The sequence below is a fragment of the Rhodococcus opacus genome, from assembly GCF_012396235.1.
Classification (GTDB): Bacteria; Actinomycetota; Actinomycetes; order Mycobacteriales; family Mycobacteriaceae; genus Rhodococcus_F; species Rhodococcus_F opacus.
The window spans coordinates 1-57671 of the sequence record NZ_JAAXPA010000036.1 but is presented as its reverse complement, the minus strand read 5'-3'; the positions used below and the strand labels follow the sequence as shown (position 1 = coordinate 57671).

General features: G+C 66.2%; 54 protein-coding genes and 1 pseudogene (1 of these 55 running past the window's edge). 41 read left to right on the top strand and 14 right to left on the bottom strand.

Features of this window, described 5'->3' with window-relative positions; all coding sequences use genetic code 11:
* Positions 1-2387: the 3' portion of a protein kinase domain-containing protein gene (locus HGB39_RS33275; protein ID WP_064079826.1), read on the top strand. 883 nt of this gene lie to the left of the window's left edge; only the last 2387 of its 3270 coding nucleotides appear in the window; its start codon lies beyond the left edge, outside the window; it ends in the stop codon at positions 2385-2387.
* Positions 2388-2510: 123 nt separating this feature from the next.
* Here the strand turns inward: HGB39_RS33275 and HGB39_RS33270 are convergent, their stop codons facing one another.
* Positions 2511-2768: a hypothetical protein gene (locus tag HGB39_RS33270; RefSeq protein ID WP_081276431.1), complete on the bottom strand. Its 258-nt coding sequence runs from the start codon at positions 2766-2768 to the stop codon at positions 2511-2513.
* Positions 2769-3077: 309 nt separating this feature from the next.
* On the opposite strand from HGB39_RS33270, the gene HGB39_RS33265 reads away from it, so the two are divergent.
* The 3 genes from HGB39_RS33265 to HGB39_RS33255 all read left to right on the top strand — a co-directional run bounded on the left by HGB39_RS33265 (position 3078) and on the right by HGB39_RS33255 (position 7503).
* Positions 3078-4901: an amino acid permease gene (locus tag HGB39_RS33265; protein ID WP_005568532.1), complete on the top strand. Its 1824-nt coding sequence runs from the start codon at positions 3078-3080 to the stop codon at positions 4899-4901.
* Entirely contained in the window at positions 4898-5788 is an 891-nt protein-coding gene (locus tag HGB39_RS33260; protein WP_005254392.1) for a universal stress protein, read from the top strand. The genes HGB39_RS33265 and HGB39_RS33260 overlap by 4 nt, the downstream gene beginning before the upstream one ends.
* A gap of 107 nt (positions 5789-5895) precedes the next feature.
* Entirely contained in the window at positions 5896-7503 is a 1608-nt protein-coding gene (locus HGB39_RS33255; RefSeq protein ID WP_005568454.1) for an SLC13 family permease, read from the top strand.
* Here the strand turns inward: HGB39_RS33255 and HGB39_RS33250 are convergent, their stop codons facing one another.
* From HGB39_RS33250 to HGB39_RS33225, 6 genes are read right to left on the bottom strand one after another with little or no spacing between them, the layout of a single operon-like run.
* Entirely contained in the window at positions 7504-8700 is a 1197-nt protein-coding gene (locus HGB39_RS33250) for a TetR/AcrR family transcriptional regulator (protein ID WP_005568453.1), read from the bottom strand.
* 15 nt (positions 8701-8715) lie between these two features.
* The gene (locus HGB39_RS33245; protein ID WP_005568452.1) at positions 8716-10263 is read right to left on the bottom strand and encodes a long-chain-fatty-acid--CoA ligase; all 1548 of its coding nucleotides are present in this window, start codon (positions 10261-10263) and stop codon (positions 8716-8718) included.
* Positions 10264-10287: 24 nt separating this feature from the next.
* Positions 10288-11091, bottom strand: coding sequence for an SDR family NAD(P)-dependent oxidoreductase (locus HGB39_RS33240; protein WP_005568451.1), 804 nt, complete (start codon positions 11089-11091; stop codon positions 10288-10290).
* Positions 11092-11124: 33 nt separating this feature from the next.
* A complete protein-coding gene (locus tag HGB39_RS33235) occupies positions 11125-11505 on the bottom strand; it encodes a MaoC/PaaZ C-terminal domain-containing protein (RefSeq protein WP_005254397.1) in 381 nt (126 codons plus the stop codon).
* The gene (locus HGB39_RS33230; RefSeq protein WP_005568450.1) at positions 11502-11957 is read right to left on the bottom strand and encodes a MaoC family dehydratase N-terminal domain-containing protein; all 456 of its coding nucleotides are present in this window, start codon (positions 11955-11957) and stop codon (positions 11502-11504) included. The genes HGB39_RS33235 and HGB39_RS33230 overlap by 4 nt, the downstream gene beginning before the upstream one ends.
* Before the next feature lies 1 nt (position 11958).
* On the bottom strand, positions 11959-13146 hold the full coding sequence (locus tag HGB39_RS33225; protein ID WP_005568449.1) for a lipid-transfer protein: 1188 nt from the start codon (positions 13144-13146) through the stop codon (positions 11959-11961).
* Between the two features lie 285 nt (positions 13147-13431).
* Here HGB39_RS33225 and HGB39_RS33220 point away from each other — a divergent pair, with 285 nt between their 5' ends.
* The 11 genes from HGB39_RS33220 to HGB39_RS33170 all read left to right on the top strand — a co-directional run bounded on the left by HGB39_RS33220 (position 13432) and on the right by HGB39_RS33170 (position 24498).
* Positions 13432-14751 carry an MFS transporter gene (locus HGB39_RS33220; RefSeq protein WP_043790575.1) on the top strand — a complete coding sequence of 440 codons (1320 nt, stop codon included), beginning with the start codon at positions 13432-13434 and terminating at the stop codon, positions 14749-14751.
* A gap of 57 nt (positions 14752-14808) precedes the next feature.
* Positions 14809-15966 (top strand): acyl-CoA dehydrogenase family protein, encoded by a 1158-nt coding sequence (locus tag HGB39_RS33215; RefSeq protein WP_005568445.1) that lies wholly within the window; start codon positions 14809-14811, stop codon positions 15964-15966.
* A 45-nt stretch (positions 15967-16011) separates the two neighbouring features.
* On the top strand, positions 16012-17181 hold the full coding sequence (locus tag HGB39_RS33210; protein WP_005568442.1) for an acyl-CoA dehydrogenase family protein: 1170 nt from the start codon (positions 16012-16014) through the stop codon (positions 17179-17181).
* A 50-nt stretch (positions 17182-17231) separates the two neighbouring features.
* Complete coding sequence (locus HGB39_RS33205; protein ID WP_005568440.1) at positions 17232-18326, top strand: CaiB/BaiF CoA transferase family protein; 1095 nt, start codon at positions 17232-17234, stop codon at positions 18324-18326.
* Entirely contained in the window at positions 18317-19288 is a 972-nt protein-coding gene (locus tag HGB39_RS33200) for an acyl-CoA thioesterase domain-containing protein (protein ID WP_005568438.1), read from the top strand. The genes HGB39_RS33205 and HGB39_RS33200 overlap by 10 nt, the downstream gene beginning before the upstream one ends.
* 9 nt (positions 19289-19297) lie before the next feature.
* Complete coding sequence (locus HGB39_RS33195) at positions 19298-20317, top strand: LysR family transcriptional regulator (RefSeq protein WP_240960709.1); 1020 nt, start codon at positions 19298-19300, stop codon at positions 20315-20317.
* 109 nt (positions 20318-20426) lie between these two features.
* Positions 20427-21221, top strand: a complete 795-nt coding sequence (locus HGB39_RS33190) for an enoyl-CoA hydratase/isomerase family protein (protein ID WP_005568435.1) — start codon at positions 20427-20429, stop codon at positions 21219-21221.
* Between the two features lie 43 nt (positions 21222-21264).
* Entirely contained in the window at positions 21265-22572 is a 1308-nt protein-coding gene (locus HGB39_RS33185) for an MFS transporter (protein ID WP_063885192.1), read from the top strand.
* Entirely contained in the window at positions 22569-23759 is a 1191-nt protein-coding gene (locus tag HGB39_RS33180) for a CaiB/BaiF CoA transferase family protein (protein ID WP_005568431.1), read from the top strand. The genes HGB39_RS33185 and HGB39_RS33180 overlap by 4 nt, the downstream gene beginning before the upstream one ends.
* Positions 23756-24175 carry a YidH family protein gene (locus HGB39_RS39715; protein ID WP_005254409.1) on the top strand — a complete coding sequence of 140 codons (420 nt, stop codon included), beginning with the start codon at positions 23756-23758 and terminating at the stop codon, positions 24173-24175. Before HGB39_RS33180 ends, HGB39_RS39715 begins: the two co-directional genes overlap by 4 nt.
* Positions 24157-24498: a DUF202 domain-containing protein gene (locus HGB39_RS33170; protein ID WP_005568429.1), complete on the top strand. Its 342-nt coding sequence runs from the start codon at positions 24157-24159 to the stop codon at positions 24496-24498. Before HGB39_RS39715 ends, HGB39_RS33170 begins: the two co-directional genes overlap by 19 nt.
* 127 nt (positions 24499-24625) lie before the next feature.
* On the opposite strand, the gene HGB39_RS33165 is transcribed toward HGB39_RS33170, so the two are convergent.
* Positions 24626-25738, bottom strand: a complete 1113-nt coding sequence (locus HGB39_RS33165) for an acyl-CoA dehydrogenase family protein (RefSeq protein ID WP_206032572.1) — start codon at positions 25736-25738, stop codon at positions 24626-24628.
* Between the two features lie 14 nt (positions 25739-25752).
* The gene (locus tag HGB39_RS33160) at positions 25753-27009 is read right to left on the bottom strand and encodes an acyl-CoA dehydrogenase family protein (RefSeq protein WP_248949570.1); all 1257 of its coding nucleotides are present in this window, start codon (positions 27007-27009) and stop codon (positions 25753-25755) included.
* Between the two features lie 419 nt (positions 27010-27428).
* Between HGB39_RS33160 and HGB39_RS33155 the strand changes: the two genes are divergently transcribed.
* The 11 genes from HGB39_RS33155 to HGB39_RS33105 are packed head-to-tail and all read left to right on the top strand — an operon-like array spanning position 27429 to position 39781.
* A complete protein-coding gene (locus tag HGB39_RS33155; RefSeq protein WP_052024001.1) occupies positions 27429-28187 on the top strand; it encodes a TauD/TfdA family dioxygenase in 759 nt (252 codons plus the stop codon).
* Positions 28184-29194: an AurF N-oxygenase family protein gene (locus HGB39_RS33150; RefSeq protein ID WP_005568419.1), complete on the top strand. Its 1011-nt coding sequence runs from the start codon at positions 28184-28186 to the stop codon at positions 29192-29194. Before HGB39_RS33155 ends, HGB39_RS33150 begins: the two co-directional genes overlap by 4 nt.
* A complete protein-coding gene (locus HGB39_RS33145) occupies positions 29191-30513 on the top strand; it encodes a KamA family radical SAM protein (RefSeq protein WP_005568417.1) in 1323 nt (440 codons plus the stop codon). Before HGB39_RS33150 ends, HGB39_RS33145 begins: the two co-directional genes overlap by 4 nt.
* The gene (locus HGB39_RS33140; RefSeq protein WP_064079827.1) at positions 30510-32000 is read left to right on the top strand and encodes a GNAT family N-acetyltransferase; all 1491 of its coding nucleotides are present in this window, start codon (positions 30510-30512) and stop codon (positions 31998-32000) included. Before HGB39_RS33145 ends, HGB39_RS33140 begins: the two co-directional genes overlap by 4 nt.
* The gene (locus tag HGB39_RS33135; RefSeq protein WP_005563872.1) at positions 31997-33073 is read left to right on the top strand and encodes an Ldh family oxidoreductase; all 1077 of its coding nucleotides are present in this window, start codon (positions 31997-31999) and stop codon (positions 33071-33073) included. Before HGB39_RS33140 ends, HGB39_RS33135 begins: the two co-directional genes overlap by 4 nt.
* The gene (locus HGB39_RS33130) at positions 33070-34296 is read left to right on the top strand and encodes an ATP-grasp domain-containing protein (RefSeq protein ID WP_005563871.1); all 1227 of its coding nucleotides are present in this window, start codon (positions 33070-33072) and stop codon (positions 34294-34296) included. Before HGB39_RS33135 ends, HGB39_RS33130 begins: the two co-directional genes overlap by 4 nt.
* Positions 34293-35558: a GNAT family N-acetyltransferase gene (locus HGB39_RS33125; protein WP_054245919.1), complete on the top strand. Its 1266-nt coding sequence runs from the start codon at positions 34293-34295 to the stop codon at positions 35556-35558. Before HGB39_RS33130 ends, HGB39_RS33125 begins: the two co-directional genes overlap by 4 nt.
* Positions 35549-36469 (top strand): branched-chain amino acid transaminase, encoded by a 921-nt coding sequence (locus tag HGB39_RS33120; protein WP_005565932.1) that lies wholly within the window; start codon positions 35549-35551, stop codon positions 36467-36469. The genes HGB39_RS33125 and HGB39_RS33120 overlap by 10 nt, the downstream gene beginning before the upstream one ends.
* Entirely contained in the window at positions 36466-37212 is a 747-nt protein-coding gene (locus HGB39_RS33115) for a hypothetical protein (RefSeq protein ID WP_005565934.1), read from the top strand. The genes HGB39_RS33120 and HGB39_RS33115 overlap by 4 nt, the downstream gene beginning before the upstream one ends.
* Positions 37209-38528 carry an MFS transporter gene (locus HGB39_RS33110; RefSeq protein WP_005565936.1) on the top strand — a complete coding sequence of 440 codons (1320 nt, stop codon included), beginning with the start codon at positions 37209-37211 and terminating at the stop codon, positions 38526-38528. Before HGB39_RS33115 ends, HGB39_RS33110 begins: the two co-directional genes overlap by 4 nt.
* Complete coding sequence (locus HGB39_RS33105) at positions 38525-39781, top strand: ATP-grasp domain-containing protein (RefSeq protein WP_005565938.1); 1257 nt, start codon at positions 38525-38527, stop codon at positions 39779-39781. Before HGB39_RS33110 ends, HGB39_RS33105 begins: the two co-directional genes overlap by 4 nt.
* Before the next feature lie 22 nt (positions 39782-39803).
* Here the strand turns inward: HGB39_RS33105 and HGB39_RS33100 are convergent, their stop codons facing one another.
* The 5 genes and pseudogenes from HGB39_RS33100 to HGB39_RS33085 form a co-directional block, all read right to left on the bottom strand.
* Positions 39804-41207, bottom strand: coding sequence for a WS/DGAT/MGAT family O-acyltransferase (locus HGB39_RS33100; protein ID WP_064079828.1), 1404 nt, complete (start codon positions 41205-41207; stop codon positions 39804-39806).
* Between the two features lie 232 nt (positions 41208-41439).
* Positions 41440-41718, bottom strand: coding sequence for an aldehyde dehydrogenase family protein (locus HGB39_RS39215; protein WP_005572569.1), 279 nt, complete (start codon positions 41716-41718; stop codon positions 41440-41442).
* An 80-nt stretch (positions 41719-41798) separates the two neighbouring features.
* Positions 41799-42176, bottom strand: a pseudogene (locus HGB39_RS40030) (aldehyde dehydrogenase family protein); the annotation flags it as partial.
* Between the two features lie 418 nt (positions 42177-42594).
* Positions 42595-43620 (bottom strand): acyl-CoA dehydrogenase family protein, encoded by a 1026-nt coding sequence (locus HGB39_RS33090; RefSeq protein WP_005572568.1) that lies wholly within the window; start codon positions 43618-43620, stop codon positions 42595-42597.
* Positions 43620-44771, bottom strand: coding sequence for an acyl-CoA dehydrogenase family protein (locus HGB39_RS33085; RefSeq protein ID WP_043793296.1), 1152 nt, complete (start codon positions 44769-44771; stop codon positions 43620-43622). Before HGB39_RS33085 ends, HGB39_RS33090 begins: the two co-directional genes overlap by 1 nt.
* A gap of 319 nt (positions 44772-45090) precedes the next feature.
* Here HGB39_RS33085 and HGB39_RS33080 point away from each other — a divergent pair, with 319 nt between their 5' ends.
* The 15 genes from HGB39_RS33080 to HGB39_RS33010 all read left to right on the top strand — a co-directional run bounded on the left by HGB39_RS33080 (position 45091) and on the right by HGB39_RS33010 (position 57497).
* A complete protein-coding gene (locus HGB39_RS33080) occupies positions 45091-45543 on the top strand; it encodes a MaoC/PaaZ C-terminal domain-containing protein (protein ID WP_005256873.1) in 453 nt (150 codons plus the stop codon).
* The gene (locus tag HGB39_RS33075) at positions 45540-45989 is read left to right on the top strand and encodes a hypothetical protein (RefSeq protein WP_005572564.1); all 450 of its coding nucleotides are present in this window, start codon (positions 45540-45542) and stop codon (positions 45987-45989) included. Before HGB39_RS33080 ends, HGB39_RS33075 begins: the two co-directional genes overlap by 4 nt.
* A complete protein-coding gene (locus tag HGB39_RS33070) occupies positions 45986-46687 on the top strand; it encodes an SDR family oxidoreductase (protein ID WP_005256876.1) in 702 nt (233 codons plus the stop codon). Before HGB39_RS33075 ends, HGB39_RS33070 begins: the two co-directional genes overlap by 4 nt.
* A 201-nt stretch (positions 46688-46888) precedes the next feature.
* Complete coding sequence (locus tag HGB39_RS33065; protein ID WP_005256877.1) at positions 46889-48061, top strand: LLM class flavin-dependent oxidoreductase; 1173 nt, start codon at positions 46889-46891, stop codon at positions 48059-48061.
* A gap of 28 nt (positions 48062-48089) precedes the next feature.
* On the top strand, positions 48090-48485 hold the full coding sequence (locus HGB39_RS33060; protein ID WP_005256878.1) for a RidA family protein: 396 nt from the start codon (positions 48090-48092) through the stop codon (positions 48483-48485).
* 5 nt (positions 48486-48490) lie between these two features.
* Positions 48491-49339, top strand: coding sequence for an amidohydrolase family protein (locus tag HGB39_RS33055; protein ID WP_005256879.1), 849 nt, complete (start codon positions 48491-48493; stop codon positions 49337-49339).
* Positions 49340-49403: 64 nt separating this feature from the next.
* Positions 49404-50750, top strand: a complete 1347-nt coding sequence (locus HGB39_RS33050) for an MFS transporter (protein WP_005567543.1) — start codon at positions 49404-49406, stop codon at positions 50748-50750.
* Between the two features lie 40 nt (positions 50751-50790).
* Positions 50791-51186 (top strand): RidA family protein, encoded by a 396-nt coding sequence (locus tag HGB39_RS33045; RefSeq protein WP_231137710.1) that lies wholly within the window; start codon positions 50791-50793, stop codon positions 51184-51186.
* On the top strand, positions 51176-52000 hold the full coding sequence (locus tag HGB39_RS33040; protein WP_005256891.1) for an enoyl-CoA hydratase-related protein: 825 nt from the start codon (positions 51176-51178) through the stop codon (positions 51998-52000). The genes HGB39_RS33045 and HGB39_RS33040 overlap by 11 nt, the downstream gene beginning before the upstream one ends.
* Before the next feature lie 12 nt (positions 52001-52012).
* Positions 52013-52507 (top strand): flavin reductase family protein, encoded by a 495-nt coding sequence (locus tag HGB39_RS33035; protein ID WP_005256892.1) that lies wholly within the window; start codon positions 52013-52015, stop codon positions 52505-52507.
* Between the two features lie 35 nt (positions 52508-52542).
* Positions 52543-53073: an NADPH-dependent FMN reductase gene (locus HGB39_RS33030; protein ID WP_005256893.1), complete on the top strand. Its 531-nt coding sequence runs from the start codon at positions 52543-52545 to the stop codon at positions 53071-53073.
* Positions 53070-53402 carry a carboxymuconolactone decarboxylase family protein gene (locus HGB39_RS33025; protein WP_005256894.1) on the top strand — a complete coding sequence of 111 codons (333 nt, stop codon included), beginning with the start codon at positions 53070-53072 and terminating at the stop codon, positions 53400-53402. The genes HGB39_RS33030 and HGB39_RS33025 overlap by 4 nt, the downstream gene beginning before the upstream one ends.
* 180 nt (positions 53403-53582) lie before the next feature.
* The gene (locus tag HGB39_RS33020) at positions 53583-54227 is read left to right on the top strand and encodes a TetR/AcrR family transcriptional regulator (RefSeq protein WP_198432313.1); all 645 of its coding nucleotides are present in this window, start codon (positions 53583-53585) and stop codon (positions 54225-54227) included.
* Between the two features lie 498 nt (positions 54228-54725).
* Entirely contained in the window at positions 54726-56246 is a 1521-nt protein-coding gene (locus HGB39_RS33015; protein ID WP_005567538.1) for a GMC family oxidoreductase, read from the top strand.
* Positions 56247-56375: 129 nt separating this feature from the next.
* Positions 56376-57497: an LLM class flavin-dependent oxidoreductase gene (locus HGB39_RS33010; RefSeq protein WP_005567537.1), complete on the top strand. Its 1122-nt coding sequence runs from the start codon at positions 56376-56378 to the stop codon at positions 57495-57497.
* Positions 57498-57671: the final 174 nt, after the last annotated feature.

Sequence of the window (57671 nt, the reverse complement as noted above, 5' to 3'; positions counted from 1 at the left end):
AGATGGCACTTCGTGCGGAGGCCGATGCGCGGGGGAACGGAGAGCAACCGACCTCGCTCGGCGGGCGATTGTCGCAGCCTTCCTCCACGCTGGGAGCGACGGGAACTCTTCCCCTGGAGCTGACCAGTTTCGTCGGCCGACGCCATGAGCTCACCGAGGCGAAGAACCTGCTGGCCGGGTCGCGGCTGGTGACGTTGACCGGGATCGGGGGTGTCGGCAAGACCCGGCTGGCGATGCGGATTGCAGCGAGTGTGCAGCGTGAGTACGCCGACGGGGTTCGCCTGGTCGAGTTGGGTGAACTGCGTGACGGGTCGTCGCTGGTCGATGCGGTGGCCTCCGCCGTCGGGGTGCGGGACCATTCGGCACGGCCGTTGCGTGAGGTCCTTCTCGAGCACCTGGCGGTACAGGAAATGCTGTTGGTTCTCGACAATTGCGAGCAGGTGGTGGATGCCGTCGCCGAACTCGCCGCCCACCTGCTGCGGGTGAGTCCGCGGTTGCGGATGCTGGCCACCAGCCGCGAACCTCTCGGCATCGGCGGGGAGGCAGTGCTGCGGGTCCCCCCGCTGGCCGTCCCGGATCCCGACCGGAAGCCCTCGCTGCGGGGTTTGCCGAAATACGATGCGGTGACGTTGTTCGTCGAGCGTGCCGCTGCCGCGGTTCCGGGTTTCGCGGTCACCGAGGAGAACGCGGTGGCGGTGGCGGGGATATGCCGTCGTCTCGACGGGTTGCCGTTGCCGATCGAGTTGGCGGCGGCGCGGTTGCGGGCGATGTCGCCGGAGCAGATCCTGGGGCGGCTGACCGACCGCTATACCCTGCTGACCCGGGGCAGCCGGGGTGCGCCGACGCGGCAACAGACCCTGCGGTTGTGCATCGACTGGAGTTTCGAGTTGTGCACCGCCGGTGAACAACTGGTGTGGGGACGGGTGGCGGTGTTCGCGGGAAGCTTCGAACTCGATGCCGCGGAGCAGGTGTGCGGCGAGGGACTCGACCCGGACGAACTGTTGGACACGCTGACCTCGTTGGTGGAGAAGTCGATCCTGATCCGCGAAGAGCACGGGTCGGTGGTGCGGTTCCGGATGCTCGAGACCCTCCGCGAGTACGGCTTCGAGAAACTCGAGCAGACCGGTGAGGCTGTGGCGTTGCGTCGACGGCACCGGGACTGGTACGAGGCATTGGCGCTCGATGCGGAAGCCGAGTGGATCAGCGCCCGCCAACTCGACTGGATCGCCCGGCTGAAGCGGGAACACGCGAATCTGCGGGAGGCCCTCGAGTTCAGCGTCGACGACGACCCCGCCGCCGGCCTACGCATCGCCGTGGCACTGTTCCTGTTCTGGAGCTCCCAAGGCCTCTACAGCGAGGGGCGACGGTGGTACGACCAACTGCTCGTCCGCCAGAGCGGCCCGCCCACCCTGGATTCGATCAAGGCGCTCTACAGCCACAGCGTAATGGCTTTCGCTCAAGGCGACCTTCAGGCCGCGACAGCGCTCGTCGAGGAGGCGCGGACTCTCACCGCCGACACGAGGGATCCCCTCCTGCGCGCCTACGTCGACTGCGCCGACGGCATGCTGGCCCTCTACAGCGGTGATCTCGCGCGAGCGTGCTCGCAACTGGACATCGCGCTCGCCGAGTTCACCGAACGCGGAGATCAACTGCTCCAAGTAGCCATCCTGTACCCGTTAGGTCTGGCCTATGGACTGTCCGGCCGGACGGACCAGGCGATCGAGTGCCACGAACGTGCGCTCGCGATCACGGAAGCGCACGGTGAGACGATGTACCGATCGCATTCGCTGTGGGCCTTGGGAATTGCTGTGTGGAAGCAGGGTGATGCAAGTCGTTCGGTGCAGCTTATCGAACAATCACTGAAACTGACCAAGCAGGTGCGCAGCCCCCGCGTCGCTGCAGCCTGCCTCGAAGCGCTCGCCTGGATCAGCTTCGAACGTCGCGATGCACTCCGGGCCGCAGTTCTGATGGGAGCCGCGGACGGGCTGGCGCGGTCGATCAGCAGTACGGCGGTCATACATACCAATCTGATTCTCTACCAAGAAGAATATGCACAGAAGGCCCGGAAGGAGCTCGGGGACAAAGCATTCGGCGCGGCCCACCGCAAGGGTGAACAACTCGGCTTCGACGCGGCCATCGCCTACGCCCTCCACGAGCAACAGGCCGACACCTCCACACCCGCCACCGCCGCGTCGACGCGACTGACCAAGAGGGAACGCCAAGTCGCCGCCCTGATCGCCGAAGGCCTGACCAATCAGGCCATCGCCGACCGCCTGGTGATCTCACCCCGCACCGCACAAGGTCATGTGGAGCACATTCTGGCGAAACTGGGTTTCACCTCCCGGACCCAGGTCGCGGCCTGGGTCGTGGAGCGGGCGCACGACTAGGCCGCGCGGGAAACGGGAACTTTGCCGTCCGATTACCGCTCGAAATAGGTTCGAGCGGGCTCTGCCAACGACGATGGCCGCGTTGCCGATAGCGCTGCGGAAATCACCAGTTCCCGCAGGGAGTCACCGAGGAAGCCATTTCCACGGCTTGTCCCAGTGCCCGGGTGGCGGCACGAACGGAAGCTGCCCCAACTGGCCCGGCGGTGGGATGAACGGCAGCTGTCCCAGCTGTCCGGGCGGTGGAACCACATCGGGTACCGAGATACCGGGAATCGGCGGTGGCCCTGGATCAGCATCTGCCGTGCCAGTGCCGAGTCCCAGTGCGCTGAAGCCCAGCGCACCGGCGATCACGGCTCCCGCCACGGTCTTCGTCGAATTCATCGTGAACTCCTTCCGCGGCTGCTCTACCTCGTGCTGTGGAGGGGCGCGCCGTTTGCACCCTTCTATTGTGCGCACTTCTGGGGATGCTGTCGTCCGCCCGGGGCGGAAGTTCCGGTGTACTCACGCGCAGCGCGCGGATCCAACTGCCGAATCCCGCTCGCCGGACGGACACTGCGGCTTACGATTGAGATTCAAGCCCCTGCGGCTTTCCCTCTGGTCGCGTGCCCAGCCGAGTACATCCCACGGAATCCGACAGCCGGTCTCGCCAACAGAGCGAGTAGCCGGTGCGTCGAGTATCGGAGGGATGCAATGAGTGCAACACCCACTTTGAAGAAGGCGCTGAGCCAGCGGCAGCTGACGATGATTGCGATCGGCGGGGTGATCGGCGCGGGCTTGTTCGTCGGCTCGGGTGTCGTCATCGGCGACACCGGTCCGGGGGCCTTCATCACCTATGCTCTCGCCGGGGTCTTGATCATCATGGTCATGCGGATGCTGGCGGAGATGGCGGTGGCCAATCCGTCGACCGGGTCGTTCGCCGATTATGCCCGCGCCGCGTTGGGCAACTGGGCCGGCTTCTCCGTCGGCTGGTTGTACTGGTACTTCTGGGTGATCGTCGTCGGGTTCGAGGCGATCGCCGGCGCGACGATCATTCAGTACTGGATCGACATCCCGTTGTGGTTGTCGGCGTTGGTTCTGATGATCCTGATGACGGCGACGAATCTGTTTTCGGTGTCGTCGTTCGGCGAGTTCGAATTCTGGTTCGCCGGGATCAAGGTGGCCGCGATCGTGGTGTTCATCGGGCTGGGCTCGCTGTTTGTTCTCGGGGTGTGGCCGAACAAATCGCTCGACTTCTCCAACCTGTGGAGCCATGACGGGTTCCTGCCGTTCGGCGCCATGGCCATCACCGTCGGCGTGGTCACGGTGATCTTCTCCATGGTTGGCGCCGAAATCGCGACGATCGCCGCCGCGGAGTCGGCGGACCCGGAGCGGGCGGTGACCAAGGCCGCGAACTCGGTGATCGTGCGGATCGCCGTGTTCTTCGTCGGCTCCACGTTCCTGCTGGCGACGATCCTGCCGTGGAACGACGAAGATGCGGCCGCGTCCCCCTTCGTCGCCGCGTTCACCGAAATGGGGATCCCGTACGCCGACCACATCATGAACGCCGTGGTGTTGACGGCCGTGTTGAGCTGCCTCAACTCGGGTATGTACACCGCCTCCCGCATGTTGTTCGTGCTCGCGGCGCGCCGGGAGGCGCCCGCACAGCTGGTCAGGGTGACCCGTCGCGGGGTGCCTGCCACCGCGATACTCGCGTCCTCGGTGGTCGGTTTTCTGTGTGTGATCGCCGCCGCAGTGTCACCGGACACCGTCTTCGCCTTCCTGCTGAATTCCAGCGGTGCGGTCATCCTGTTCGTCTACCTGCTCATCGCCGTCTCCCAGATCGTGCTGCGGTACCGCACCCCGGACTCGGAGCTACGGGTGAAGATGTGGCTGTTCCCGGTGGTGTCGATAATCACCGCCGTCGCGATTGTGGCGATCCTGGTGCAGATGTATCTGCAGGAGGATGTGCGATCGCAACTGGTGCTGAGCCTGCTGTCGTGGGCCGTCGTCATCGTGTTGTTCCTCGCCAACAAGTGGTTCGTGGGCCGGCGGCCCGTCGTGGAAGGGGTCACGGCGACGACACGGCCACACCGTGTGCTGGTGCTGGCGAACCAGACCGTCCAGTCCAAGGAAATGCTCGACGAACTCCGCCGTATCGACGCCGATCGGGATGCCACCTACTTCGTGGTCGTGCCGGCCAGCCCGATCGAGACCGGAACCGCCGCCACCCACGGTCCACTCGACGTCGCGGAAGCGACCCGAGAGGTCGCACAACGGCGGCTGGACGACACGCTGGCGACACTCCGCGCGGAGAACCTCGAAGCCGACGGCGCGTTGGGCGACTACCGGCCGCTGCGGGCCCTGGCCGCCGCCGTCGACTCGTTCCGTCCGGATCAGATAGTCATCTCGACACTGCCACCGGAAGAATCGATATGGCACCGCTTCGACGTCGTGGACCGTGCGCGCGCCGAGCACGATGTGCCGGTGACGCACGTCGTCGTCGCCCCGGTCGCCGCAGAGGGATCGCCACGATGACGATCATCGCCGGCTTCAGCTCGAGCCGTCAGGGCACCGCGCCCCTCAACCTGGCGGTGCAGATATCACGCTGGACCGGCGACAAGGTAGTGGCCGCGGCGATCGTGGAACGGCCGTGGCCGGCGAAAGACGACCCCATCGAACGCGAATACCTGGGCTACGTCACCGAGCAGGCTTCGCACGCACTGGACAGGGTGGTCGGCCAGCTGCCCGGGGGCCTGGACATTCCCCGCATCGTCCACCAATCCGATTCCATTCCAACAGGTTTGATCGAACTCGTCACCGCCCACGACGCGCGTCTCGTCGTTGTCGGGTCGTCGTCGTCCGGGTTGCTGGGCAGGGTGACGCTGGGCAGCGTCACCGAACGGCTGGTCCACACCGCGGCAGTGCCCGTCGCGATCGCTCCGCGCGGCTACCCGCCGGTGCCCGAGTCCATCCGCCGGATCACCGTCGCGTACGGCGGCGAGGCCGACGTCAACGGTCTCGTTGCCGCCACCGCCGAACTGGCCAGGCAGTGGCCGGTGCAGTTGCGGATCGTGTCGTTCACGGTGCGGCCGATGACGATGTTCGGCGGTGCGATCGAGCGATCGACGGAGGACCTCGTCGTCCAACAGTGGGCACGCCGGACGCGCGACGATATCGTCAAGCAGCTCAACGCAGTTCGCGCCCGAATCCCGGTTCCCGACGTGGACGTCGTGGTCGGTAGCGGCCACGACTGGCGCGAAGCGGTGGAGGCCGTCTCCTGGGAAGCCGGCGACATGCTGGCGCTGGGTTCGGGCGCGGCCGGACCCGCGGCCCACGTATTCCTCGGCTCGGCCGCCTCGAAGATTCTGCGTCACGCTCCGGTGCCCGTGCTGATCGTTCCCAGAAACACGGTGACGGCCTAGGCGTCGGTCGTGCTGCCCCGTCCGGGAGAAAACATGCTGCTTCAACGACTAGGACGTTCGTTGTTGGGTACTACTTCCGTACCAATCCGTGTCGCAGGGGAGGGACCATGACAGCCGAGAACCAGGGCGACCGCACCGACGTCGACAAGGCGTTGCTCGGGCACACCACCTATCGCAGCCTCGGCGAACAGCAGCTCTCACCCGCCGAGGAGCGATTCGAGAAGGGCCGCCGCACGATCGGGCTCTTTCTGGCGCCGCTGATCACGCTCGCGTTCCTCGCCCTGCCGATCGACATACCGCCCAACCAGCAGACGTTGGCCGGCGTGCTGCTCGGCGTCATCGTGCTGTGGGTGACCGAGGCGGTGCCGATCCCGATCGGCGGGCTGCTCGGGGTGGCGATCGTGGTGTTTCTGGGCGTGGCGCCGGCCGACGAAGTTCTCGCCGCGTTCGGATCGTCGACGATCTTCACGTTCATCGGAGCGTTCATCCTCGCTCAGGCGATGCTCAAGCATGGCGTCGCACGGCGCTTCGCGTTTCGGATACTGACCCTGCCGCGTGTCGGCCAGTCCACCACCGGTGTGATCGTCGCGTTCGGCGCGATCACGTGCGGACTCTCGGCGTTCGTATCCAACACCGCGACCGTGGCCATGCTGCTGCCCACCGCCCTGGGCATCCTCGGCGTCATCGCGAAGCTCATGCAGCGCCGCGGCGTCGTCGCCGAGGACTTCGACCCGTTGCGCGTCAGGGTGGGCGCCGCGATCATGCTGATGCTCGCATACAGCGCAAGCGTGGGCGGCCTGCTGACGCCGGTCGGGAGCCCACCCAATCTCATCGGACGCGGGCTCATCGAGGAGGCCACGGGGGAGCGGATCAGCTTCGGGCAATGGATGGTGATGGCCATCCCGATCTGCCTGCTGATGTTCATCGCGCTCGCCATCATCCTGCTGCGCATCAACAAACCGGAGATCCGTCGCATCGAAGGCGTCGCCGACTACCTGGCGGAGCAGCGCGCGGAAATGGGTCCGCTGTCGCGTGCGGAGAAGAACACGCTCATCGCGTTCGGAGTCACGGTGACGCTGTGGATCCTGCCCGGTGTCGTCGCGGTGATCGCCGGCAACGACTCGGATCTCTACAGCACGATCAGTGACCGACTCGACGAGGGCATGGTCGCAGTCTTCGGGGCGGCGTTGCTCTACCTTCTGCCGACCGATTGGGAGAATCGCGAGTTCACGCTGACCTGGCGGGACGCCGCAGAGATCGACTGGGGCACGATCGTGCTGTTCGGCAGCGGCATCATCTTCGGCGCACTGCTCGCCGACACCGGACTCGCCGAGACGATCGGCACCTCCGTCGCCGACTCGCTGGGCCTGACGAGCGTCGTCGCCATCACCGTGTTCGCCGTGCTGCTGGCCATCGCCGTATCGGAGACGACGAGCAACACGGCGTCGGCGGCGGTCGTGGTGCCGATCGTGATCCCGGTGGCGTTGGCGGCCGGGGTCAACCCCTTCGTGCCTGCGCTCGCGGCCACGTTCGCCGCGTCGTTCGGCTTCATGCTGCCGGTCTCGACGCCGCAGAACGCCGTGGTCTACGGCTCCGGAGCCGTCCGGATCACCACGATGATCCGAAGCGGAATATCCTTCGACATCGTCGGCGCGATCCTGATCATCGTCTTCCTGCCCTTGATGATCGCCGTGGTCGGCCTCGGCGGTGGGTGATCAGGCGGTACGGACTCCCAGTACCCGAAGGGCCAGTTCCTCGATTTCGTCTCGGTAGCGCGGTCGGGTGTGCAGGTGCCGCAACCGGGAAAGGTCGTTGACCAACCCGATTGCGGCGAGCACGGTAGTCCGGGTCTCGTGGGTGTCGGTGCCGAGGAGATGTACCCACTCGTCGATGTACTCGCGTTGAGCCGTGCGGGACTGCGACTGTGCCTCTTCGGGTAAATTCGTCGACTCCTCGATGAGGATGCCGATGGCACTGTCGGGTGCCGACACGGCCGAGGCGTACGAGTGCACCACCAGAGCGAGCGCGTCCTCGCGGGAGCGCGCACCGGCAAGCGCCTGGACCAACCCCATCCGCAGGGACTCGGTGCCTCGGACGAGGATCGCCTGGAGCACCTCGGCCTTGCCGGCGAAGTAGGTGTAGATGCTCGAACTCGCCATCCCCGCGGCGGCGCCGATGTCGTCCATCGTCACCGACTGGTAGCCGCGCCGCCGGAACAGGGAGATGGCGGCGGTCAACAGGGTTTCACGACGGGAAGCGTGAGCGAAGCCGGAGACGTATGCCTCCTCGGCAGGTATCTCCTCGTCGTGCCGGATCGGAGCGCTCCGCAGCCGTTCGCACAGCTCCAGCAGCAGGCTCTCCAAGCGTTTGCGCGGCAAGGTCGTTCGGTGCCGGGCTGGACTGAGGGCGACGCTCGACATGGCCCAGGCCAGCAAGTCGGCGTCCGCAGTGGTGAGGTCGGGGCGTTCGGAGCGGAGGGCGTCGGCGATGCGTGCCGGGACCGACTGAACGGCCGTCCGCACCTCGGCCCGGCGTTCGGGAGCGAGGTGGCGGGCTTCCTGGTCGAACAGGACAGCGCGGAAATCGTTGTCGAGGCAGTAGCGGAACAGGGCCAGACAGTTCGAGGCCGAGTCCTCGGGGTCGACGTCGTCGAGGGTGGCCGTGATCGACGAGGCGGCATTGAGTATCGCCTGTGCCAGAAGGTCCTGCTTGTTCGGGAAATGGCGGTACAGCGCCCCCGCGGTGATTCCCACCGCGGAGGCGATGTCCTCCATGTTCACCCCGTGGTAGCCGCGTCTCCCGAATTGCTCTCGGGCCACCGTGATGATCTGCGCTTTACGGTTGCGCGGCCGCGGCGTCTTCTTGGCGGACGGCTCGACAGCAGGTGTGTCGTCCGATGTGTCGATCGTCATTGCAGCCTCGGGGTGTCAGTGCGCGGTGCGGTCGGCCAGGTCGGAGAACTGCCGGCGGAGTTCTCTCTTGAGTATCTTGCCAGCCGGCGAGACCGGCATCTGCTCCACGATCGTGATGCTCCGTGGCGACTTGTACCCGGCGATCAGTTTCTTGGCGTGGGCTCGCACGTCGTCGCAGGTCAGTGACGTGCCCGGTTTCATCACCAGAAACGCGTGCACCCGCTCGCCGAACCGATCGTCGGGAACACCGATCACCGCACACTGCACCACATCGGGATGAGAGGCGAGAGCATTCTCGACTTCGGTCGAGTACACGTTCTCTCCCCCGGAAATGATCATGTCCTTCAGTCGGTCCACCACGAACAGGTAGCCGTCCTCGTCCATGTAGCCGCCGTCGCCGGTGTACAGCCAGCCGTCGCGCAGCGCCGCCGCGGTCTCTTCCGGTCGATTCCAGTAACCGGTCATGATGTTGCCGCCACGGGCAATGATCTCGCCGACCTCGCCGCGGGGGAGTTCGTTGCCTCGGTCGTCGACAACCCGCACCTCGACGTGACCCATCGGCCGACCGGCCGAATTGAGCCGGGTGGCCGCGTGGTGGTCGTCGGCGCTGAGCGAGGTGAGTCCGGGGCCGGCCTCGGTCATCCCGTAACCCTGCACGAAATCAGCTTTCGGGAAGGCGCGCTGGGCCTGGCGTAGCAGGGTCTCGGAGATCGGGGACGCGCCGTACTGAATTGCGGTGATGCTGGACAGGTCGCGGATCTCGCGCTCCGGATGGCGCAGCAGCATCTGGATCATGGTCGGTACCAACAGCATCGAGTTGATCCGCCGCTCTTCGATCAGTCGCAGCGCCGCGGCCGGTTCGAACGACGGCAACATCACCAGGATGCCCCCGGCGATGTTCTGGCCGTTCCAGCTGGCCAGTGCAGCGAGGTGGAACATGGGTGCGGACAGCAGGGCGCGGCTGCCTGCGACGGCGGTGTGGTTGGCGGCCAGCGACCCGAGGCTCGCGGTCATCAGGTTGAGGTGGGTGAGCATGACGCCTTTGGGGCGGCCGCTGGTACCACCGGTATAGAAGATCCCTGCCAGGGTGTCTCCGCCCACGCGCAGGTCTTCGACGGGTTCCGCGGTGGCGACCAGGTCTTCGTAACGGAGAAGCCCGTCCGGTGTCGGTTGGTCGCCGCAGTGCACCACTGCTCGCAGCGACGGGAAGAGTGTGCGCATCTCGTCCAGCAGCGGTACGAAGGTGTCGTCGACCAGCAGTACCGTCGTCTGTGAGTCTTCGAGGGCGAACGCGATCTCGGCGGCGCTCCAGCGGGTGTTGAGCGGGTTGACCACGCCGCCTATCCACCAGGTGGCGAAGAAGTACTCGTGGTACCGGTCGGAATTGAGCGACAGCATGCCGACGCGGTCGCCGACCCCCACACCGAGACCGAGCAGAGCGCCCGCGAGGCGGGCGACCCTGTCTCCGGTCTCGCTGCTGGTGTGGATGCGGTCCCCGCACACGGTCATGGGCTGGTTCGGGCGTTGCTGCACCGCGCGATGCAGTGACTGAGTCAAGTACATGGGGACCCCTCCTGTCGGGGATAGTTAGCGGCTGCCGCCGTCGCAAACCAGGCACTGGCCGCTGACGTAGTCGGTCTCGGGCAGGCACAGGGCGAACACTGCGCCCGCTGCCTCGTCGGGACGGCCGGCCCGGCCCAGCGGGATGGACCGCTCGGCTGCGGCGAGCAGCTGGGGGTTGACGCCGACCTTGATCTCCCGGCCTTCGACGTCGATGGTGGCGTTGCCGTCCGCCGACGCCTCCGTCAGGCGGGTGTTGATCAGGCCGTAGGCGACCGCGTTGACATTCACCCGGTAGCGGCCCCACTCGCGGGCGAGGGTCTTGGTCAGTCCGATGATGCCGGCCTTGGCGGCGGCGTAGTTGGACTGGCCGGCGTTGCCGACGACACCGGCGTTGGAGGAGATGTTGACGACCTTGCGGTGGTAGTCGGTCGGGTTCGCCTTGATGTACGGCTGCGCGGCACGCAGGATCTGGAACGGTGCCTTCAGGTGCAGATCCAGGATGGTGTCCCACTGCTCGTCGGTCATCTTCTGGATGACGTTGTCCCAGGTGAAGCCGGCATTGTTGACGATGATGTCGAGGCCGCCGAAGGTGTCGACGGCGGTGGCGACGAAGCGGTCCGCGAAGCCTTCCTCGGTGACCGAACCGATACTGGCGACGGCCTTACCGCCGGCTGCGACGATCTCCTCGACCGTCTCCTTGGCCGGGCCCGGGTCGAGGTCGTTGACGACGACGCTGGCGCCCTCGGCCGCGAACTTCATGGCGATGGCACGGCCGATGCCGCGGCCGGATCCGGTGACGATGGCTGTCCTGGTGTCGAGCTTGCCCATGAGCGGGACTTCCTTTCGGTGGTGTGGCGAAGGTCAGGCGGCGACGACGGCGTCGCCGCGGAGGGTGACCGTTCCGTCGGCGAGGGTGACGGTGAGGTCCAGATGGGCCAGGCCGTCCTCGACCTTGGTCACGGTTCCGGTGCACGTCGGCTTCGCGTGCAGCGGGGTGATGGCGGCGAATCGTACGCCGTAGGAGCAGAGTCGTTCCTGAGGAACGTAATTGGTCAGCAGTCGGCCGAGGTAGGCCATCGACAGCATGCCGTGGGCGAACACGTCGTCCATGCCACCGGAGCGCGCGACGTCGAGATCGATGTGCATCGGATTGTGGTCACCGGACGCGCCGGCGTAGAGCGCGAGCGTGGTGCGGCTGATGCCGGCGAGCTGCAATTCCGGGAGGGAGTCGCCTGTTTTCATTTTTCCGCCTTCGGGTTTCGGACGACGAGGGTGTTGGTGAGGCGGGCGATCGGCTCACCGTCGCGGGTGACGTCGACCGTTCGGACGAGGAAGTCCAACGCTCCGTTCTTCTTCGAGTACACGTCGGTGACTGTGCCGTTGTAGGCCAGCGTGTCGCCGGCATAGGCCGGCGAGTGGTACTTGAACGCCTGCTCGCCGTGCAGCACGTACCGCATGTCGATCCCGAGTTCGCGGATGAGGGCGAACGGGTCCGGCTTCTCCATGTCCAGGCAGAACAGGAAGGTCGGCGGCACGAGTACATCGCGGTGCCCGGCCGCCTTGGCGGCCTCGGTGTCGAAGTAGATCGGGTTGGTCTCGCCGATGGCCTGCGCGAAGAAGCGCAGACGTCCGCGCTCGACGACCACTTCGTGACCGGGGATCACCTTGCCGACGACGGCGGAGTCGAGAGCCATGTCAGCCCACCTTCTTGAAGACGCTCACGACGCACGCGCCGCCGAGACCGAGGTTGTGCTGCAGGCCGATCCGCGCACCCTCCACCTGACGCGCCCCCGCCTGACCGCGGAGTTGCCACACGAGTTCGGCGCACTGGGCCAGTCCGGTGGCGCCGAGCGGGTGGCCCTTGGAGAGCAGACCACCCGAGGGGTTGGTGACCACGCGGCCGCCGTAGGTGTTGTCGCCGTCGAGGATGAACTTCTCGGCGGTGCCCTCGGGGGTCAGACCCAGTCCCTCGTAGGTGATGAGCTCGTTGGCGGAGAAGCAGTCGTGCAGTTCGACGACCTGTACGTCCTCGGGGCCGATGCCCGCGGCCTCGTACACCTGGGCGGCGGCCGCTGCCGTCATGTCGTAGCCGACCACCTTCATCATGTCCCGGTCCTCGAACGTGCTGGCGGTGTCGGTCGTGAGGGCCTGCGCCTCGATCACCACGTCCGCCGCAAGCCCGTGCTTGCGGGCGAACTCTTCGCTGCACACCACCGCCGCTGCGGCGCCGCAGGTCGGTGGGCAGCACTGGTATCTGGTCAAGGGGCCGAAGATGTGGGGCGACTCGAGCACCTGCTCCTCCGTGAGCAAGTCACGGAAGACGGCATTGGGGTTGTGGGCAGCGTGCTTGCGGGCCTTGACCGAGATCTTCGCGAACGTCTCCGGCTTCGTGCCGTACTTCTGCATGTGGGAAACGCCCGCGCCGCCGAACAGCTGGGCCGCGCGCGGGGACGTCTCGTCGACGCCCTGAATCTCCGTCATCAGGTTGTCGAATCGGAACATCGGCGCCGGGCGGTCGTCCCAGACCCGCTTGAGCGCACCGGGTTTCATCTGTTCGAACCCGACCGCCAGAGCGCACTCGACGGCACCACTGGCGACGGCCTGGCGGGCCAGGTACAGCGCCGACGAACCGGTGGCGCAGTTGTTGTTGACATTGAAAACCGGGATTCCGGTCAGGCCGACTCCGTACAGCGCGGCCTGGCCGGCCGTGGAGTCGCCGTACACGTACCCCACGTAGGCCTGCTGAACGAGGGAGTACTCGATGCCGGCATCACGCAATGCTGCGCGGGCAGCGGTCTCACCCATGACGTTGTAGTTCTCGCTCTTGCCGGGCTTGGTGAACGGGATCATCCCGACTCCGGCGACGTGGACCTTGCGAGTCACATCTGACTCCTCTCTGATCGAATCGATATTTACTTAACACGACCCGACAGATTCTGTCCACCACGCTCGGCCTGCCGTCTTGCAGCAGCTTTTCCAATTCACAGGCGTGACCGCGAGAAGTGGTCGACGTCTTTCAGTGAACTATTGCCCTTTGATGCCGGATGATGATTTACTTTTTCGAATCGGGGTGGTTCGCGTCACAGTTCGCTTCGAGCCCCCGAGCCCCCGAGCCCCCGAGTCTCCGCGCCGCGCAGCCGTCGCCATTGCCCGAGAGGATCGATGAGAATGACATCGAGCAAGCAGGACGTTTCCCCCGTTGTGTCACCCGAAGTAGGAGGGGAGTCCCGCGTGCGGGCCTGGGGCCTCACCGGAATTCTGGTGCTGTTGGTCGTCGTCAACTGGGCCGACAAGGCCGTCTTCGGGCTGGTTGCCCAGCCGCTGGCCACAGAGTTCGGTCTGACCTCCGCCCAGATCGGGCTCGTAGGCAGTGCATTTTTCCTGGCATTCACCGTTGGCGGCTTCTTTGCCGGGGTGTTGCACAAGTGGATGTCGTTGCGCTGGCTGCTACTGCTGTTGTGCCTGGCCTGGGCAGCGTCGATGGTGCCGCTGGTGGTCGTTGCCGGCTTCACGATGCTGTTGATCAGCCGGATGGCGCTGGGATTCTTCGAGGGGCCGTCGGGGGCGCTGATCCATACCGGCGCCTACTCCTGGCATCCCGTAGAGAAGCGTGGGCTGCCCGGCGCTTTCCTGGCTTCCGGTGCGTCGATCGCCAAGATTCTGATCGCTCCACTGATGGCCCTGGCCGTCGCGAACTGGGGGTGGCGATCCACGTTCCTCATCCTCGCCATGGTCAGCGTGGTCTGGTCCGTCGTGTGGCTCGTGACCTGGCAAGGAGGGCCCTACGGCAAGCGCCCCGTCAAGAAGGCCGCCGCGAACGTCGACACCGCTGCGCCGACCGCCGACCCCAAGGTGCCATGGTCCCGGATCCTCCGGACACCGACATTTCTCGGCGCGCTCGCCGCAGTCTTCACCATGTACGCTCTCGTCACCGTCGTGCTGACGTGGTTGCCGTCCTACTTCGAGGTCGGCCTGGGGTATTCGCGGGTGCAGGCCGGCACCATGTTCGGGATCCCCAGCATCGCTGGACTGTTCTTCATGTTCCTGTGCACCTCGGTCAGCGACCGGCTGTTGGTGCGCGGCGCCAGTTCCCGGGTGCTGCGCGGCATCGTGCCGGGAATCGCACTGCTGCTGTGCGGCATCGCACTGATCACCATGCCGTACATCCAGACGCCCATCGTCGCGGTGATGGTCGTCTCGATCGGCTACGGTGTCGGCACCGTCATCATCCCGCTGTTCAATGCCGCGATCTCGGAGATCTGCCCACCGCAGCAGATGGCAGGCGTGCTGGGCGTGTTCATGGCGATGATGGCCACCGGCGGCCTGATCGCCCCGTACCTCACCGGCGTCATCGTCGACAATGCAGCCACCCCCGCCGGCGGCTACGCCTCGGCCTTCCAGATCTTCGGCATCGCCGCCGTCATCGGCGCGGTGATCGCCCTCCTCACCGTCAACTCCGACCGCGACCGCGCCCGAATCCTCGGCTGACGCGGCCACATTCCCCAACACCCATCCACGCTGGTCCGCACAAAAGAAGGAAAAGACATGCAGCGCATCGTGTTCAACCAGGAACATGAAGACTTCCGCAAAGTCATCCGTGACTTCATCGAGTCGCAGGTCACGCCGAACTTCGCCGACTGGGAGCGCGAGGGCATGGTGCCGCGCGACTTCTACCGTCAGCTCGGCAAGCTGGGCGTGCTCGGAATGACCGTACCCGAGTCCTACGGTGGAGCCGGCGAGACCAGCTTCAAGTACCAGGCGGTGCTCTCCGAGGAGACCGCCCGCGCCGCAGTCAGTTTCGGTGCATTCGGTGTGCACACCGGCCTGGTGCTGCCCTACCTGCTCACCTACGGCACCGAGGAACAGAAGCAGCGCTGGCTGCCCGGGTTCGTCAGCGGCGACATGATGACCGCCATCGCGATGACCGAGCCGGGCACCGGCTCGGACCTCGCCGGCATCAAGACCACCGCCCGGCTGTCGGAGGACGGCACCCACTACATCCTCAACGGCGCCAAGACCTTCATCACCGGAGGCGTTCAAGCCGACCGCGTCCTCGTCGTCTGCCGCACCTCCCCGACCACCGAGGAGAACCGCCGCGCCGGCCTCAGCATCCTCGCCGTGGACACCACGAGCGAGGGCTACGAGGTGGGTCGCAAGCTCGAGAAGATCGGTATGCGCACCTCCGACACCGCCGAGCTTTCCTTCACTGACGTGCGGGTTCCTGTCGAGGATCTGCTCGGCGAAGAGGGCGCGGCGTTCGGCTATCTGGCCAACAACCTTCCGCAGGAGCGCCTGATGATCGCGGTCACCACGACCGCCGCCGCCACCGGTGCCATCACGTTCGCCTCCGACTACGTGCGTGACCGCAAGGTGTTCGGCAAGCCCGTCGCCGACTTCCAGAACACCAAATTCGTCATCGCCGAATGCATCGCCAAGGTGGAGGCAGCGCAGGCCATGGTGGACCGGGCCATCGAGCTGCACGAGACCGGCGACCTGAGCGTCGCCGATGCCGCCAAGGCGAAGCTGTTCTGCACCGAGAACGCCGGCGAGATCATCGACAAGTGCCTGCAGCTGCACGGCGGATACGGCTACATGCTCGAATACCCCATCGCCCGGCTGTACGCGGACACCCGCGTCTCGCGGATCTACGGCGGCACCAGCGAGGTCATGAAGACGATCATCGCCAAGTCGGCCGGTTTCTGATCCAGTCCCGCAGGAGCTTTCGCCCTCACGAACAGGAGCATTCACGTGATCGATCCCCGGGTCCGCACCCTCGACTTCGAGACGTACCGGCAGGTGATTCGCGACTTCACCGACGACGAACTGATCCCGCGGGAGAATGAGATGGTCGCCGCCGGTGCGGTGCCCCCGGACCTCGTCCGACGGATGAGCGAGCTCGGTCTGTTCGGCATCACCCTGCCCACCAGCGTCGGCGGCCTGGGGTGGACGGTCGAGCAGCAGGTGCTCCTGACGTTCGAGTTCACCCGGTCGTCGGCTGTGTACCGGTCGCGGTTCTCGACGAGCATCGGTCTGGCCTCACAGATCCTGCTCGAATACGGCACCGCCGTGCAGCGCGAGAGGTACCTCCCCGCGATGGCGGCCGGGGAGTGCGTGATGGCCTTCGCGCTCACCGAGGAGAACGCCGGGAGCGACGCGTCCGCGGTACGGACCACCGCGACCCGGACGCGTGGCGGCTACGTCATCGACGGGGAGAAGCGCTACATCACCAACGGCGGGTGGGCGGACGTGCTGGTGGTGTTCGCCCGCACCGAGGACGGCGGTGTCTCGTCGTTCCTGGTGGATCGGGACACTCCCGGCGTGCAGACCCGGTTGCCCGAGTTGATGAACGGTCACGCCGAGGGGCCCGTCGCCGAGGTCAGTCTGCGTGGGGTGCGAGTAGACGCAGACCGGCTGATCGGAGGGGCGGAAGGCCTGGGAATGACGCACGCCATGCGCGGGATCAACCAGGCCCGCACCCACGTCGCGGCCACCGCCGTCGGTCAGGCCACGCGCTTGCTCACCGAGGCCGCGCGGCACGCCGGTGAGCGGGAGCAATTCGGGCAACCCCTGGCCGAGTTCGGGGCCGTCCAGGCCATGCTCGGTCGCAGCTACGCAGAGCTCGAGGCGGGACGGTCGATGATCCTGGATTGCGCCCGCGAATTCGACGCCGGCACCCCGCCGCGGCATCGCATTTCGGCGGCGAAGCTCTATTGCACCGAGATGGCATCCGTCGTGGCCGACCGGGCGGTCCAGGTGCTCGGCGGAGCCGGCATCGTGGGCGAACACTCGGTGCCGCGCATGTGGCGTGACGTGCGGGCGCTGCGCATCTACGAAGGTGCCTCGCAGATCCACGAGCGCAACCTCGCTCGGGCACTGCCCACCCTGCTGTCCACCACGCAAACCGCTCGAGTCGGCTGAACATTCAGCGTCACAGCACGTTCCATCGCCCAGAGGTAGAGGGAGAATTCATGGCGACCACCACCGGCACCGGGCCACTTACCGGTGTCCGCATAGTCGAACTCGCCGGCATCGGTCCCGGCCCGCACGCTGCGACGTTGCTCGCCGACCTCGGCGCCGACGTGGTCCGCGTACAGCGCGCCGGCCTGCTGCCGACAGCCGGGCAGCCCCGCGACCAGACCCACCGCGGCCGCCGCGTCGTGGAAGCGAACCTCAAAGACCCCGCCGACATCGAACTCGTCCTCGGCCTCATCGAACGGGCAGACGTGCTCATCGAAGGCTTCCGCCCCGGCGTCACCGAGCGCCTGGGGCTGGGCCCGGACGTCGCACTGGCGCACAACCCGCGCCTGATCTACGGCCGGATGACCGGCTGGGGGCAGGAAGGTCCACTCGCCCAGACGGCCGGCCACGACATCAACTACATCTCGCTGACCGGTGTCCTGCACGCGATCGGCAGGAAGGGCGAGCGCCCGGTGCCGCCGCTGAACATGGTCGGCGACTTCGGCGGCGGCTCGATGTTCCTCGTGTTCGGCATCCTCGCCGCGCTGATCGAGCGTCACACGTCGGGCAAGGGACAGGTCGTCGACGCGGCCATGGTGGACGGCACCCTGGCGTTGTCGCACATGATGTGGAGCTTCCGCGGTATCGGCCGGTGGTCGGACGAGCGCGGGGTGAACATGCTCGACACCGGTGCGCCGTACTACAACACCTACGAAACCGCGGACGGCCGATACATGGCCGTCGGTGCGGTCGAACCACAGTTCTACGCACTGCTGGTGGAGGGTCTGGGTCTCGACCCGGCCGATCTGCCGGCCCAGAACGACCGGAGCGGCTGGCCGCAACTGCAGAAACAGTTCGCCGAGGTGTTCCTCACCAAGACCCGCGACGAGTGGGCGGCGATCTTCGACGGCACCGACGCCTGCACCACCCCGGTGCTGACCTTCGCCGAGGCACCCCAGAACCCGCACATCGCCGCCCGCGGATCCCTCGTCGAACTGGACCGCGTCACCCAGCACCGGCCCGCGCCGCGATTCTCCCGCAGCGAACCCGGGCTACCCGGCCCCCCGGCCACCGAAGCGGTCGACGCCGCCACGCTGTGGAACTGAAAGTGACAGCCGACGCGCAGCTCGACGCGGAACAGGCGACCAGATCGGCACACACCGCTCAACCGTTCTTCGCTCGTGCAGGTTCGGGGTACGAGCCGAGGGCGGCCGCCATCAGCGGGTGGTCGGCGGACATGGTGTCCGGTCCGGCGGTGCTGGGTTTGCTTGCCCACGCCATCGAGGGTGAGTACAAGCAGGATGAATTCTTCGCCACCCGAGTGACCGCGGATCTCTTTCGTCCGGTGAGGATGGGCCGGATCGATGTTCGCTCACGGATCATCCGGTGGGGAAACCGAATTCGACTTGTCGAAGCCGAATTGATTCAGTCGGATGAAGCCGTGGCCAGGGCCACGGTTGCTTTCTACCGAAAATCGAGGAACGCAGCAGGAGCGCATTGGGTCGACTCCCGCGTCCCTGAGCCTCCCTCGCCGACCGAGCATCTCGGCGAGCGGTTGATCGGCACCAGTGGGGAGAATGCCGACTGGGGGCCGTTGCCGCACGGAGGACCGGCGTGGCGAACCTCTGATCGGAAACGGATCTGGACGACAGGGTGGTCGGCGATCGCAGGAGAAGCGACCACCCCCCTCGTGCGTGCGGCAATGATCGCCGACTTGACCAATTTGGTAACCAACATGGGCACCGAGGGCATCGGATACATCAACGGTGACGTCACGCTGGCGCTGACCAGACTGCCGGAGGGGATCGAACTCGGACTGGAAGCCGACAGCCACCGCGCGTGCGACGGAGTCGCGGTGGGCTCGGCAACCATGTTCGACCGCGACGGCCCTCTGGGGATCTGCACCGTTTCCGCCATCGAGAACGACCGCAGAACGCTACAGCGACCCGAAGAGGGTCGTGCGCTCGCCGGCGAGTCCCGAGTACAGGACATATCTCGGCTCATGACCGACCCGGAGTCCCTCCACGACCCCGCTACACCATGGCGCATTCGGCGCCCTGCCCGCTAGCTTTGCTGCATGGATCTGCGTCAAATGGAGTACTTCCTTGCGGTGGTCGATCACGGAGGGGTCAACCGTGCCGCAGTCGCGCTGCGAGTGGCCCAGCCGTCGCTCTCCCAGGCCGTCCGCAAGCTCGAGAAGGACCTGGGATCCGAGCTGTTTCACCGAGTGGGCAGAGGTCTTGTCCTCGCGCCGGCCGGCGAGGCCCTGATCGGCCCGGCTCGCATGATCCTGCGCGAGGCGGAAGCAGCGGAGAATGCAGTGCGGAGCGTCGGGCAGGGGCGCAGCGGGCGGATCGATATCGCGGCACTGTCGGATATCTCCACGGACCCACTATCGGTGTGGGCGGCGGGGTTCCGCGCCAAATTTCCCGAAGTGCGTTTTCGGATCGAGGAGCGTGACGAAGCGGCGGATCTGGTGCAGCTCGTACGATCCGGTGCCTGCGAGGTCGGCTTCTCGGCCATGCCGATTGCGGGGGAGGAACTAGTGAGCGAGGAACTGGTCGATCAGAAGTTCGTCCTCGTCTGTCCACCTGGCACCGAGTCGTTCTGGCCCGATCCCACCCCAGTCGAAAGTCTGTCCGGGGTCCCTTTCGTGATGGGCGAACACGGCACGGCAACAAGAGAGTACATCGAGAACTCGTTGCGGGAGCATGGTGTCGAACCGCGGATCGTTGTGGAGGTACCACAGCGCGGCGCGGTACTGCCGATGGTGCTCTCCGGAGCAGGCGCGGCAATCATTCCGCTCCGGATTGCGCTCGACGCCCGTCATCGCGGCGGTGTGGTGCGCGAGCTGTCCCCGGGGCTTTCACGACGAGTCGGAATGATGTATCGCAGGGGTCGAATGACGGTGGCAACCTCCGACTTCCTGGATTACTCGAAGCGCTCGATGCGGGCCTGGCTTCGCAGTATCGACCGGCACACGGCCCGGGGACACTCGTGGATCGAGGGGGCCTCGCTGACAGCACTGACGGCAGATCACCGGGTTCGCGAACGCAATTACCGCGACTCGGAGGTACGCCCATCACCGGATCGATAGGAAATTGCAGTTGATTCGGCCTACTTTCGGTCTTTGACGTGGTCGGTCGCTGCCTCTTGAATGAATGTGCGCCAGTTCACAACTGGTGAACGTCAATCGAGGAGGAATCATGAGCGGCCACGTTCACTGCGCGATCGAGGATGCCACAGCAACCGTGGTCCTCGACAACCCCGGGCGACGAAATGCCGTTTCCTTTGCCGTACTCGAAGAGCTTCGCGCCGTGATCACAACGCTCGCGCGCTCACCCGACGTACGAGTGGTGATCCTTTCGGGCCAGGGCTCCGATTTCAGCGTGGGCGCTGATCTTGCCGCTCCTGCCGAATCCAGGACCTTGCGGCGTGACTCGGTCGTGGCGGATACCGCACGTTTGCGCCACGTCAGCACCACTCTGCTCGCTTTCCATCAGATACCGCAGGTCACGATCGCCGCTATCGACGGTGCCTGCGCTGGAGCAGGGCTATCGCTCGCTGCCGCAGCAGATTTTCGGATCGCTTCCGACCGTGCCGTGTTCAACACCGCATTCATCAGTGCCGGACTGTCCGGTGACCTCGGCGGCGTCTGGCTGATCAACAAGATGCTGGGCGGCGCGCACGCCCGCGAATTATTTCTCACCCCAGGCAAACTCACCGCCGAGCGCGCCCACCAGCTCGGACTGGTCAACTCGGTAACCTCCGCACAGTCGCTCCACGGCACCGCCCGCGAGCTTGCGCACCGTCTCGCGACCTCCGCCCCCCTCGCCCTCCGTGCGATGAAACGGAACCTGCTCCACTCTTCCACCGCGCCGCTCGGCGACTACTTGCTCGCGGAAGTGGATCGCATGGTGCAGTGCTTCCATTCCGACGATGCTCGCGAAGCGGCCGAGGCTTTCCTGCACAAACGCGAGGCCGCGTTCACAGGCCACTGACGGCTCGTGTCACCCCATCCACTCTGCATGTTCGGAGCCCTTTATGACAGACACTCGAGCACAGCCCAAAGCTGTTGTCGCACCGCCCTCATTGAAGCGTGCATGGCTGATCGCCATGTTGCTGTTCACCTTCCTCCTTCTCAACTTCGCGGACAAGGCTGTACTCGGCTTCGCCGGCGTTCATATCCAACACGATCTGGGAATCACACCGCAGCAGTTCGGCCTGCTGCAGAGTGCCTTCTTCTGGTTGTTCGCCGCCGGAGCGATAGTCCTCGGAGCGCTGTCTTCCCGCATCGGTCTGCGCTGGTTGCTAGCCGTGCTGATGCTCGTCTGGATCGTCACGATGGTGCCCCTGCTCGGCCCGGTGAGCTTCGGTGTGATGCTCGCGTGTCGCATCGTCCTCGGCTTTGCCGAAGGGCCGGCGTACGCGCTGGCCACCCATTCGGTGCACTCGTGGTTTCCGCCGGAGAAACGGGCCCTGCCGGGTGGGGTCGTCACCGCGGGCGCCTCGGTGGGCCCGCTTCTCGCCGCGCCCGTGTTGACCTGGGTCATCGTCACCTGGACCTGGCATGCGGCCTTCGGTGTGCTCATCGTCCTGGGCGGACTGTGGGCAGTGGTCTGGCTCGTCTTCGGCAAGGATGCGCCCGCGCACACACCGGTGGGAACGGCCCCGGGCGCCGCGGAGTTGGTCGATGCTCCGTACCGGACGTTGCTGACCACCGGAACCGTCGTCGGCATTGCTCTGCTGACGTTCTTCTCGTATTGGTCGACCACCTTGAAGGTGGCCTGGCTGCCGGTCTATCTATCGGATGGGTTGGGCTACGACACGGTCACCGCCGGACGGTTGATCATGCTTCCCTATGCCTTCGCCGCGGTCGGTGCGATCGGTGCCGGCTGGTTGTCGAATTGGTTGACCGCGCGAGGGGTGTCCCGGCGTGTTTCGCGGGGGTATTTGGCGGGCGGTCTGATCGTCGCGGCCGGCCTGTCGATGTTCGCATTTACATTGCTGTCGGCTGGTCTGCCGCAGATGGTCTTCATCACCTTGGCGTTCTCGCTCAATACTGCTGCGTATGCCGTCGCCTTCACCGCCATCGCCGATGTTGTGCACCCGCGTAAGCGTGGTCCGGTCCTGGGGTTCCTCGTGGCGTTCTACAGCATGGCCGGCGTACTCGCGCCGCTGGTACTCGGGCATTTCGTCGGCACCGCAGCCGACAAGATCACCGGCTACGGGCACGGTTTCGCGCTCACCGGTGTGCTCATGGCCATCGGCGGCGCCGCAGCCACCTTCCTGGTGCACCCGGAACGTGATGAGGCCAAACTCAATACCCATCTACAGGAGAACGTGCAATGAGCACACCATTGGACGGCGTCCGCGTCGTCGACTTCGGACAGTTCATCGCGGCCCCGGCCGCCACCCAGGTCCTGGCCGACCTCGGCGCCGACGTGATCAAAGTCGAGCCGATCCACGGGGAATCGTCGCGATCGATCGGCATTTACGGTGACGCGATCCTGCGGAACTACAACCGCAACAAGCGCTGCATCGCCCTGGACCTGAAGGACGTCCGAGGACAGCAGGTCGCCCGGGAACTGATCGCGGGCGCAGACATCGTCGTGCAGAATCTGCGGCCCGGGGTGATGGATTCCTTCGGCCTCGGCGCCGAGCAGGTCCGCACCGCGCACCCCGATCTCATTTATGCCACTGTCACCGGATTCGGGCTGCACGGGCCGTCGAAGTACCGCGCCGGCCTGGACATCGCAGCGCAGGCCGAAAGCGGCATCATGTGGGTCACGGGCGAAGCCGACCGAGAACCGCAACGTGTCGGCTTCCCCGTGGTCGACGCGGCTGCCGCGCACGTGTTCGCTCAAGCCATCCTGGGCGCCTACATCCGGCGGTTGCGCACCGGCGACGGCGACACCGTCGAGACCTCGCTGCTCGAGGTGGCGGTGCATCTGCAGGGCCCGAACTGGGGCGAGTATCTCCTGACCGGCAACGATCCCGTGCGCAAGGGAAACGGGCAAGCCACCGTGGCGCCCGCCGCGGACGTGATGCCCACCAGGGACGGCGCCATCGTCGTATCTGCCTACTCGGTGGTGCATTTCGACCGGCTCTGCAACCTGCTCGGCCACCCCGAACTGGCCTCCGACCCGCGATTCGAGACCAACGAGAGCCGCGTGCGCAACCGCCCAGCACTACTCGAGGAACTCCGGTCCGAGTTCGCCAAGATGACCAGCGACGAAGCCATGACACTGTTGACACCGAACGGTGTCGTCGCCGGTCGCATCAGTTCCTACCGCGAGGTCCATAAGAACCCGGACGTCGAGGCCGCCGGCATCTTCATCGACGTCACCGACCCCACTGGGGTCGAGCACACCACCCTCGGCTCGCCGTGGCACCTCCACAGCATTCCCCGGTTCTCCACCACCGGCGCCCCGGCGCTGGGACAACACACGGTCGAGTTGCTGACGGAACTCGGCTACACCGCTGCCGCGATCGACGACCTCGCCACTACGGGCGTCGTCTGCAGCCGGAAGGCATGACGGAAGCACCGCAGCACCGCCGAGCTTCGTCGGTGCTGTCGTATTCGGCCCTCCGGCGTCGGACGCCGAGGGCACGGGCTTCTCTGAGCGCCGACCAAGAACCGGACTACCGGTTCACTCTCGCCAACGAACGCACGTTCTTGGCATGGATGAGGACCGCACTGGCGCTCATCGCGGGTGGCGTCGCCGCTCGTGAGTTCATCGACTCCCTCGAACCAGTCGTTCTGCGCGGCCCACTTGCCGTGACTTGTCTTGCTACCGCGGCATTGATCGGAGGCGGTGCATTCCTGCACTGGTTCCGAGTGCAACAGGCCATGCGTCGCGCGCAACCACTGCCGAATTCATGGTTGATGCCAGTTCTCGCCGGCGGTGTCCTCCTCGCTGCGAGCCTTTGCATGTGGGGGATGCTGACGTGACGACGGCGTCGGGACATGACAGGGGACTGCAGGTCGAGCGGACGGTCCTGGCGTGGCGTCGCACCGCCTCGACCGCCGCCGCTGCGACCGGCATTCTTGTTCACCACGCCATCGCCACGCCAGAATTCCAAGGCCGTGACGTCCTGTCTGTCGCCGGATTCGCGTTGTCCACTATCGTTCTCGCTGTGCTGGCTACGCGACGCTGGAGAGAACTCCCCGACCAAGCGCATGCGGCAGCGGGTCGGTACATCGCGATAATCGCGATCACGATAGTCGGGCTCTCGCTGGCCATCGGCGGCGAATCCCTGGTCCGATTCGATTGATGTCCGGGCGACCCCCGTCGGTCGGCGAATCGTAGGTTGTGGGCAGCGCGAGGGACGCGCCGCCACCGCGGATCTCGGCGATGACGGGCGTCGGATCTGGCGGCCGATCCTGGGGACGCCGGGCAGGTCAATTCGGGTGGATGCCGGAAAGAGCTGTCAGTCGCTCGCGATGGCGACTCATCGGGCCGAGGAGGGTTTGGACACTCCGCGCGCGGCGGTAGTAACGATGAGCGGAGTGCTCCCACGTAAAGCTGATTCCGCCGTGAACACGCATGCTCTCCTGCGCGCAGAAATCGAGGGCGTCCACCGCTGCGATCAACGCGTGAGTGGTGTCGAGCGGACTGGGGACGCCGTGTGTCTCGAGCGCCCGGGACGCTTCCCCGACCAGGGCAGCCGCTGTTTCGACTGAGGCCCACATCTCGGCGCACCGGTGCTTGACCGCCTGGAAGGCTCCGATCGGCTGCCCGAACTGACGGCGGCTTTTGGCATACTCGACGGCCGATTCGAGGCAGCGGCGGGCAGCGCCGGTGGACTCCGCTGCGAGGGCCAGAGCGGCGTAGTCCTGCGCGCGTCCCAGAGCCTCCATCCCTCCTTGGGCCTCGCCGAGCAACACGGCGGGCACCACGTCAAAGGTCAGTGACGCCTGACTACGCGAGAGGTCGATGGTGTCCATCGGTGAACGGAGAAGCCCTGGCGCAGTGCCTTCGACGACGAAAATCGCTGTCTGTTCACCGAGACGAGCAAGGACGAGGAGGATGTCGGCGCTGTATCCGTCTATTACGTGTGTTGTGTGCCCCGACAGGGCGAATTGCTTGCTTCCTGCGATGCGCGCGTGGACACCGCGGCTCGACCGATCCGTCGGATTTTCCAACCAGGCGACCGCAGCCGTCGAGGCTCCCGAAGCAAGGTCGGGAAGCAACCTTGTCGCGGTGCCGGCATCTGCGGCAAGGCGTATCAACGGTGTGGCGAGGCCGACCGAACTCAGCAAGGGTGAACCGTAGAGTACGCGACCAGCTTCCTCGAATACCGGAAGCAGGTCGGAGAAGCCGAAGCCCACTCCGCCGACATCCTCGGGAATCGCCATTGCCGGTACGCCGATACTTTCGGCGAGGAGCTGCCAGATGCGGCGATCGAATCCGTCTGCGGAGCCGGTGTCGTCCTCGCTACGCGACGACACATGCTGGTCGAGGAGCCGCCGGATTGCACCTGCGAGTTCGGTACGCTCCGGTGTCTGTTGCATGAACGGGGATGTCGTCACTGCTCTCCTGCCTTTCCTGTTGATTGCGAGGATGATTGATGCCCGACCGCAGTTCGTCGGTCTCGGGGGTCGACCGCCTGCTCGCGAGGAAGCCCGAGAATGCGTTCGGCGACGATGTTCCGTTGTATGTCATCGGTGCCGCCACCGAACGCCATCCCCGGCGAATTGAGGATTTCGTAAGCGGTTCCTGCGTACTCGTCACCGATCCACGCGCCACCACAAGGCAGACCGAATTCGGTGGCCAAGCGCGCGTTCCTGAAGGCGTTGCGAGTTCGATGCATCTTTCCGAGGGATGTTTCCGGACCCAGCGGCAGTCCTGAACGGGCTTGTACTGTTGTTTGACGCGACAGAATGGCGGCTGTGCGTTCCCCCATCCAGGCGTCGAGAAGGGAACTCTGCACGTCGGGCACGGAGATGGTGTCGTGTCTGGTAACCAGGTCGACGAGTGCTCGGACCGAAATCGGGTTGCGAACCCCGACTCCACCGCTTCGCGATATCGCCAGCCGTTCGTGCCCGAGTACAGTGCCGGCCACCTTCCATCCTCCGCCGACGGTGCCGACGAGCCGATCCGCCCGAACGAAGACGTTGTCGAGGAATACCTCGTTGAACTCGCCGTCGCCGGTCATCTGCTTGATGGGTCTGACTGTGACCCCCGGTGCGTTCATATCAATCAGCAACATCGTCAACCCCGAGTGTTTCGGTGCCTCGGGGTCGGTGCGGACCAGCGCAAGACCGAAGTCGGCCAGATGCGCGTATGAGGTCCAGACCTTCTGGCCCTGTACGCGCCACCCGCCGTCGACTTCGGTTGCGCGCGTCATCACCCCGGCTAGATCGGAACCTGCATCAGGTTCGGAGAACAACTGACAGGCGATGGCGTCCGCACTCAGAATGCGAGGGCCGACCTCGGCCACGAGTTCGGCCGCTCCGACATCAATGAGGGCGGGAAGGATGACGTTGACGCCGAGGAACGCAGGTCGGTCCGCAGTCACGGCGAGCGTTGTGGCTTCGTCGGTGACGATGTCCTCGTGGTCAGCGGAAAGGCCTCTTCCCCCGGCAGATTCGGGAATTGAGACACCTGAGAAGCCGGCACGGTGAAGCGCCCCGCGCACTGCCCGCGCGCGATCCACCGGCGCGTCGACGCCGTGAAGGACTGCGGGAACCTCCCTCGCGAAGAACTCGCGGGCCTGCGTGCGGAAATCCTCGAGATCTGGACGTTGAATCATGCTTCTCCCTTCAAAGGTTGGATACGCCACCGCACGAACCGGCGTGCGACGATCGGGAACCCGAGTCGGCAGCTGTCACCAGTCCCGGGCCGGCGACGGCACCTGAGTACGATCTAACGGTCGTTGAACGACTACGTCAAAGACACACTTTTGGATGTATTGACTGTATTTGCCTATCTATCTGTTTGTTCCTGAAAGCGTTCACGCCTGTGGCCGGATGTCGGACCGAGAACGCAGTCGAGGTGATGAGGCGCCACATCAGCACAACCGACCGTATTCCGTCGTTACACACCCAGCCGTTCTTTCCGGGTGACGTTTTGGCTCCCCTAGGGTGCCTGGTGTGCGTGGCGGCACGACCACATTCTTGAAACCGATCACGACGATCCCGGTCTCGATCGACCGGAGTCACGGGTACGCAACCCGGTCGGGTTTTCGGAATGGAGGAATGGATGTCGCCGAATTGTCATGTCGTTTCTGCGCCTGTAGGTGGGAACACGGTGGAAGGCCGTGTCGACCGGAAGCGGCTGGGGGAGGACGGCTACGTCGTCGTCCACGACGTACCCGACCGCACCGCTGCAGCGGAAGTGGTTGGCTCGCTGGGTGATCTGGTCCCGCAATACAACGGTCTGCTCACCCACGAGGTGACGTACCGCCCCGGCAACGATCATCGGGCGTACTCGCAGAGCGCGAACACGATTCTGGCGCACACCGAGGCCCCCGGCTGGGATCCCAGCCCGGCGTACCTGGCGCTGTTCTGCCACCGGCAGGCACGCTGCGGCGGCGGCCACACCGATCTGCTCGACATCCGGCGGCTCGTCGACGCCCTGGAACCGGCCGAGGTCACCCTGATGACGGACGCCGAACTGACCTTCCCTGGCCCGGACGGGGGTGTACGCACCACGATGCTGGGCGCGGACGACACCGGCCGCACCGCCCTGCGCTTCAGCTACAACCTGCTCACCGCGGCCGACTACGACCCGCACCACGAGTCCGACGTCGACGACTCCCGGCTGCCGCTCGGCCGGGCCGGTCGCAGGTTGGCGCATCGCGTCAGCGACCTGTTCCACGAACTGCGCACCCGCGTGCTGATCCACGAGAATGCACTGCTCATCTGGGACAACCAGCGCATGCTGCACGCGCGTTCAGAGTACGCCGACCGCGCCCGTCACCTCACTCGTTTCTGGGCCGGCGACCGGACTCGCGCATGATCATCGACGACCTGCAGTGCTCCGACGCCGACGGGCTGGTCCACCTCCCCGGACTGCCGTCGTTCGACCCCGCCGACGAAGCCGAGAACGCCGTCATCAGCCGCCTCGCCGGCAATTGGCACCGACGGTCGACGGTGAAGCGCGACGAGCCCGACCTCGACGAGTTGTTCGACGCCGGCCGGGCCGACTACCCCGAGGCAATCGTGCCGTTCCGCGACCATCCGACGTGGCAGGCGATGCCCGACGCGCTTCGGTCGCGGCTGCTGAGCTGGGCCTGGATCGCGTACAACCGGCACACGGTGCTCGCCGAGCAACGCGTCGCCAACCCGGCGTTCGCGCTCGTGATGGACGGGGAGTTCCCGGGTCTCGGCGGCCAGGACATGGATATCGCACTCGCCCAGGCCATGGTCGACGAGCAGTACCACACCCTGATGCACATCAACGCGAGCGCGCTGACCAGACGCAAACGGGGGAACCCGTTCCCCGACAGCGCCTTACCCGAATCCCACACCTCGCGGGCCCACCGTCGGCTGCGCGCCCATGCCGCCGAACGCTGGCAGCGCAGCCTGACCACGCTGGCCTTCGCCACGGTGTCCGAGATCTCGATCAACGCGTATCTCGATCTGCTCGCCGACGATCACGACATCCAGGTGGTCAACTCCACCACCGCGAAGCTGCACAACCGGGACGAGTACTGCCACGCATCCATTTCCGACGAGATGGCGAAGCTGGTGTACGACGTGCTGGACCCCGTCAAACGCCGCTTCTTCCTGGACATGCTGGTCGCCGGACTGGAAGCGTTCGTCGCCACGGACTACTCGACGTGGGAAGCGATCTTCCGCATCGAGAAGGTCACCGGATGGGAGAAGATGCTCGCCGACGTGCGGGCCGAGAAATCCGGTTCGCGGCTCGTGCGCGACTACAGCGGTCTGTATTCGCTGATGTCGGACATGAATGTTCTGGGCGAGGTCGACTTCGACTGGGGCTTGGCGGTGACGGACAAATGACCCTGCTCGATCTCGACACCCGCACAGCCCTCGCTCCGCGATCGATCAGCGGCGACCGGCTCCGCAAGCTCGTCGCCGAGCGAACCGGCGACCCGATCCTGGGGCACGAGGCACACGTGGTGTCCCAAGTGCTGCCGTTCAAGGTCAGCAGCTACGTCGTCGACGAACTGATCGACTGGGGCCGTGCGCCGGACGACCCGATCTACCGGCTGACCTTCCCACACCGCGACATGCTCGAGCCCGAGCACTTCGCGCTGATCGAACAGGCCGTGGCACAGGGAGATCGGGGCACCGTCCGGCAGGCCGTCGACACGGTCCGCGCCGCACTGAACCCTCATCCCGGTGACCAGCTGAGCATGAACGTTCCGCAGCACGACGACATCGACGGTTCGGGCATGCAGCACAAGTACGCCGAGACCCTGCTGGTGTTCCCCCGCCAGGGGCAGACCTGCCACAGCTATTGCGGCTACTGCTTCCGCTGGGCGCAGTTCGTGGACACCCCGGACCTGAAGATGGCCATGTCCGGGCCGGAGGCGATGACCCGGTACCTCGACCTGCACCCCGGCATCACCGACGTGCTGTTGACCGGCGGCGACCCGCTGGTCATGCGGACCGAGTTGCTGGCCTCCTATCTGGAGCCGCTGCTCGAACCGGGGCGGGACCATGTCGAAACGATCCGGATCGGCACGAAGGCCGTCTCGTTCTGGCCGTACCGGCTGTTGGCCGGGCCGGAAGCCGACGACCTGCTGCGGTTGCTCGAGCGGCTGACCGCCGCCGGCAAGCACGTCGCGATGATGCTGCACCTGTCGCACGTCGCGGAACTGCAGACCGATGCCGCCCGGACGGCGCTGGCCCGGTTGGCGTCGACCGGCGCGGTGCTCCGCGCTCAGGCCCCGGTGGTGCGTCACGTCAACGACGACCCGCGCACGTGGGCCGACCTCTGGCAGGCGCAGGTCCGCAACCGGGTCGTGCCGTACTACATGTTCGTCGAGCGGGACACCGGTGCGCGACCGTATTTCGGTCTGCCACTGGCGCGAGCGGTCGACATCTACCGCGAAGCGCTGCAACGGGTCTCCGGACTCGGGCGGACCGCGCGGGGACCGGTGATGTCGGCGTCGCCGGGGAAGGTCGTGGTCGACGGCGTCGTCGATCTCGACGGCGGACGTGCGTTCGCGCTGCGGTTCCTGCAGGCACGCCGGCCGGATCTGGTGGGCAAGCCGTTCTTCGCGAAGTTCGACGAGCACGCGCAGTGGTGGGACGACCTCCGCCCGCACGGCCCGCGCGACCGCGAATTCTTCGGTGTCGGAGGCACCACGTGAGGGTCACCGCGCACGAGATCAGCTTGACGCAACGGCATCTGTGGCGCTCCGCCAGAGAAGCGATTCCGGTGCAGCGGGGACTGGTGGTGGAGGTGGAGCAGGACGGTCTCGCCGGGTTCGGCGAGGCATCCGCGTTCATGACCGACCACTACAATTCGGGCCTGGACCGGATGCACGCGGACCTGCGGCGGATTGCGCCGTTGCTGATCGACCTCGGTCCCGACGACCCGTTCGCGGTGTGGCGAGCGCTGTCCGCGGAGCTGCCCGATTCGCCGTTCGTCCTCGCCGCCCTCGACACCGCGGTGCACGACCTGCGGGCACGGCTACTCGGTGTGCCGCTGTGGCAGTCTCTCGGGCTGGAACGCCCGCGGGAGTTGCGCTCCAGCTTCAGTATCGGGCTCGACGAGACCGAGGTGATGGTCCGCAAACTCCGCGAGCGGCCCGGATGGTCGGCGTACAAGATCAAGCTCGCCGACCCGGGAGACCTCGCCGTCGTCAAGGAACTCCGCTGCCACACGACCGCACCGTTCTACGTGGACGGCAACTGCGGCTGGGAGCTGTCCCGACTGCTCCCCGTCCTGCCCGGCCTGCAGGAACTCGGCGTGCAGCTGATCGAGCAGCCGTTTCCGCGCTCGGCGTGGCGCGACGCCCGGATCCTGAAGGAGCGCAGCCCGATCCCGGTGATCGCGGACGAGAGCATCGCGTCGCCGCAGGACCTGGACGCCTGCACCGGCGCGTTCGACGGAATCAACGTCAAACCGATGAAGGCCGGGGGAATCACCCCGTCCCTCGCGCTGCTGCGCCGAGCCCGTGAACGGGGTCTGCTCACCATGCTGGGCTGCATGCCCGAATCCGCGGCCGGGGTGTCGGCCACGGCCCACCTCGGGGGATTGGCCGACCACCTGGATGTCGACGCAGTCGATCTTCTCGCGGTGAACACCGGCCGCGGACTGACAGTCGATGGCGCCGGCCGCGTCACCCTGCCGGATCGTCCCGGTTCCGGTTACCTTCCCGATCCGGCCGCCCACGGCTGGCGGGTTCGGCCGGTGTCCGCCGCCGACGTGCGACCGATCCGCCATACCGTGCTCCGGCCCGGTCAACCGGCCGAGACCTGCGTCTACCCCGAGGACGCGCACGTCGGCACCCGGCACTTCGCCACACTCGTCGCGGGGCGCCCGATCGGCGTGGCCTCGCTGTATCACGAGGATCCACCCGAAGCGCACGCCGTGCCGGGTCTTCTCCCCGGCCGGGGTTGGCGCCTCCGCGGTATGGCCACCCTCGAGGAGGTTCGCGGTACCGGTGCGGGGACCACACTCCTGCGCACCGTACTCACGAACGCCGCGCTGGCCGGCGCCGACGCGGTCTGGTGCAACGCCCGCACCACCGCCGCCGGCTTCTACGTCAAGCAGGGCTTCCGGATTCTGGGCCCGGAGTTCGACATCCCGGGCATCGGCCCCCACGTCTTCATGCATTGGAGTACTTCATGATCCACCAGACACCGAACCCTGGTTCGCTGATCGACGAGCAGGAGGCCCGTTGGCTCGCCTCGATCGCACTCGTCGAGGCCGGAGTGCCGGAGGACGACGCCGATCAGGTGGCTGTCGCGCTCGTCGACACGTCCCTGCGCGGCATCGACACCCACGGTCTGCGGTTGCTGCCGCAATACCTGGACGAACTCGCGACGGGCGTCGCAAATGCAGCGGCGTGCCCGACCGTGGTCCGGGACCGTGGGGCCGGGTTGCTGCTGGATGCGGACGGCGCACTCGGCGTGCTCGCCGGACTCGCTGCCGCCCGCCTGGCAGCCGACCGGGCCAAGGCTTTCGGCGTCGCGGCGGTGGGCGTGCGCAATTCCAACCATTTCGGCGCGGCGTCGGTCTACACCCGGCACCTGGCCGGGCAGGGGATGATCGGTATCGCAGTCACGTCCGCCGCGTCCCGGGTGGCTCCGTACGGCGGGGTCGAGCCGCTGTTCGGCACCAACCCGATCAGCGTGGCCGCGGGCACGGGGGATGACGGGCTCGCCCTCGACATGGCCACCAGCCAGGTGTGTTTCGGTGAGGTGAAGCACCGCCGGGCCGAGGGACGACCGCTGAACAGCGGCTGGGCCACCGATCGCGACGGGCGGCCCACCGCGGAACCCGACGAGGCGTACGCCCTGTCGCCACTCGGCGGCTACAAGGGACAGGGCCTGGCAATGGCGGTCACTCTGCTGGGCGCCGTGTTGACCGGGTCGCCGCCCGACTGGCAGCTCGAGCAAGTCGGTGAGGGAACCCCCGGTCGCAGCCGAGGGGTCGGCCACTTCATCCTCGCCCTGGACCCCGGAGCGTTCAGTGGGCATGCGCACTTCACGGCCGGGCTGGCGGATCTCCTCGGCACCGTCCGCGGGGCGACGCCCGCCACTGGGACGCCGGTGGTGGCCCCGGGCGATCCGCAACGCGCCCACGAGCGCGAACGACGGGCGCGGGGGATACCGCTGGACGCCCGGACCGCGGAGGTCTTCGCCACGCTGGACACAACTTTCGATGGATTCGCCGTGACGAGGAAGGAAGCTTCTCGATGATTCTCGTACTGATCAGCCCGCGTGCCGCCGGGTTGCCCTTCGCCCAGTGGCTGCCGGAGAAGCGCGGACGTCTGGTGGCGGTCTGCGCCGAGGGAACGGATCCGGGTGAGGGATTCGCCGAGATCGTCACGGTCACCGACTATCACGACGACGACGCGGTGCTGGGCGCCGCTCGGGAACTCGCCGGACGGCACCGGCCGAAAGCGGTCGTCGCCCTCGCCGAGGTCGATGTGGAGAGGGCCGCCACACTGCGCGGCGAACTCGGCCTCCCGGGCCTGGACACCGCCACGGCGGCCGGCTACCGCGACAAGATCCTGATGAAGGAAATGGCGCAGGCCACGGGGCTTCTCGTCCCGGTCTTCGCGCCGGTGCGCCACCCGGCGGACATCGTCGACTTCATGGCAGGCAACCCGGGCCGGGTCGTCGTCAAACCGCGCAGTGGCTCCGGCTCCACCGGCGTCTACGTGCTCGATTCGCGCGCGCAGGCAACCGGACTCGCCGACATCGTCACGGCGACACCGTACGAAGTCGAGGAGTTCGTCGACGGCGCGGTGCACCATGTGGATGCGTTCCGCGTCGCCGGAGACCCGGTGGCCGCCATCGCGTCCCGCTACACCGGCCAGGGGTGCCTCGAGCACTGGACCGACGCCCCGTTCGGCTCCCGCTCGGTCGACACCACCGACCCGGTCTGCGCACGCCTGGTGGACGAGACCTGGCGGCTCGTCGATGCACTGGGCTCGCCGCCCACCGTCTGCGTGCACGCCGAGTTCTTCGTCACCGCGGACGGCGACATCGTGCTCTGTGAAGTGGCGGCACGGATCGGCGGCGGACCGATACCGACGATGCTCCGCCATGTCCTGGGCATCGATCCTCGACATCTCTGGGCGCGGGTGGAATGCGGGCTGCCGACCGACCTGGATGCTGTCCGGGACCGGGTGGCGACCGCCCCACACGCAGCGTTCTACGGCGTGCCGCCGCGCCGGGGCCGGGTGGTGCGACTGCCGGACGCTCCGCCGGGCGTGCACGACTTCACGCTGAACACCCACGTCGGCGACGACTGGACCCCTGCCCGGTACAACGAGCGCAAGTCGGCGGACTTCCTCGCCTACTGGGTGGTGACCGACCCCGATTTCACGGCGCTGGGCAATCGGCTGATCGCCACCGCCGAACAGGTGAGCGCCGGATTCGAGTGGGACCGTGCCGAAAGCGAGGACGCAGCATGACCGCCATCGATGTCGACGGGATCACCGGCCACGTCCTGCCCCGCGGCGCCCGCCCCACGGCCGCCGACTTCGCGGGCATCGCCGACCCGGACACCATCTGGGAGGACGCGCGGTGGTGGCGATTCACCGAACGCACCGACCTGCACGAGGTGCGTTACCTCGAGGTGCGCGCGGACGGCCGCACCGTCGCGGTCGCGCCACTGCTGTTCACGGCGCGGCCCGGGGGCCTGCTCTTCTACGACCCACCCCGGCTGGCGGGAACCGCAGGGCCGATGGCCGAACCGGAGTTGCTCGATCACCCCGATCGGCTGCGCTGGGCCGAGCTGACCGAGGCGCTGTCCGGTGCCCGCGAGGATCAGTACCCGTCGCTGGCGCTCGCGACGTTCGGCAACCACCACGGTGTCGCGCACGCGCCCGGCCGTTCGCACGATCAGCGCCGCGCGGTCATGGCGGCCCTGCCCGACCTGCTCCATCAAGCCGGCGACGAACTCGGCTGCCGCAGTGTGGCATTGCTGTACGTCGGTGCGTCCGACGCCGAGGAGGTGGACGGTTCCGCATCCGGCGCCGGGTACACGGCGGCCCTGCTGGGCGCCGAGGGTGTGCAGGACCTGAGCGGCCACAGCTGGGCGGAATACGTCGCGAGCCTGAGCAAGCGCCGTCGCGTCCGGCTCCGCAAGGAGGTCGCCGACTACACCGAGGCCGGCCTGCGCACAGTGGTCCGCTGGGGTCCCGCGGCGATCGACGACGACGTCGTCGCCCTCCAGGTCGCGCACCGGGCCAAGTACGGGCTGCCCGGCGGCGAGGACCGGGTCCGACGCGACTTCGACGCCGTCCGTGAGGAATTGGGCGATTCCTGTGTGGTGCTCGGTGCCGAACTCGACGGTCGCCTCGTGGGTTTCGTGCTCTACCTCCGCACCCCCGACACGTTGTTCGCCAGGACCGCCGGCTTCGCCCCGGGGATTCGTGGCTGCTACCTGACCCTGACCTACCACGAGACCGCGCACTGGGCGGTGGAGCACGGCATCCGTCGCGTCCACTACGGCCTCGCCGCCTACGAGGCCAAGATCGCCCGCGGATGCGAACTGCGACCCCGCTGGGGCTGGTTCGCATTCCGCGGCGAAGGCGCCGACAAGTATCGCGAGGCTCTGACACTGCAGTCGCGCAGCATCGAGCGGCGGCTGGACCTGGTCGGTGCACCGGCAGTCCCCGTCCCGTCCCGGCGGCCCGCCGCCACCGAACCGAAAGCAGAACAATGGAACTGATCCCCACCAGCACCGTCTGGATGGACGGTGAATTCGTCGCCTGGGACCAGGCGCAGGTCCATGTATTGACACCGAGTCTGCACTACGGATGGGGTGTCTACGAGGGCATCCGGGCCTACGCGACCGACCGCGGTCCGGCCGTGTTCCGGCTGCGCGAGCACCTGCGACGGCTGCACGACTCGGCACGGGTGTACCTGATGGACCCCGGGTGGTCGGTGGACGAGCTCACCGAGATCTCGCTCGAACTGCTCCGCCGCACCGGCCTGGACTCCGGCTATCTGCGACCGATCGTCTACCTCGGCTACGGCTCGATGGGGGTCGCGCCTGCGCTGGACACCGCCCGGGTGGCCATCGCGGCCTGGCCGTGGGGTTCGTACCTCGGCGAAACCGCGGACCAGGACGGCTGCCGCCTCGTCGTCAGCAGCTGGCAACGCAACGGCGTTCACTCGGTCCCGCCGCTCGCCAAAGCGACGGGTGCCTATGTCAATTCGGCTCTGGCGAAGGTCGGCGCGCTGCGCGCCGGATACGACGACGCACTGATGCTCACCTCCACCGGGCACGTCGCCGAAGCATCCGCCGCGAACATCTTCGCCGTCCGCGACGGTGAACTGATCACCCCGCCGGTCGGCGACAACATCCTGCCCGGTCTCACCCGCGACACCGTGATCACGCTCGCCCGTGACCTGGGGATCACGGTGAGGGAGCAAAGCCTGACCCGCAGCGAGCTCTACGTCGCCGACGAGGCGTTTCTCACCGGCACCGCCGCCGAGGTGGTCCCGGTGGCGTCGGTCGACGACCGCCCGGTGGCGGCGGGCGGGTGCGGCCCGATCACCAAGCAACTGCGCGACGTCTTCCACGACGTGGTCCGCGGGCGCGAGCCCACCTACCGTCACTGGCTGGAGTTCGCATGAGCACACGTTTACTGTCTTCGGCCGCACCCGATCGGGTCGCGGCGGTCTGGGATGCCGAAGGCCTCGGAATCCTGGAGGGTGCCGTCACCGGATTCGCGAGCGCGGCAGACCTGCTCGACGGCAGCGCGTGGGCGAATGCGCGTCGCGAGGAGATCGCCGACCGGGTGGTCGACGTGATCGCCGTCCGGGCCTGGCACGCCCTTCCGCAGCTGTCGCACGGTCGCGCCCGGAGGGTGGCCCGGCGCTGCATCGCCTACTCGCTTGCAGCGGACACAGTCCGCGCCGACGGGAGCGGCACCGCCCGGGCCGACTGCTGGACCCTGACCACCCATGCGTTGGAACTGCTGACGATTCGCGAACACTTCGACGCGGCTGCCCACCGGTCCAGGGAGCTTCTCGGAGTCGCTCCCCGGGGAAGGTTGCTGGCGGCCTGGCAGATGGTAGACGACGCGCTCGGAGCCCTCGGCACCACCCGCCACGAATGGGTGGGTGCAGACCCCGCGACCGTCGCGGCCGCCGGGTGGGTGCTGGTCGACCGGATGAGCCGACTCCTCATGGCGGCGGCGCTGGTCGCGCAGTCCGCGGCAGCCTCGGCTGGGGATGCCGAACTACTCGTCAACGCGGCCCGTCGGTACGCCTGGAACCACCTGCGGCGTCCGGCGCCCGAGGCGGCGACACCCACCCACGTGCAGCGGTCGGCCGATCTCGTGCACGCCTTCCTGACGCCGGGGAGCATCCCGTGAGCGCCCGCCTGCGGCGGCTGGGTGATGCGCTGCTTCCCGACAGCGCGGCCGGTCGCACGCTCGCCGTCGGCGCCGGCGTCGACTCGCTGGGTACCGGGATGTTCTTCGCGTCGTTCACCCTGTACTTCATCGGCGTGGTCGGTCTCACCGCGAACCAGATCGCCCTGGCCACCACGATCGCGGGTGCGCTCGCGCTTCTCGCCCCGGTGCCCCTGGGCAGGCTGGCCGACCGGGTGGGGTCCGGCCGGTTCTACGTGGCACTCCTGCTGTTGCGAGGCATCGGCTACGGATGCTTCGCGCTCGTATCCGATTTCACCGCCTACCTCGTGCTCACCGTGCTGCTCACCGCTGCCGACCGGGCGAGCAGCCCGATCCAGCAGGCCGTCGTGACGGCGGTGATCGGCGGCCACGACCGGACCCGGACGATGGCGACCATCCGCGCCATCCGGAACGTGGGTCTCACCGCGGGGTTCCTGCTGGCGGGTGTCGTCTTCGTGACCGGCACCTCCGCCGCGTTCACGGCGCTGTTCCTGGGCAACGGAATCTCCTTCGTGGTCATCGCGTTCGCCGTCCGGCTCGTACTCCGAAGGACGGGAACGGTCGTGCAACGCACGCCGCTCCCCGCTGGTCCCGGGCCGGCCGAAACCGCGGTGCGCTCGCCGTTCCGCGACCGGTGGTTCATGGTCTTCACGGTCGGCAACGGTGTCCTGTCGCTGTACGACACCGTGCTGATCGTTCTGCTCCCGATCTGGGTCATCGAGTACACGTCGGTGCCGCTCGCATGGGTGCCGGTGCTCATGGCGGTCAACACCGTGCTGACGGTGGTCCTGCAGGTCTACGTCGCCCGGTTCGCCGAGGGCACGTCCGCGGCGGCGCGACTCCTGACGTGGACCGGGGCGCTGATGGCCTTCTGCTGCGGTGCACTCGCCGTCGGCCAGATGGCCGACACCGTTCCGGCGATCGTCGCCGTTGTCGTTGCGGTGGTGGCACTGTCGGTCGCCGAGAACATCCACTCCGTGGCCGCCTGGGAACTGTCGGCAGAGCTGTCCCCACAGCCGGCTGTGGCCCGCTATCTGGGCGCGTTCAGTCTCGGCATGACGGGCCAGAAGGTGCTCGGCCCCACCATTCTGGTCGTCGTCCTGTTGCCGGCCGGTCTCCTGGCGTGGCCCGTCCTGGCCGGGACGTTCGGGGCCGCGGCACTGGTCTCCCGGACGGCGGCGCATCGCAGTCTCGCGGAACGCGCACGGACGAAGGAACGCCCGGCCGGCGACCTTCCTGCACTGTCTCCCTTCTCGATACTCGAGGTGAAGAAATGACCGAACACGTCCTCGTCGTCGGCAGCGGCCGCGACCTCCCGGGCCGGGTCCGTGACGCCCTTCCCGGCACACAGACCTCGGTGATCTGCCGACTGGAATTCGTCGCCAAGCTTCGCCGTCTGACCGAGCACTCGCGGGTCATCGCCGTGCGGTACGACGCGCCGGACGAGGAGTGGATCGCGTTGGCCGCGGCGGCGCATGCGCAGCATCCGTTCACCCGGATCGCCACGTTCGGCGAACGCGACCAGGACCGCTGCGCCGCGATCGGGGAGGCCCTCGGCCTGTCCACCCACTCGCGCCGCACGGTGACGTCGGTCCACGACAAGAACGCCATGCGCGCCGCGCTTCGCGAATCCGGCGTGGACGCCACCGCCTCCGCCGTCGTCGCCGACGTGGATGCGTTGCGTGCCTTCGCGTTCGAACACGGCTTTCCCTGCGTGGTCAAACCGGTGTGTGGCGCGGGCAGTGCCGGGGTGGCCGTGGTTCGGGAGGAGAGCGCACTGGCCGCGGCGTTCGCACGCGCCGGGGGCGACTTCGACGGCCTGACCACCAGCGGGGTGCTCGTCGAGCGGTTCCACGAAGGCCCGCAATTCAGCGTGGAGGCCTTCTCGGAATGCGGCGAACACCAGATCGTCGCCGTCACCCGCAAGTTCTCCGACCCGGCGAACTTCGTCGAACTCGGGCACGTGGCACCGGCAGCCCTCGCCGCGGAGCAGGAAGAACGGATCCATACGTACGTGACGAGTGTGCTCGACGCCGTCGGTGTGGAGTTCGGTGCAACCCACACCGAGATCGTGCTCACCCCGACCGGTCCCCGGGTGATCGAAACCCACGTGCGGATGGGCGGCGACGAGATTCCGGCCCTGGCCCTCGACGCCACCGGTGTGGACCTCGCCGAATGCGTCGTGCGGCAGACCGTCGGGGAGAAGGTCCTACCCGGGATCCGGGCCGTCCTCGCCGAGGAGCGGCCGGCCCGCTGTTCCGCGATCTGGTTCGCCGCCGCACCGGTCGCGGGTGTTCTCACCGACGTCAGCGGCATCGACGACGCCCGGAAGGTCGACGGCGTGACCGATGTGCAACTCCTGGTCCGCCCGGGTGGCGCGGTCACCGTCCTGGAATCGTCCGATTCACGTGTCGCGTACGCACGCGCGGTCGGGGACACCGCCGAACAGGCACTCGACGCCGCCCGGGAGGCCATGGCACGCCTCGAATTTCAGGTGCGCGTGGCCGCCGCGGACACGGTGACGGTGTGAGCGCGCAGATGCTCCGCGGAGGTCACAGCCCGACGGCGGTCTCGAGCAGGTCGAGTTCGGCGTCGAGGTGATCGAGCATGGGGTGCAGGTCGGGGACGGTGCGGCGGCAGCCGGTGAGGCCGAAGACGATCTGGTCGTCGCTGCTGGTGCAGGTGATGTTGAGTGCCTGCCCGGTGGTGGGGATGGACAGCGGGTAGAGGGATTCGAGTCGGGCCCCGTTCCAGTACAAGGGGGTTCGGGGGCCGGCGACGTTGGAGATGACGACGTTGAAGGGTGGTCGCAGCGGACCGCGGCGGCCGAGGAACATCTCGACTCCTAGCGGGGCGGCGCCGAGGGCGCTCATCGCGAGAACCTGGGCGGGACTCATCGCCTGGAGGGCGGCCTTGCCCTCGTTCATGCAGTTGCGCACGGTTTCGAGTCGGTGCGCGGGGTCGGGGAGGTGGGTGGCCAGGTTGCACATGAGCACGCCAACCCGATTGCCGCCGGCCCCGGTATTCGGCGCGCGGAGGGAGACGGGGACCATCGCGATCAGGGGGTTGTCCGGCAACGCGTCGCGGGTGTGCAGGTAGGCCCGGAGGGTGCCCGCGCACATCGTCAGCACGATGTCGTTGATGGTGGCGTCGGCGTGCTTGGCCAGCAGGCGGATCCGTTCGAGGGGGAAGGACCGGGCGGCGACGTGCCGGGCTCCGCTGATCGGCACGTTGAACAGGGTGTGCGGTGCGGTCAGCGACACCGCACCGCCCTTGCCGTGCAGGGCGCGATCCACGGTGCCGACCGCTGCGGGCAGGAGTCCGGCCACCTCGCCGACCGCCGCGCGGGCGGCGTCCCACGCCATCGTGGGCAGTGCCGAGCCGAGCCCTCCCGACACCGCGACGCCCGCGTCCGGCACGGCCGTCAGCGGGTTTCGGGGTTGCCAGGGTGTGGGCATGTTCCGACGGTGGGGGTCCTCGCTCATGCTGTCGCGGAGCAGCCTCATCGCGGACGCACCGTCGGCGAGGGCATGGTGGATCTTGGTGTAGATCGCGTAGCGGCCGTCGGCGAGGCCCTCGATCAGGTGCATTTCCCACAGGGGGCGGCTGCGGTCGAGCAGGGTGCCGTGCAGCCTCGACACCAGGGTCATCAGTTCTGCCATTCCGCCCGGCTGGGGCAGGGCGTCGCGGCGCACGTGGTGTTCCAGGTCGACCTCGTGGTGCGGAAGGGTGTCCCAGCCCCACTGGCCGAGCGACGTCACCGAGCGGCGGGCCCGCTTACGGAACGGCGCCGCCACCTGGTCACCGATCAGCGCGGCATCGAACATCGCGCGCACATCGGCCGCCGACGCCCCCTCGGGTGGCGTGAACACTGCCAGGCCGCCGACGTGCATTGGATGCTCGCGGGACTCGCCGAGCAGAAACAGTGAATCGGTCGGTGCCATCGGCAACAGCATGTGGTGTCCTTACCGTTCCCGAACCCGGATCCACCTGCGCGGATCCGCTCCCCCCGGAACTGTTGTTCATGTCTGTGTAGTGGTGTCGCAAAGTAACGTTTAGATGTGGTTCATATCACAAACCGGTCTCGCTGTTTATGTTCTACAGCACAACCACGCTTTCCGCCACATGCACAAATGTCCAACAGGACGTATGGGACGGCCCTCCCACACGCTCACGGATGCGGTCGGATCAGACGCCCGTGTCAACGGTCTTCCCCCAGGTGTAGAAGTCCACCGCGCTGCGACCCTGCTCCCGGAACGTGTTCGTGGACGAATCCTTCACCCCGCCGAACGGCACATTCAGGTCGAGCCCGGCGGTCGGGCGGTTGATCTTGACGACGCCGGCCTGCGCCCGGGCCGCGAAGTCCGTCGAGCGAGCGAGGCTGTCGGTGCAGATCCCCGCGGTGAGTCCGTAGCGGGCAAGGTGGGTGGCGGACAGGGGTGTGAGTTCGGCGGGCTCGAGCGCCACCGTGTTGCCCGAGACGATTGTTCGCGGCGGGTGGTGACGCTGGTTCCGGGCAGTCCGCTGGGGAGCATCTCGCCGGTGGCCGTCCACCCGAGGGAACCGAAGAACCGCAGCACGTCCACGGCGCGCGTGACTTCGCCGCGGGCTTCGGCGAGGGTCTTGTCTTCTTGGACGAGGTCCGCGGCCACAACGGAACCACGTTCCTGCAGCAGGTTCGCCGCCGTCATGAGGATGGCGCCCCGGGCCGGTGCGGGGAGGGCGGCCCACGCCGGCTGGGTTGCGGCGGCGGCCGTGACGGCGGCGTCCGTGTGGACAAAGCACCGCGTGGTGCTGCAGCTGCCTCGAACAGTGCGGATCGGCGGTATGTGGGGCGGTGTCTGCTGCTCAGACCGGTGAGCTACCGCGCGTTGTGGGTGCTGCCCAGTGTGGCCGCCGGCGCGGATAGGTGGAGGAAAGCGCACGGACGAGATGCGGATCGCAGGGAGTACCCTGCACTACTGCCCATAGCCTGTCGACGAACTGGTGCTCGGTGATTCCGAATGTCTGGAAGACAAGCTCTGCGGGAACCCTGCCATAGGGAATCCATTGCCGAGCGAGGGTGATGAGTTCGCGTGCTTCGCGGGGTAAGTTCTGGCAGTCACTCATCGGGCGTCTTCCTTTCTGGAGCCGTCGCTGTCTCTCGTGTAGAGGCCGCCAAAGGCGTCGACCGGACTTCTCGGCTCAGGTGAGGAAGCCGGGCTGGTCGTGGCAGTCCAGAACTCGAACTCTCGCGCGGCTACACGAGTGTGCGCGAGAACGCGAAAGACTTCCGTAATTCTCCGTGCAAGTGCGAATGTCATTCGGCACTACTCAATTCATTGGTCATTGGCGGCCGGAAGACTATGCGGTGACGAGGCACCACAGGTTCTGTCGGCCTGCCGTGATGGATGCGGTGGTGAGCATGTCGTCCCAGTGGTGGAGGGAGCCGAACTCGGAGCGCCACGCGAGGGCAGGTTGGGTGAACTCGTGCAGGCGGTGCTCGCGGGTGGTGCCGATCGCTCCGTGCACCTGGTGGGCATTGCGGACGACGGTGGATGCGGCGTGGCCGGCGCAGGAACGGGCAACGGCGACAAGGACGTCGAGGTTCGGTGCGGACCAGTCGGTGCGGACGGCTTCGTTCAGGGCGGCTTCGGTGGCGGCCCGGGTGAGTGCGGCTTCGGCGGCGATATCGGCGACGAGGTTTTGTATGGCCTGAAACTTCGCGAGCGGTCGCCCGAACTGGGTGCGTTCGGTGGTGTGCGTGATTGACAGGTCGAGGATGCGATCGAGCGCGGCGCTCGTCTGCACGGCTCGGATCAGTGCGCCGCGCAGGAGTAGTTGGTCGACGACCGCGTCAGCTATCGGAGTGCCCGAATGGGCGCTGTCGATGGTGACGGTGTCTCTGGGTTCGCCGGCGATGTTGGCGTCCGGCGTGATGGTGAGCATGTTCGTCTCGATGTCGGCGACAACGTACGTGTGGGTGTCGCGCCAGACCGTGACGATCTTGTCGGATTGGGCGGCCCAGGGCACCCGGTGGGCAGTTCCGGTGTGATCGAGCAGGCAGACGGTGCGGCGGGCGTCGTCTGCGGGAAGCCCGGCGGTATCGAGCAGCCAGCCGGCGAGCAGGTCGTGTTCGGCCAGCGGGATTCGGACGCCGTTGGCCGCAGCGGTGCGGAGCAGTTCCGCGGCTTCGAGCCATCCGGCTCCGCTGCCGCCGGATTCCTCTGGTCCGGTGAGGCGGGTCAGGCCGAGATCGGTGAGGTGGGACCAGAGGATCGGGTCCCACGTAGCGGTATCGGCGTCAGGTTCCTTCTGGTCGCGGTAAGCGACGAAGACCGCAGACATCATTTCCACAAGATCGGGGTCGACAGTGGTCGGGGTCGTCATCAGCGCATTCCCAATCCCCGCGCGATCACGCCGCGCAGAACTTCGTTGGTGCCGCCACGAAGGGTGAATCCGGGGCGTTGGGCGGCGGCGTCATCGATCATTGCTCGGTAGCGGCGGGGGGTCGGACCGGTGTCACCGGTGATGACGTCGGCAAAATCGGCGATGTCGCCTTCGGTGGTAGTTCCGAGGACTTTGACGACGGCCGCGGCGACGTCGGCGGGTTCGTGGCGTCCGAGGGCTCCGGCGACCGCGGTGGACATCTGGTGCAGCCCCGTTGTTCGGGCGAGATACCGGCCTAGGTCGGGGTGTCGGGGTACTGCCCCTGTCCGCATCTGTTCGGCGGTGTCGGCGAGGAGGGGAAATGTGGACAGGAAGCGTTCGGGTCCGCTGCGTTCGAAGCTCAGTTCCGAGGTGACCTGCTGCCAGCCGCTGCCGATGGTGCCGAAGACCATGTCGTCGGCGACGAAGACGTCGTTGAGGATGACTTCGTTGAAATGGTGCCCACCGTGCATCGAGACGATGGGCCGGATGTCGACGCGGGGTGAGCACAGGTCGACGATGAACTGGCTCAGTCCGTCGTGCCGATGTGCGGGGTCGACGGGGGTCGTGCGGGCGAGGCAGATGAATGCGTGGGCATGGTGGGCGCCGGACGTCCAGACCTTGGTGCCGCTGAGGACCCAGCCGTCGTCGACGCGGGTGGCTTTGGTGCGGACGCTGGCGAGGTCGGATCCGGAGTCGGGTTCGCTCATGCCGATGGCGAAGTAGCACTCGCCTCGGGCGATCTCGGGTAGGTACTTCCGTTTTTGAAATTCTGTGCCGTACAAGAGGAGTGACGGTGCAATCTGGCGGTCGGCGATCCAGTGCGCGGCGACCGGGGCGCCTGCAGCGAGGAGTTCCTCGGTGACGACGAAACGTTCGAGGTGGCTGCGACCGTGGCCACCGTACTCGATTGGGATCGTCATGCCGACCCATCCCCGGTCGGCGAGTGTGCGCGAGAAGTCCTCGTGCCAGCCGGTGAGCCAGCTGTCGATCCGCGGAGTGATGCGCCCATCAGCGAACTGGGCGTCGACGAATTGCCGGACTTCGGCGCGTAAGTCGTCCATGTCGTGTGGGTCCGACGCTATGGGCGGAACCAGTCGCGGATCTCTCATTGGAGAATCCCTTCGGTTGTGGCTGAGTCGGTTTCGGGTGTTGCGTCACGTTGCGTACGGTGCCTGCGTGTGCGTCTGCAAACCGGTTGGAATGTTGGTCGAGAGGCTGATCGCCGTATGTCTTGATTACGCACTATGGCAAAAGTGGGCGATATACGCAATGCTGGTAGGTAATTCGGCGTAGGCACCGGGATCTTCCACTCGAGTGCATCTTGATGCTTGACGTACCGACCGGGCGGTACTAAGTTTTCGTGAACGGTAGCCGCTCGGCAAACTGCTTCGAGTCGGAGTTCCGCAATGAATTCTCGAAAGGTGTCCCATGGCCGGACTGTGGTTCGATGACGTGGAAATCGGAATGACGTTCGAGACTCCGCGTCGCACTGTGACGGAGGCGGACGTGGTCAACTTCGCCGGAGTGTCCGGTGATTTTCATACTCTGCACACTGATGCGCAGACTATGCGCGAGAGTCAGTTCGGCGAACGGATCGCTCACGGAGCGCTCGTTCTGTCGATCGTGACAGGCCTTCGGGGCCGGCTCGGAATCTTCGACGACACCCTGGTGGCGTTCGCCGAGATTCGTCGCTGGCGCTTCGTGCGTCCGGTGCTCATCGGCGACACGATTCGCGCGGCCAACGAGGTCGTGGAGCTGACTCCTACGTCGAAGCCCGACCGTGGCGTCATGGTCCAGCACGTGCAGGTTCTCAACCAGCACGATGTCGTCGTACAAGAAGGAGAGATGGTGGCATTGGTGAAGCGGGAGGCGAAGGTATGAGGGTCCGCGCGGACAACCCGCAACTCAAAGAGGTGTTGACCGGCGCCGGCCGTGCGGGAACAGACCCCCGTGACGGTCTCGTATTCGTCGCACGGACTGGTCTTCGTGAATGGGCGGAGACCGAGGACGAACTGGCTCAGGCGTTCGACATGACCCGGGAGACAGTCGCGGCCGGTGGTGCAGTGGTCTACGTCGTGCGCTCGGCCGCACTGCTGGGACGTACCGAACCGCTGGACGCGGCTGTCGCAGCCGGCCTACTCAGCGGCGCACGCGCACTCGCGCTCGAGCGCCGAAAACACAACGGCTACTCGACGGTCGTCGCCGTGGCCGACGATGTGGAACCGAAGTCGGTTGCCGATGCGGTGGATCTCCTCGTCGCCACTCGCGGGGCCAACGGTCAAGCCTTCGTACTCGGCGAGGAACATTTAGGAGCAGCTCTGCCATGAAGATTGCAGTGGTCACAGGCGCGGCCCGGGGTATCGGCTTCGAAATTGCCCGGCGCCTGACGAAGGACGGCTACCGCCTGGTCCTGGTAGACGTGGATCCGAGGGTCGGGGACAGCGCAGCATCGATCGATGCCACGCCAGTGAAGGCCGACATCGCCGATCCGGAGGGCCGTGCGCAGATTCGCTCCGCAATACGGTCCGAAGAGGGGCAGCCGACCCTGTTGGTGAACAACGCCGGTATCACGCGCGATGCTCTGATCGGCGACATGACCGAACCGAACTTCCGACTCGTCAATCGAATCAACCTGGGCGCGACCTTCGAGTTGACGTCCGAACTGGCCGACGAGATCGTCGATGGTGGCGCGGTGGTCAATATCAGCTCACGCGCATACCTCGGCAACGTCGGCCAGTTCAACTACGCCATCTCCAAGGGCGGCGTAGTCGGTCTGACCCGGTCACTGGCGTTGAGCCACGCGCCGCGCTTGCGCGTCAACGCCGTGGCACCGGGCTTCATCGCCACCGACATGACCGATGCGGTACCCGCGAGGGTGCGTGACCGCATCATCTCGCGCATTCCGCTGCAACGCCCGGGCAGGCCCATCGATATCGCCGAAGCCGTCGCTTGGTTGGGCTCCGACCAGGCGGCATATGTCACGGGACAGGTATTGCCGTGCTGCGGAGGTCGCAGCCATGGCTGAAGGCGGTCATGGCAGATACGTAGTGCACAGGTAGTGGATAGGTAGTTTCCCGCTGGCATCGGGGCTGGCCCCGCAGGGACCCTCGTGTGATGGTCGTCACCGAAGGGCGCGGTGTGATGTCAGCCCTCGAAAACCGGTTGAAGAAACGACGGTCGTTCTCGTCGGGAAGCGGCGGTCGGCCACAGAGACTTGGAGTGAAATATGAAACTGGATTTGCTGTATGCGTTGACGAATCGTTCGGGCGAGTTGTCCTGGCATGAGGTGCTGGAGGCGACGCGGCGACATGCCGTGATGGCGGACGAGCTCGGATATGACCGTATTTGGTTGGGGGAGCATCACTTCGATGTCGACGGGACCGATGCGAGCCCGAATCCGATCATGCTGGCGACGGATCTGGCCGCTCGGACGAGCCGCATCCGGTTCGGGATGGCGGCGGTATCGCTGACCCTGTGGCATCCGCTGAGGGTGGCGGAGGATCTCGCCATCCTGGACCACTTCAGTGACGGTCGTCTCGATGTGGCGTTCGGTCGGGGAATTCTGCCGATCGAGGTGATGAACCTCAATCCCGAGGCAAACCGCTGGAACGGCAGCGAAAACAGTTACGGGATCTTCGACGAAAACCTCGCGATCGTGAAGGGGATCTGGACCGACCGCCAGTTCAGTTGGAAGGGGCCGCGCTACACATTCCCGGAGCCGGGGACGAAGTTCATCCACTCGCCCGGTGCGCCCGATCCGGAAGGCTGGGTCGGCGATGACGGCATGCTTCAAGCGTTCGGGATCACTCCGCAGCCGTACCAGCAGCCGATGCCGCCGCTGTTCGCGGTCACCGAGACTGTCGAGGGCTTCCGGCGCGCCGCTCAGAAGGGTATGAAGCCGATCACCTGGTACCCCACCGGTCAGGTTCTCCACAACCTCTGCGAACTCTATCGCGACGAGCGGGCCAAGGTCACCGGCGTCACCCCGGCACTCGGCGAGGATGTGGGCGTGCTGCGCATGGCATACGTCGCGGACACGGACGAGGAGGCGCGTCGCATCGCTGAGCCGGCGGTGGTGGAGTTTTTCGAGCTTATCTGCCGGGTTCGCGGTATCGGGGTCTTCCTCGACGCCGACGAGGACCCGAATGATCCCAAGTACAAGGCGATGGCTCCCTGGGATCTCATGTTCGATCGTGATCACCTCTTCATCGGTTCGCCGGACACCGTGCTCGCGAAGATGACGCGGATGACGAAGTCGCACGGCATCCAGAACTGGCTGTTGCAGATGGGCGTGCCGGGCATCGCACACGAGGACATCGACAGATCCCTGAAACTCTTCGCCAGCGAGTGCATGCCGGAACTCCGCACACTCGATTCCACGGCTGTCGCCGCGAACTGATCCACCGGATCCCACCGAAGGAATACTCATGACGGAATACCTCAACCCAGGCAACCTTTCCTACCCTCGATTCGGAATGAATCCGGGTGTGGCGACCAAGGACTACGTGTTCTGCGGCGGCATGGCGCTGGATCTGGAGACGCTGGCGCGTAAGCCGGAGGCCGACACCATCGCGAACGAGACGAAGATCGCGCTGGAGGAGATCCAGGGGATCCTCGAGACTGCCGGCTGCACGCTCGGGGACGTGGTGAAGACGACCTGTTACCTGGCCGACGATTCGTATCGCAAGGAGTTCTGGACCGCGTACACCGAGGTCTTCGGGGAGGGCCCGTACCCGGCGCGCACGACGCTCGTCGTCGGCATCGCCGGCGACTGCCGCGTCGAGATCGACGCCGTCGCGCTCCGGCCGAAGAGACAGGGATAGCCGCGATGCCCGAGCGCCCGTTCACCGACTGGCACACACACATCTACCTGCCCGAACACCTGGGCCCGGTATGGACCGACCGAGGAACCGAGCTCGTCGGGCGGCCGGGCTTCGGCCGCGCGGACCTCGCCGAGCACACCCGGGTGATGGCGGAGTCCGGTGTCGAGAGGTTCCTGGTCCTCGGCCTGCAGGTGGCCCGGATCGGGATGAAAGTGCCGAACGACTATGTCGGCGAGTACCTCGACGCCAACCGGGAACGGGCGATCGGGGTCGGCAGCGTCGACCCGACCCAGCCCGGCGCGGCGGACGAACTCCGCCGCGCCGTGCGCGAATACGGCCTTCACGGGGTGAAACTCTCACCCCCGTATCAGGGTTTCCATCCGCACTGCGACGAAGCCTACGAGGTCTATCGCGCTGCCGCTGATCTCGGCATCTTCCTCATGTTCCACCAGGCGAGTGTGTTCGCGCCCGACGGGTGCAACGAATACGCGTACCCCATGTTTCTCGACAAGGTCGCCCGCGAGTTCCGGGACACGAACATCCTCGTCGCCCACTTCGGGAAGCCGTGGATGAACGAGACAGTCGAACTGATGATGAAGAACCGCAACGTCTTCGCCGACGTATCGACGCTGCCGGTGAAGACCTGGCAGCTCTACAACGGGCTCCGACTCGCCATCGAGGGCCATGTCACCGACCGCCTGGTGTTCGGCTCCGACTTCCCGTCATTCTGTCCGAAAGAGTCCGCCGATCAGTTCCTGGCGATCTCGGAACTCGACATGCCACTCCCGATCCCACACGACGTGGTCGAGGACATCCTCTACAACCGGCCGCTCGACATCATCCTCCCGAAATAGCCCCCACTCAGCGGGCCGATGTGATCACCAGCGATCCACCCCCGCCCCGAATCCGGAGACCGCAATGAGTACTCTCGACGGCACTTCCTCCCCAAGGGCAACTACGGACAGGCCCAACGACGATCTTGTTCGCCAACGGCGCCGCGTCTATATCGCCAGCGCGATCGGCAGCACGATCGAGTACTACGACTTCCTCATCTACGCGACCGCGGCGAGCCTGGTGTTCGCTCCCGTGTTCTTCGCGGGATCGTCGCCGGCCGTGGCGCTGATCGCCTCGTTCGGCACGCTAGCCGTCGGGTACCTCGCCCGCCCGCTCGGTGGAATCATCTTCGGCCACTTCGGCGACCGGTTCGGCAGGAAATCCTCGCTCATCTGGACGCTGAGCATCATGGGGGTGGCAACCGTGTCGATCGGATTGCTGCCGACGCCCGACAAGATCGGCGTGCTCGCCCCGATCCTGCTCGTGGCGCTCCGTCTCATGCAGGGAATCGCCGTCGGCGGTGAATGGGGCGGCGCCGTGTTGATGGCTGTCGAACATGCGAACACGAAGTCCCGCGGATTCTACGGCAGCGCAACCCAGATGGGAGCCTCGGCCGGACTCCTACTGTCCTTCGCGGCCTTCGCAGCGCTAGGCGGGCTCTCCGAGGACCAGTTCCTGTCCTGGGGTTGGCGTCTACCCTTCCTCGTGACGGTCGTCCTCGTCGGAATCGGCATGTACATCCGGGTCGGCGTACGCGAGAGTCCCGTCCTGCTGGCCGAGAAGAAGGAGCGTAGCGAAGAGGAGCCGCGCCGCGCGCCGCTGTTCGCGCTACTTCGGGAACGCCGGGGTCGCGTGCTGCTCGGAATCGGCGTCTACGCCGGACCGTTCATGGCGTACGCGGTGGCGACGTCACTGCTGGTGACGTACGCGCACAAGGACTTCGGGATCCCGCGCCAGACGCTGCTCAACGCGATGATGATCGGTACGGCTGGCATGCTTCTCACTGTCCCGTTGTTCGCGTGGCTCTCCGACCGATACGGCCGGCGACCGGTCTACGTCACCGCAGCCCTGCTCACGGCGATCCACGCGTTCGCGATGTTCCCATTGGTGACGTCGGGAAGCTTCCCACTGATCCTGCTCTCGTATGTCATCAGCATGACCGTGCTCAACGCGGCGGCGAACGGCCCGGTCCCCGCACTGCTCGCGGAGCTGTTCCCGACGGCGTCCCGCTACACGGGCGTATCCCTGTGCTACCAATTTGCCGGAATGATCGGTGGCGGACTCGGCCCGCTCCTCGCTGCAACCTTCATCGCGCCGGGAGGCCCGGGCAGCATCGCGGTTTCCGTGATGATCTCCGCGCTGTGCATCGTGGCCGCGCTTTCTGTGAGCGCACTCGGTGAGACCCGGACCGTCGATCTACGCAATGCGTGATCACTGCAACCGAATCGTACAAACGAAAGACGAGGTCGAAATGATCGACTACTTGAATCCAGCCGACCTGGGAGATTTCAGTCCGCAGGGGCTGTCGTCCGGTACCGCGACCGACGTGTTCGTCTATGCCGCGGGCCTGGCGATCGACCCTGAGACCATGGCGAGACGTCCGGAGGCGGAGTCGATCGCCGACGAGACCCGGATCTGCCTCGAGAACGTCGCCAGAATCTTGGCGGACGCAGGCCTCACCCTGCGCGACGTCGTCAAGACCACCTGTTACCTGCAAGACGAGGCATATCGCTTCGAGTTCCTCGATGCGTACAAGGGCGCTTTCGGTGAGGGACCGTACCCGGCGCGGTCGACATTCGTTCTCGGTATCGCCTCGAACCTGCGCGTTCAGATCGAAGCCGTAGCGGTACGCCCCGATGCCGGCTGAGTCGACCGGAACCTCGCAGAAAGACTGGGAAATGACAGAATTCGACAAGATTCGCATCGAGCGGCACGACGACGGCGTCCGGGTTCTCGTACTCGACGATCCGGAGAAGCGGAACGCCATCGGCCCAGACATGCGACTCGAGCTACTCGAAGCGGCGGAACAGCTGTCCACCGACACTGAAACGCGGTGCCTGGTGGTGACCGGATCCGGGACCTCGTTCTGTGCCGGGGCGGATCTCATGGCGATCTTCGGCGTGAACGGCGCGACTCCCTCGAGCATGCGGGCCCGTCAACTGTCGTACTACGAGAGCTTCCTGTGGTTGCGCGAGCTTCCGTATCCGACGGTGTCCGCCGTCAACGGTCACGCGATCGGTGCCGGGTTGAATCTCGCGCTGGCATGCGACATCACTATCGCCGGACCGAACGCCAGATTCGGTGCCACCTTCGCGAAGTTGGGACTTCATCCGGGAGGCGGATGCACCTATTTCCTGACGGAGAGGCTGGGGCGGGGACGTGCACTGCGCACGGTTCTCCGCGGCCGCACACTCGACGGCGCGCAAGCCCATGACGAGGGACTCGCAGACGTCTACGCCGATGACCCGCTCGGAGAAGCGTTGACTCTCGCACATTCGGTCGCGGATCTGCAGCCGTCACTCGCTCGTGACATGAAACAAGCCGTGAATCTCGCCGCCGAGAATTCCTTTGACGTGACGGTGGGATTCGAGTCCTGGGCTCAGGCAGCCAGTGCGTACAACCCCGGTGTCCAGGACGCGATTCGCGCCGCGGGCCGCACCACGTCATCCCGATCCAGCTAGGAGAAACGAACGATGATCGACCTGGGCAAGTTCAAGGACATCATGGCGTATGCACCAGGCCCCGCCACAGTCGTCACCGCCACCGGTGACGACGGCAGGCATCAGGGTTTGACGATGTCCGCGGTGTGCTCTGTCTCCCTGGATCCCCCGCTCGTCCTCGCATGCCTCGACCACGGGTCGAACACCCTGCAGGCGGTGCGTTCGTCGGGATCGTTCACCGTCAACTACATCGCCGACGGCCACGAGAGCGTCGCGCTGGCCTTCGCGGTCAAGTCGGACTCGAAGTTCGACGGACATGCATGGTCGGCCCCGGACGGAGGACTGGGCGGGCCGGTGCTCGCGGAGAACACCGCGGCGTTCGCAGTGTGCCGGGTCGAGCAGATGGTCGAGGCCGGCGATCACACGATCGTGGTCGGTGCCGTGGTCGACGGGGGAGTGCGCGAGGATTGCCATGCCTTGGCCTATGCACGCCGGGCCTTCTTCACGGCCGTCGGATCGCAGGTATGAACCGATACTCGTTGACGATGAATCGAGGAGAGTCCATGGCGCACAGCGATATCACAGTCGGTGTTCTGGTCGGAAACCCACGGCCGGCGTCACGCACGGCAACCGTCGCAGCGGAAGTGGGCCGACAGGTTGCCGATGCGGTCGGAGGCAGGGTCGGCCCTGTCGTCGATCTGGCGATGCACGGCGGGGCCGTTCTGGACCCCGACTCCGCGACGGTGCAACGTGACATGGAGCTCGTCAGCGGAGTCGACATCCTCATCGTGACCTCGCCGACCTACAAGGCGACCTACACGGGCCTACTCAAGGGCTTCTTCGACCGTTTCGGCTCCGTCTCACTCGACGGTGTCTCGGCGGTGCCCGTGATGGTGGGCGGTGCTGCACACCATGCGATGGCGGGCGAGGTCCATCTCCGACCGCTGCTCGTCGAACTGGGTGCCGTCGTGCCCACTCGGAGTCTCTACGTCGTGGACTCCGAACTCGACCACCTCACGGACACGGTCAGCACCTGGCTGTCCCGAGAAGGCGCCCCGCTGGCGAACGCGCTGCGCACCGCGCCGGCGCAGTGAGCACGGGACGCCCAGGCCCTGCCCGAGCGGCACTCGGTTCGTTCGCTCCGAAACTGGCAGAACTCACCGACGACACCCTGTTCGGCGACATCTGGACACGACATGAACTGACACCTCGGGACCGAAGCCTCGTCACGGTCGCTGCCTTGATCGCGCTCTACCGCTCTGACCAGCTTCCCTTTCATCTGCGCACGGCACTGGACAACGGCCTCACAGTCGAAGAACTCGTGGAGGTCGCCACTCACCTCGCGTTCTATTCCGGCTGGCCGACCGCCATGACGGCAGTCCAGATCCTCCGGGACCTCCCCGACCCCGAAGACTCTCGATAGGTTCGTCGGACGGTAATATCATGCCGACTGGTACGGATGTATACTGCGAGAGTGCGTGAGGCGTTGTGCGGTGCGCCGGCGTGCCCGTAGCATCGCGCCTACCCGCTTCGTGCAGAGTGCTCGAGATGGATGGCGCACTCGGCGATGAATGGCGAGCTGAACAGCCAGGGAGGAAGTTTCGTGGCGAGGCCGAAGGTTTCGAGTGGCAAGACGAGCGGCCGTAGGGTCCGCGACCCCGAGGGGGCTCGGCGTGCCCTGCTCGAGAACGCGGTTGCGCTCTTCGAGAGGAACGGGTACGCGGCAACGTCTGTCCAGAGCATCGTCGATGCAGCGGAGCTGACCAAGGGCGCCTTCTATCACCATTTCGAGAGCAAGGAAGACCTGCTCTACCGGGTGCACGACGAGTTCATCAACTATCAGCTGGGGCGTGCGCGCAGTGTCATGGCAGACAAGGAACAGAGTCCGGATCAGATCCTGCGACGACTGATCACCGAGGCGTTACTCGAACCGATGTCGATCTACAAGGCGGAGATCACGGTGTTCATGCAGGAACGGAAGTTCCTGCCCACGGATGTCTTCGCCGAGATCCAGCAGAAGCGTGACGAGTTCGAGCGCTTCTTCGTCGACGTGATCGAGCGCGGCATGCAGGAGGGTGTGTTCCGAAAGAAGGGCCCGGCACGACTGGTGGCATTCGGGATCATCGGCATGGGGGCGTGGACACACGTCTGGCTGGACCTGAAGGGCTCGGTAACCCCCCGCGAAATCGGCACCATCTACGCCGACATCCTCATCGACGGACTGATCGAGCGACCAGCGGACGCCTGAGCTGCACTCCTCGACCACCCGGCCTCCACGAATGTCCCTTTGTGGAGGCCGTGCTCGTTAGCGCCTACCGTGATGCGGCGGGTTCGCGGTATCCGGGTGAACCGCGGTCCCAGCGGTATCGTCGCGATCTCTTGACCCCCTGACGCGTAGTGCGGTAACGTCATCTCACAACGGTACGTACCGCCCGGTTAGTATGTAAGCACAGATGAACTTCGTTTTATCTGTTGAGCCGGCGTCGCGCTTCCTGGCTGGAAGGCGTTCCTCTGTTGTCGAGAAGCCTCACGCACCGGACGCGCTCCAGCCTGAATCAGTGACTTCAGGCGGTCGTTCCCCGAGATATCCGAGATCGGCGCTCCCTTCTCGAGAACGATGAGAGCCCCTCTATCCGTACGACATTGAGGATGGATCATGTCAGCAGAACTGCTCGGTGAAGTTCCGAACGCGAATACCGTGACGGCAGGCGCGGTGCAGCCGGTCGGGGTCGGGCGGTAGAGCATCATGGACTCCTACGACTACATCGTCGTCGGCGGCGGAACCGCCGGGTGCATCCTTGCCGCGCGACTCACCGAGGATCCTGAGGTCCGGGTCCTGCTCCTGGAGGCCGGCGGCTCCGAGCGACGACCAGACATCGAGAACCCAGGTTCCTGGCCGAGTTTGGCCGGCAGCGAGCTGGATTGGAATTACGCGACGGTTCCGCAGAAGGCTCTCGGGCGGACGGTCCCCGCGACCCGCGGCAAGGTCCTGGGCGGCTCGGGCTCGATCAACGTCATGGCGCACCTGCGGGGACACCGAGTCGACTACGACTCGTGGGCCGCGGAGGGCGCTGAGGGTTGGGACTATGACTCGGTGTTGCCCTACTTCATGCGCTCCGAGGACGTCCCCGACGGCGACCCCCGATTCCGGGGTCGGGGCGGACCACTGGCGCCGCGGCCGATCGACTCGCCCCACCCGTTGTCACTCGCTCACGTCGAGGCCGCGCGGCAGGCGCAGCACGCCGTCGCAGCAGACCTCAACAGTGGCGAGTTACTCGGGGCAGCGTGCCATGAGTTGCTGATCAGCGGGAACCGGCGACAGAGCACCGCGAGTGCCTACCTCAGGCCGGCGCTCGGCCGGACAAATCTGACAGTTCGCACCGGGGCGATCTGTCGACGCCTCGTCATCGTGGGCGATCGCTGTCGTGGGGTGGAGTACACCTGGGACGGTCACTCGATCCGGTCCGCGTCGGCCGGCGACGTTGTATTGTGCGCCGGTGCAGTCGATTCCGTGCGGCTGCTGCTACATTCGGGCGTCGGACCGGTCCGAGACCTCGAGTTGGTCGGCGTGCAACCGGTGATCGATTCGCCGGAGGTCGGCCTGAACCTGCAGGACCACATCCTGCTGGCGGGAGTCCGGATGCGCGCGGATCGACAGCTGCCCCCACCGAGTGGCAACTACGCCGAGTCGACGCTGTTCGCGAAGACGAACCCGTCTCAGACCCGGCCGGAGCTGCAGATCGTGCAGATCCAGGTCGACTACCACACGCCGTGGCAACGGCCAGCCGAGAACAGTTTCACCTTCGGGATCGGGCACATGCGCCCGCGAAGCCGCGGAAGCATTCGCCTGGCGTCTTCCGACCCGGAAGCGCCGCTGCTGATCGATCCGAAATACCTCAGCGACCCGTACGACATCGAACAGCTCATCGCCGGAATCGAGGTGGTGAACACACTCGCCGAGACGAGCGCATTCGACGAATGGGGTGGCACTTCCGACGCCCCCGCACTACTTCGCCTCGACCGCCCGGAGTTGGAGAAGGCGATACACGACAGTGTCAGCAGCTTCTTCCACCTTTCGGGAACCTGTCGCATGGGCACTGACGCGACGGCGGTGGTCGATCCGCACCTTCGGGTGCGCGGCGTCAGCGGGTTGCGCGTCGCAGATGCGTCGGTCATGCCGAGCATCGTCTCGTGCAACACGAATGCTGCGACCGTGATGATCGGTGAGAAGGCCGCCGATCTGCTGTGCGGCAGACCCGCGGGGTGATCCCGGGCGCGGTCCCACGAATCAGCTGATTCGACGGTGATTTGCCTCTGGCGCCCCGAGGTTTCGGCCGCTACACTGCATACCAACCGGTCGGTAGGACCGATCGAACTACTCGACGAAGGAGGAGAGATGCACACCGGCATCACTCTCGTATTTCAGAACATCGACGGAAACGTCTCGGACGCGGAGACCTACCGCAACGAGCTGGATCTCGCGCTGCGGGCAGAGTCCGCCGGATTCGATTCGGTATGGACGCCGGAACATCACTTCACTGCTTACGGCATGACACCCGATGTCCCGCAGTTCCTCTCATGGCTTGCGGCCAAGACATCCACGGTCAAACTGGGGACGATGGTGTCCGTTCTTCCCTGGCAGGACCCGGTTCGGACCGCCGAGAACTTCATCCTGCTCGACCATCTCTCGGGCGGCCGCTCGATGCTCGGCATCGGCCGAGGACTCGGCCGGGTAGAGTTCGACGGCTTCCGGGTGGAGATGGGCAAGTCCCGCAGGCTCTTCGCGGAGTATGCCGAAGCGATCCTGAACGGTCTCGAGTCCGGCGTCATCGAAGCCGACGGCGAACTGTACAAACAGCCGGCCATGGACCTGCGCCCCGCGCCGTATGCGTCGTTCCGCGGTCGCACCTTCGCATCGGCGGTGTCTCCGCAATCAATCGACCTCATGGCAAGTCTGCAGGTCGGGCTGATGGTCATCGCGCAGAAGCCCTGGGACAAAGCCGAAGCCGAGATGCGCGACTACCGTGCCCGTTACCTCGAGATCAACGGCGAGGAGCCGGCCAAGCCGATCATCTGCGTCTTCGTCGGAGTAGGAGAGACAGAAGCCGAGGCCCGGCAGATGCGCGATGTTTACCTCCGGCGCTACGCCGAGTCGACCGTCGAGCACTACGAATTCGACAACGTCGGATTCGCGAAAATTGAAGGCTACGAGTACTACGCAGGGCTGAGCCGCAACATCGAGAAGCACGGAGTCGACGGCTTCTGTGACTTCCTCGCCGATCTCCAGGTGTGGGGAACGCCGGATCAGGTCGTCGACCGGATTCTCGAGTATGTCGATCGACTGGACGCGGGCGGGGTCCTGATCGCACCGTCCTTCGGAGGCATGGCGCCCGAAGTGTCATCCCGAAACTTCGAACTGCTCGCCTCCGAGGTGCTTCCGCGCCTCAAAGCCCACGATGTGGGCGGCGAACTCGGTGTTACCTACGGTGTCGACCGAACACTGACGCCGACGTCATAGCAACTCATCGGCTTCTCGGGGCCGAACCGTCCATACGTGTGCGTCGAGTCGGCGGCACCTACCAACGATTTTCGAGTAGTGAGGGTTTGAATAGTGACAATGACCGATGTGGATTTGACGGCTACGTGTTTGATTGGTGGTCGGTGGGTGCCGGGGTCGGGAGCGGATGCCATC

Coding starts and splice junctions, on each gene's coding strand:
- HGB39_RS33270 (WP_081276431.1), bottom strand. CDS start 2,768: ATGAATTCGACGAAGACCGTGGCGGGAGCCGTGATCGCCGGTGCGCTG.
- HGB39_RS33265 (WP_005568532.1), top strand. CDS start 3,078: ATGAGTGCAACACCCACTTTGAAGAAGGCGCTGAGCCAGCGGCAGCTG.
- HGB39_RS33260 (WP_005254392.1), top strand. CDS start 4,898: ATGACGATCATCGCCGGCTTCAGCTCGAGCCGTCAGGGCACCGCGCCC.
- HGB39_RS33255 (WP_005568454.1), top strand. CDS start 5,896: ATGACAGCCGAGAACCAGGGCGACCGCACCGACGTCGACAAGGCGTTG.
- HGB39_RS33250 (WP_005568453.1), bottom strand. CDS start 8,700: ATGACGATCGACACATCGGACGACACACCTGCTGTCGAGCCGTCCGCC.
- HGB39_RS33245 (WP_005568452.1), bottom strand. CDS start 10,263: ATGTACTTGACTCAGTCACTGCATCGCGCGGTGCAGCAACGCCCGAAC.
- HGB39_RS33240 (WP_005568451.1), bottom strand. CDS start 11,091: ATGGGCAAGCTCGACACCAGGACAGCCATCGTCACCGGATCCGGCCGC.
- HGB39_RS33235 (WP_005254397.1), bottom strand. CDS start 11,505: ATGAAAACAGGCGACTCCCTCCCGGAATTGCAGCTCGCCGGCATCAGC.
- HGB39_RS33230 (WP_005568450.1), bottom strand. CDS start 11,957: ATGGCTCTCGACTCCGCCGTCGTCGGCAAGGTGATCCCCGGTCACGAA.
- HGB39_RS33220 (WP_043790575.1), top strand. CDS start 13,432: ATGACATCGAGCAAGCAGGACGTTTCCCCCGTTGTGTCACCCGAAGTA.
- HGB39_RS33215 (WP_005568445.1), top strand. CDS start 14,809: ATGCAGCGCATCGTGTTCAACCAGGAACATGAAGACTTCCGCAAAGTC.
- HGB39_RS33205 (WP_005568440.1), top strand. CDS start 17,232: ATGGCGACCACCACCGGCACCGGGCCACTTACCGGTGTCCGCATAGTC.
- HGB39_RS33195 (WP_240960709.1), top strand. CDS start 19,298: ATGGATCTGCGTCAAATGGAGTACTTCCTTGCGGTGGTCGATCACGGA.
- HGB39_RS33190 (WP_005568435.1), top strand. CDS start 20,427: ATGAGCGGCCACGTTCACTGCGCGATCGAGGATGCCACAGCAACCGTG.
- HGB39_RS33185 (WP_063885192.1), top strand. CDS start 21,265: ATGACAGACACTCGAGCACAGCCCAAAGCTGTTGTCGCACCGCCCTCA.
- HGB39_RS33180 (WP_005568431.1), top strand. CDS start 22,569: ATGAGCACACCATTGGACGGCGTCCGCGTCGTCGACTTCGGACAGTTC.
- HGB39_RS39715 (WP_005254409.1), top strand. CDS start 23,756: ATGACGGAAGCACCGCAGCACCGCCGAGCTTCGTCGGTGCTGTCGTAT.
- HGB39_RS33165 (WP_206032572.1), bottom strand. CDS start 25,738: ATGCAACAGACACCGGAGCGTACCGAACTCGCAGGTGCAATCCGGCGG.
- HGB39_RS33155 (WP_052024001.1), top strand. CDS start 27,429: ATGTCGCCGAATTGTCATGTCGTTTCTGCGCCTGTAGGTGGGAACACG.
- HGB39_RS33150 (WP_005568419.1), top strand. CDS start 28,184: ATGATCATCGACGACCTGCAGTGCTCCGACGCCGACGGGCTGGTCCAC.
- HGB39_RS33145 (WP_005568417.1), top strand. CDS start 29,191: ATGACCCTGCTCGATCTCGACACCCGCACAGCCCTCGCTCCGCGATCG.
- HGB39_RS33135 (WP_005563872.1), top strand. CDS start 31,997: ATGATCCACCAGACACCGAACCCTGGTTCGCTGATCGACGAGCAGGAG.
- HGB39_RS33130 (WP_005563871.1), top strand. CDS start 33,070: ATGATTCTCGTACTGATCAGCCCGCGTGCCGCCGGGTTGCCCTTCGCC.
- HGB39_RS33125 (WP_054245919.1), top strand. CDS start 34,293: ATGACCGCCATCGATGTCGACGGGATCACCGGCCACGTCCTGCCCCGC.
- HGB39_RS33120 (WP_005565932.1), top strand. CDS start 35,549: ATGGAACTGATCCCCACCAGCACCGTCTGGATGGACGGTGAATTCGTC.
- HGB39_RS33115 (WP_005565934.1), top strand. CDS start 36,466: ATGAGCACACGTTTACTGTCTTCGGCCGCACCCGATCGGGTCGCGGCG.
- HGB39_RS33105 (WP_005565938.1), top strand. CDS start 38,525: ATGACCGAACACGTCCTCGTCGTCGGCAGCGGCCGCGACCTCCCGGGC.
- HGB39_RS33100 (WP_064079828.1), bottom strand. CDS start 41,207: ATGCTGTTGCCGATGGCACCGACCGATTCACTGTTTCTGCTCGGCGAG.
- HGB39_RS33090 (WP_005572568.1), bottom strand. CDS start 43,620: ATGACGACCCCGACCACTGTCGACCCCGATCTTGTGGAAATGATGTCT.
- HGB39_RS33085 (WP_043793296.1), bottom strand. CDS start 44,771: ATGAGAGATCCGCGACTGGTTCCGCCCATAGCGTCGGACCCACACGAC.
- HGB39_RS33080 (WP_005256873.1), top strand. CDS start 45,091: ATGGCCGGACTGTGGTTCGATGACGTGGAAATCGGAATGACGTTCGAG.
- HGB39_RS33075 (WP_005572564.1), top strand. CDS start 45,540: ATGAGGGTCCGCGCGGACAACCCGCAACTCAAAGAGGTGTTGACCGGC.
- HGB39_RS33070 (WP_005256876.1), top strand. CDS start 45,986: ATGAAGATTGCAGTGGTCACAGGCGCGGCCCGGGGTATCGGCTTCGAA.
- HGB39_RS33065 (WP_005256877.1), top strand. CDS start 46,889: ATGAAACTGGATTTGCTGTATGCGTTGACGAATCGTTCGGGCGAGTTG.
- HGB39_RS33060 (WP_005256878.1), top strand. CDS start 48,090: ATGACGGAATACCTCAACCCAGGCAACCTTTCCTACCCTCGATTCGGA.
- HGB39_RS33055 (WP_005256879.1), top strand. CDS start 48,491: ATGCCCGAGCGCCCGTTCACCGACTGGCACACACACATCTACCTGCCC.
- HGB39_RS33050 (WP_005567543.1), top strand. CDS start 49,404: ATGAGTACTCTCGACGGCACTTCCTCCCCAAGGGCAACTACGGACAGG.
- HGB39_RS33045 (WP_231137710.1), top strand. CDS start 50,791: ATGATCGACTACTTGAATCCAGCCGACCTGGGAGATTTCAGTCCGCAG.
- HGB39_RS33040 (WP_005256891.1), top strand. CDS start 51,176: ATGCCGGCTGAGTCGACCGGAACCTCGCAGAAAGACTGGGAAATGACA.
- HGB39_RS33035 (WP_005256892.1), top strand. CDS start 52,013: ATGATCGACCTGGGCAAGTTCAAGGACATCATGGCGTATGCACCAGGC.
- HGB39_RS33030 (WP_005256893.1), top strand. CDS start 52,543: ATGGCGCACAGCGATATCACAGTCGGTGTTCTGGTCGGAAACCCACGG.
- HGB39_RS33015 (WP_005567538.1), top strand. CDS start 54,726: ATGGACTCCTACGACTACATCGTCGTCGGCGGCGGAACCGCCGGGTGC.
- HGB39_RS33010 (WP_005567537.1), top strand. CDS start 56,376: ATGCACACCGGCATCACTCTCGTATTTCAGAACATCGACGGAAACGTC.